The 57671-nt window shown below is 41.0% G+C and carries 44 protein-coding genes, 2 tRNA genes and 3 pseudogenes (2 of these 49 running past the window's edge); 30 read left to right on the top strand and 19 right to left on the bottom strand.

The window, feature by feature from the left end; genetic code table 11:
* Nucleotides 1–1254: the 5' portion of a methyl-accepting chemotaxis protein gene (locus tag NE535_RS06935; protein ID WP_261297920.1), read on the bottom strand. The gene continues 252 nt to the left of window position 1, outside the view; 1254 of the gene's 1506 nt are visible here — the first part of the coding sequence; it begins with the start codon at nucleotides 1252–1254; its stop codon lies off the left edge, out of view.
* Between the two features lie 465 nt (nucleotides 1255–1719).
* Here NE535_RS06935 and pheS point away from each other — a divergent pair, with 465 nt between their 5' ends.
* The 5 genes and pseudogenes from pheS to NE535_RS06910 all read left to right on the top strand — a co-directional run bounded on the left by pheS (nucleotide 1720) and on the right by NE535_RS06910 (nucleotide 7395).
* On the top strand, nucleotides 1720–2703 hold the full coding sequence (pheS, locus tag NE535_RS06930) for a phenylalanine--tRNA ligase subunit alpha (protein WP_261297919.1): 984 nt from the start codon (nucleotides 1720–1722) through the stop codon (nucleotides 2701–2703).
* 14 nt (nucleotides 2704–2717) lie between these two features.
* A complete protein-coding gene (gene pheT / locus NE535_RS06925) occupies nucleotides 2718–5105 on the top strand; it encodes a phenylalanine--tRNA ligase subunit beta (protein WP_261297918.1) in 2388 nt (795 codons plus the stop codon).
* Nucleotides 5106–5108: 3 nt separating this feature from the next.
* Complete coding sequence (ihfA, locus tag NE535_RS06920; protein WP_188839917.1) at nucleotides 5109–5408, top strand: integration host factor subunit alpha; 300 nt, start codon at nucleotides 5109–5111, stop codon at nucleotides 5406–5408.
* A gap of 141 nt (nucleotides 5409–5549) precedes the next feature.
* Nucleotides 5550–6485 carry a lauroyl-Kdo(2)-lipid IV(A) myristoyltransferase gene (gene lpxM, locus NE535_RS06915; RefSeq protein WP_261297917.1) on the top strand — a complete coding sequence of 312 codons (936 nt, stop codon included), beginning with the start codon at nucleotides 5550–5552 and terminating at the stop codon, nucleotides 6483–6485.
* Between the two features lie 43 nt (nucleotides 6486–6528).
* Nucleotides 6529–7395, top strand: a pseudogene (locus NE535_RS06910) (mechanosensitive ion channel family protein).
* A gap of 242 nt (nucleotides 7396–7637) precedes the next feature.
* Here NE535_RS06910 and hisIE read toward each other — a convergent pair.
* From hisIE to hisG, 8 genes are all read right to left on the bottom strand, one after another.
* Nucleotides 7638–8261: a bifunctional phosphoribosyl-AMP cyclohydrolase/phosphoribosyl-ATP diphosphatase HisIE gene (gene hisIE, locus NE535_RS06905; RefSeq protein ID WP_261297916.1), complete on the bottom strand. Its 624-nt coding sequence runs from the start codon at nucleotides 8259–8261 to the stop codon at nucleotides 7638–7640.
* A gap of 26 nt (nucleotides 8262–8287) precedes the next feature.
* Nucleotides 8288–9061 (bottom strand): imidazole glycerol phosphate synthase subunit HisF, encoded by a 774-nt coding sequence (gene hisF / locus NE535_RS06900; protein WP_261297915.1) that lies wholly within the window; start codon nucleotides 9059–9061, stop codon nucleotides 8288–8290.
* Entirely contained in the window at nucleotides 9043–9780 is a 738-nt protein-coding gene (hisA, locus tag NE535_RS06895) for a 1-(5-phosphoribosyl)-5-[(5-phosphoribosylamino)methylideneamino]imidazole-4-carboxamide isomerase (RefSeq protein WP_261297914.1), read from the bottom strand. The genes hisF and hisA overlap by 19 nt, the downstream gene beginning before the upstream one ends.
* Entirely contained in the window at nucleotides 9777–10430 is a 654-nt protein-coding gene (hisH, locus tag NE535_RS06890) for an imidazole glycerol phosphate synthase subunit HisH (protein WP_261297913.1), read from the bottom strand. The genes hisA and hisH overlap by 4 nt, the downstream gene beginning before the upstream one ends.
* A 9-nt stretch (nucleotides 10431–10439) precedes the next feature.
* Nucleotides 10440–11507, bottom strand: coding sequence for a bifunctional histidinol-phosphatase/imidazoleglycerol-phosphate dehydratase HisB (gene hisB / locus NE535_RS06885; protein WP_261297912.1), 1068 nt, complete (start codon nucleotides 11505–11507; stop codon nucleotides 10440–10442).
* 151 nt (nucleotides 11508–11658) lie between these two features.
* Nucleotides 11659–12702 (bottom strand): histidinol-phosphate transaminase, encoded by a 1044-nt coding sequence (gene hisC / locus NE535_RS06880; protein ID WP_261297911.1) that lies wholly within the window; start codon nucleotides 12700–12702, stop codon nucleotides 11659–11661.
* A gap of 11 nt (nucleotides 12703–12713) precedes the next feature.
* A complete protein-coding gene (hisD, locus tag NE535_RS06875; RefSeq protein WP_261297959.1) occupies nucleotides 12714–14006 on the bottom strand; it encodes a histidinol dehydrogenase in 1293 nt (430 codons plus the stop codon).
* A gap of 41 nt (nucleotides 14007–14047) precedes the next feature.
* A complete protein-coding gene (hisG, locus tag NE535_RS06870) occupies nucleotides 14048–14947 on the bottom strand; it encodes an ATP phosphoribosyltransferase (RefSeq protein ID WP_261297910.1) in 900 nt (299 codons plus the stop codon).
* 623 nt (nucleotides 14948–15570) lie between these two features.
* Between hisG and galU the strand changes: the two genes are divergently transcribed.
* The 3 genes from galU (at nucleotide 15571) to NE535_RS06855 (ending at nucleotide 16863) form a co-directional block, all read left to right on the top strand.
* A complete protein-coding gene (gene galU, locus NE535_RS06865; RefSeq protein ID WP_261297909.1) occupies nucleotides 15571–16458 on the top strand; it encodes a UTP--glucose-1-phosphate uridylyltransferase GalU in 888 nt (295 codons plus the stop codon).
* A gap of 224 nt (nucleotides 16459–16682) precedes the next feature.
* Nucleotides 16683–16759, top strand: a tRNA-Val gene (locus tag NE535_RS06860).
* A 27-nt stretch (nucleotides 16760–16786) separates the two neighbouring features.
* A tRNA-Val gene (locus NE535_RS06855) sits at nucleotides 16787–16863 on the top strand.
* Nucleotides 16864–17290: 427 nt separating this feature from the next.
* Here NE535_RS06855 and NE535_RS06850 read toward each other — a convergent pair.
* The 3 genes and pseudogenes from NE535_RS06850 to NE535_RS06840 all read right to left on the bottom strand — a co-directional run bounded on the left by NE535_RS06850 (nucleotide 17291) and on the right by NE535_RS06840 (nucleotide 21217).
* Entirely contained in the window at nucleotides 17291–18478 is a 1188-nt protein-coding gene (locus NE535_RS06850) for a patatin-like phospholipase family protein (protein ID WP_261297908.1), read from the bottom strand.
* Between the two features lie 105 nt (nucleotides 18479–18583).
* Nucleotides 18584–19645, bottom strand: a pseudogene (locus NE535_RS06845) (IS4 family transposase); the annotation flags it as partial.
* Between the two features lie 369 nt (nucleotides 19646–20014).
* Nucleotides 20015–21217 (bottom strand): BamA/TamA family outer membrane protein, encoded by a 1203-nt coding sequence (locus tag NE535_RS06840; protein WP_261297907.1) that lies wholly within the window; start codon nucleotides 21215–21217, stop codon nucleotides 20015–20017.
* Nucleotides 21218–21576: 359 nt separating this feature from the next.
* Here NE535_RS06840 and NE535_RS06835 point away from each other — a divergent pair.
* Nucleotides 21577–22283, top strand: a pseudogene (locus NE535_RS06835) (IS982 family transposase); the annotation flags it as partial.
* Nucleotides 22284–22375: 92 nt separating this feature from the next.
* Here the strand turns inward: NE535_RS06835 and NE535_RS06830 are convergent.
* Nucleotides 22376–24304: a S9 family peptidase gene (locus NE535_RS06830; RefSeq protein ID WP_261297906.1), complete on the bottom strand. Its 1929-nt coding sequence runs from the start codon at nucleotides 24302–24304 to the stop codon at nucleotides 22376–22378.
* Between the two features lie 821 nt (nucleotides 24305–25125).
* Nucleotides 25126–26415 carry an alpha/beta hydrolase gene (locus NE535_RS06825; RefSeq protein ID WP_261297905.1) on the bottom strand — a complete coding sequence of 430 codons (1290 nt, stop codon included), beginning with the start codon at nucleotides 26413–26415 and terminating at the stop codon, nucleotides 25126–25128.
* Between the two features lie 164 nt (nucleotides 26416–26579).
* Here NE535_RS06825 and NE535_RS06820 point away from each other — a divergent pair, with 164 nt between their 5' ends.
* The 8 genes from NE535_RS06820 to NE535_RS06785 all read left to right on the top strand — a co-directional run bounded on the left by NE535_RS06820 (nucleotide 26580) and on the right by NE535_RS06785 (nucleotide 37228).
* Entirely contained in the window at nucleotides 26580–27224 is a 645-nt protein-coding gene (locus NE535_RS06820) for an MBL fold metallo-hydrolase (RefSeq protein WP_261297904.1), read from the top strand.
* Between the two features lie 119 nt (nucleotides 27225–27343).
* The gene (locus tag NE535_RS06815; RefSeq protein ID WP_261297903.1) at nucleotides 27344–28537 is read left to right on the top strand and encodes an XdhC family protein; all 1194 of its coding nucleotides are present in this window, start codon (nucleotides 27344–27346) and stop codon (nucleotides 28535–28537) included.
* Nucleotides 28537–29232: a nucleotidyltransferase family protein gene (locus NE535_RS06810; RefSeq protein ID WP_261297902.1), complete on the top strand. Its 696-nt coding sequence runs from the start codon at nucleotides 28537–28539 to the stop codon at nucleotides 29230–29232. Before NE535_RS06815 ends, NE535_RS06810 begins: the two co-directional genes overlap by 1 nt.
* A gap of 3 nt (nucleotides 29233–29235) precedes the next feature.
* Complete coding sequence (locus NE535_RS06805; protein ID WP_261297901.1) at nucleotides 29236–29700, top strand: (2Fe-2S)-binding protein; 465 nt, start codon at nucleotides 29236–29238, stop codon at nucleotides 29698–29700.
* Nucleotide 29701: 1 nt separating this feature from the next.
* Nucleotides 29702–31945 (top strand): xanthine dehydrogenase family protein molybdopterin-binding subunit, encoded by a 2244-nt coding sequence (locus NE535_RS06800; RefSeq protein ID WP_261297900.1) that lies wholly within the window; start codon nucleotides 29702–29704, stop codon nucleotides 31943–31945.
* Between the two features lie 230 nt (nucleotides 31946–32175).
* Nucleotides 32176–35007, top strand: a complete 2832-nt coding sequence (locus NE535_RS06795) for a xanthine dehydrogenase family protein molybdopterin-binding subunit (protein WP_261297899.1) — start codon at nucleotides 32176–32178, stop codon at nucleotides 35005–35007.
* Nucleotides 35007–35537, top strand: coding sequence for a (2Fe-2S)-binding protein (locus tag NE535_RS06790; RefSeq protein WP_261297898.1), 531 nt, complete (start codon nucleotides 35007–35009; stop codon nucleotides 35535–35537). Before NE535_RS06795 ends, NE535_RS06790 begins: the two co-directional genes overlap by 1 nt.
* Nucleotides 35538–35785: 248 nt before the next feature.
* Nucleotides 35786–37228 carry a methyl-accepting chemotaxis protein gene (locus NE535_RS06785; protein ID WP_261297897.1) on the top strand — a complete coding sequence of 481 codons (1443 nt, stop codon included), beginning with the start codon at nucleotides 35786–35788 and terminating at the stop codon, nucleotides 37226–37228.
* A 52-nt stretch (nucleotides 37229–37280) separates the two neighbouring features.
* Here the strand turns inward: NE535_RS06785 and NE535_RS06780 are convergent, their stop codons facing one another.
* The gene (locus NE535_RS06780; RefSeq protein ID WP_261297896.1) at nucleotides 37281–37991 is read right to left on the bottom strand and encodes an SIMPL domain-containing protein; all 711 of its coding nucleotides are present in this window, start codon (nucleotides 37989–37991) and stop codon (nucleotides 37281–37283) included.
* A 116-nt stretch (nucleotides 37992–38107) separates the two neighbouring features.
* Here NE535_RS06780 and NE535_RS06775 point away from each other — a divergent pair, with 116 nt between their 5' ends.
* The gene (locus tag NE535_RS06775; protein WP_261297895.1) at nucleotides 38108–39349 is read left to right on the top strand and encodes an HD-GYP domain-containing protein; all 1242 of its coding nucleotides are present in this window, start codon (nucleotides 38108–38110) and stop codon (nucleotides 39347–39349) included.
* A gap of 111 nt (nucleotides 39350–39460) precedes the next feature.
* On the opposite strand, the gene NE535_RS06770 is transcribed toward NE535_RS06775, so the two are convergent.
* Complete coding sequence (locus NE535_RS06770; RefSeq protein WP_261297894.1) at nucleotides 39461–40528, bottom strand: 3-deoxy-7-phosphoheptulonate synthase; 1068 nt, start codon at nucleotides 40526–40528, stop codon at nucleotides 39461–39463.
* Between the two features lie 242 nt (nucleotides 40529–40770).
* Complete coding sequence (gene ppsR, locus NE535_RS06765) at nucleotides 40771–41583, bottom strand: posphoenolpyruvate synthetase regulatory kinase/phosphorylase PpsR (protein WP_188839898.1); 813 nt, start codon at nucleotides 41581–41583, stop codon at nucleotides 40771–40773.
* 127 nt (nucleotides 41584–41710) lie between these two features.
* On the opposite strand from ppsR, the gene ppsA reads away from it, so the two are divergent.
* From ppsA to NE535_RS06740, 5 genes are all read left to right on the top strand, one after another.
* Nucleotides 41711–44080 (top strand): phosphoenolpyruvate synthase, encoded by a 2370-nt coding sequence (gene ppsA / locus NE535_RS06760; RefSeq protein WP_261297893.1) that lies wholly within the window; start codon nucleotides 41711–41713, stop codon nucleotides 44078–44080.
* 155 nt (nucleotides 44081–44235) lie between these two features.
* A complete protein-coding gene (ydiJ, locus tag NE535_RS06755; protein ID WP_261297892.1) occupies nucleotides 44236–47280 on the top strand; it encodes a D-2-hydroxyglutarate dehydrogenase YdiJ in 3045 nt (1014 codons plus the stop codon).
* Between the two features lie 13 nt (nucleotides 47281–47293).
* On the top strand, nucleotides 47294–47734 hold the full coding sequence (locus tag NE535_RS06750) for a DUF1285 domain-containing protein (protein ID WP_261297891.1): 441 nt from the start codon (nucleotides 47294–47296) through the stop codon (nucleotides 47732–47734).
* Nucleotides 47735–47815: 81 nt separating this feature from the next.
* Nucleotides 47816–48232, top strand: coding sequence for a MarR family winged helix-turn-helix transcriptional regulator (locus NE535_RS06745; protein WP_261297890.1), 417 nt, complete (start codon nucleotides 47816–47818; stop codon nucleotides 48230–48232).
* 101 nt (nucleotides 48233–48333) lie between these two features.
* Nucleotides 48334–48834 (top strand): GNAT family N-acetyltransferase, encoded by a 501-nt coding sequence (locus NE535_RS06740; protein ID WP_261297958.1) that lies wholly within the window; start codon nucleotides 48334–48336, stop codon nucleotides 48832–48834.
* 65 nt (nucleotides 48835–48899) lie between these two features.
* Here the strand turns inward: NE535_RS06740 and fur are convergent, their stop codons facing one another.
* Nucleotides 48900–49331, bottom strand: coding sequence for a ferric iron uptake transcriptional regulator (fur, locus tag NE535_RS06735; RefSeq protein WP_188839892.1), 432 nt, complete (start codon nucleotides 49329–49331; stop codon nucleotides 48900–48902).
* Between the two features lie 611 nt (nucleotides 49332–49942).
* Between fur and cobB the strand changes: the two genes are divergently transcribed.
* Both cobB and NE535_RS06725 read left to right on the top strand, forming a co-directional pair.
* The gene (gene cobB / locus NE535_RS06730) at nucleotides 49943–50677 is read left to right on the top strand and encodes a Sir2 family NAD+-dependent deacetylase (protein ID WP_261297889.1); all 735 of its coding nucleotides are present in this window, start codon (nucleotides 49943–49945) and stop codon (nucleotides 50675–50677) included.
* The gene (locus NE535_RS06725) at nucleotides 50674–51147 is read left to right on the top strand and encodes an AAA family ATPase (protein WP_261297888.1); all 474 of its coding nucleotides are present in this window, start codon (nucleotides 50674–50676) and stop codon (nucleotides 51145–51147) included. The genes cobB and NE535_RS06725 overlap by 4 nt, the downstream gene beginning before the upstream one ends.
* Before the next feature lie 57 nt (nucleotides 51148–51204).
* Here the strand turns inward: NE535_RS06725 and NE535_RS06720 are convergent, their stop codons facing one another.
* Nucleotides 51205–52491, bottom strand: a complete 1287-nt coding sequence (locus NE535_RS06720) for a citrate synthase (protein WP_261297887.1) — start codon at nucleotides 52489–52491, stop codon at nucleotides 51205–51207.
* Between the two features lie 414 nt (nucleotides 52492–52905).
* Between NE535_RS06720 and sdhC the strand changes: the two genes are divergently transcribed.
* The 5 genes from sdhC to sucA form a co-directional block, all read left to right on the top strand.
* On the top strand, nucleotides 52906–53301 hold the full coding sequence (sdhC, locus tag NE535_RS06715; RefSeq protein WP_188839888.1) for a succinate dehydrogenase cytochrome b556 subunit: 396 nt from the start codon (nucleotides 52906–52908) through the stop codon (nucleotides 53299–53301).
* Nucleotides 53295–53642 (top strand): succinate dehydrogenase, hydrophobic membrane anchor protein, encoded by a 348-nt coding sequence (gene sdhD / locus NE535_RS06710; protein WP_261297886.1) that lies wholly within the window; start codon nucleotides 53295–53297, stop codon nucleotides 53640–53642. Before sdhC ends, sdhD begins: the two co-directional genes overlap by 7 nt.
* On the top strand, nucleotides 53643–55409 hold the full coding sequence (gene sdhA / locus NE535_RS06705) for a succinate dehydrogenase flavoprotein subunit (RefSeq protein WP_261297885.1): 1767 nt from the start codon (nucleotides 53643–53645) through the stop codon (nucleotides 55407–55409). It abuts the gene before it with no gap.
* A 15-nt stretch (nucleotides 55410–55424) separates the two neighbouring features.
* Entirely contained in the window at nucleotides 55425–56132 is a 708-nt protein-coding gene (locus NE535_RS06700; protein ID WP_188839885.1) for a succinate dehydrogenase iron-sulfur subunit, read from the top strand.
* 224 nt (nucleotides 56133–56356) lie between these two features.
* A protein-coding gene (gene sucA / locus NE535_RS06695) for a 2-oxoglutarate dehydrogenase E1 component (protein WP_261297884.1) crosses the window boundary here: on the top strand, nucleotides 56357–57671 show its start. Its footprint extends 1508 nt past the window's final position; 1315 of the gene's 2823 nt are visible here — the first part of the coding sequence; its start codon is at nucleotides 56357–56359; the stop codon falls past the right edge of the window.

Here is a 57671-nt window from a genome sequence, read left to right as displayed (position 1 = left end):
ATGCTTTTTACCTTCAGATGCTTGTTCAACCGTCCGTGACATTAACTGGGTAAGGTTGCGAGTGCCTGATTGTAATGCTTCAATCATGGTTTTGATTTCGACAGTAGCAGATTGTGTTCTGCCAGCAAGCGTTCGTACTTCATCAGCTACGACCGCGAAACCACGACCTTGTTCGCCAGCACGAGCCGCTTCAATGGCTGCGTTCAATGCCAATAGGTTTGTTTGTTCTGAAATCGCATTAATGGTTGTGACAACGGCATCAATTTTACTGGCGTTATCATTTAACACGCCAACGGCGTTCGATGCCTGTCCAATTTCATAAGATAGCACATCAATCGCGTGAACCGTTGTTTCAATGTCTTTTGAGCCTGCTGAGACTTGGCTGTTGGTTTCTTCCGTTTCACTGGATGATTGCTCAGCGTTACGTGCCACTTCTTTTACCGCAGCGGTCATTTCTTCCATCGCAGTAGCGAGAGAATCTAAATGTTGGCGCTGATTGACGGCCATAGATTGGCCTTCTTGAGCAGTTGTTCTAAAGCCTGAAACGACAGTACGAATTTGATCTGTTGCTTGCGTGATTTGCTTCACTAATGTGTGCTGGCGCTCAACCAAAGCATCAATACTGATAGCTAAAATACTAAACTCATCTTTTACTTCAAAAAAGTTTAATCGGCCCGTTAAGTCGCCGTTAGCAGCACGTTTTAATGCCATAACTGTGGTATATAACGCGCCACCAACAAAGGTAGAAATATAATAAGCAAAAGCAAAAAGGACGATTAATAACACCACCATAACGCCGTATGCAGCAGTGGTATTGGTATCATCTTTTATTAACTGATTGGCAGCCAGTTCACTGACAATGACCCTGTCATGACTGTTTACACCACTGACAATACGAATTCTATTGCCTTGAATATCAACACCGCCGCCTTGTTGAGCTAAATTTCGTAGTTGGTTATCAAGGTTATCAACTGTCATTAGTTGGCTGGTATTCGATAGTTGACTATTCAAGTCATTTTGCTTGCTTTCTTCGATTAAGTCGTAAGCATTATCTAAATAATTATTTGCCTGCTTAATGAACTGGAGCTGATTGTCAATGTTGCTGGACATCAAGTTATTGGCATGTTGTTGATTTAGAAATACGGTTAAACCAATAATCATCAACATTGGAACGATGGCTAAAATGCTAAATTTTGTTTTTAAAGTCATGTGGATAAGGTATTGATCTATCCATCTAAATTTTACTTCTTTCATTAGTGCCTCTTGTTGTAATGGGCTTGGTATTTAGCTACATACGATAATTATCTATCGGTATGGTTTAGGTTAACTTTAGCTTAACATTCTGGGTTAAGGTTGGTTGATTATTTTATAAGCCAAGTTAAGGTGATTAAGGGTATGTAACAAAATGAATCATCGGTTATGTTAAGTGTAATCGAAGTTATACATCTGGCACCACCGAATTTAAACCACAATATAGTCACCTTTATTATGTTATTCAAAAATAGCGCCATGGATTATTAGTGCTAGGGGACTAAAACAGCACATAAGTGGCTAAAAAGGTCTAGTAATCTGTTGGCTGCTAACGTAAAATTTGTCTCTTTTATTTTAATTGATCGAAAAATATCACTTAGGCTAGCTTAAAGGATATTTTGACGATCTTATCGTCAAATATGATGGTAAAAATCGCATTAGTAATGCCCAGATGCAGTGGATGAATAAATGCAGCAGTTAACAGAGATCGTAGAACAAGCCTTAGCGGTGATAGAGCAGGCCAGTGATCTAAAGGCATTGGATGATATCCGTGTCGACTACCTTGGTAAGAAAGGTAAAATCACTGACATGATGAAAATGATGGGTCAATTAAGTGCAGAAGAAAAACCTGCCTTTGGACAAGCCGTCAACCAAGCCAAGCAAGCTGTACAGCAGAAGTTATCTGATCGTATAGAAGGCTTAAAGGCATCTGAACTTGAAGCTAAACTAGCTGCCGAGCAAATCGATGTAACTTTACCAGGCCGCACCATAGATAATGGCGGTTTACATCCAGTCACCCGCACTATAGACCGTATCGAAACCTTTTTTGGTGAGCTTGGTTTTACAGTGAAAGATGGGCCTGAAATAGAAGATGATTTTCATAACTTTGATGCATTAAACATTTCAGAGCACCATCCAGCACGTGCAGATCATGATACGTTTTACTTTAATCCAAAAGTCATGCTGCGCACGCAAACATCAGGTGTTCAAATTCGTACCATGGAGCATGAGCAGCCTCCGTTGCGTATTATTTCACCGGGGCGTGTTTATCGTAATGACTATGATCAAACCCACACACCTATGTTCCACCAAGTAGAAGGGTTAATGGTTGCTGAGAATGTAAACTTTGCTGAATTAAAAGGCATTTTACATGATTTTTTACGTAACTTTTTCGAAGAAGACTTACAAGTTCGCTTCCGTCCATCTTATTTCCCATTCACAGAGCCTTCAGCAGAAGTTGATGTAATGGGCAAAAATGGCAAATGGTTAGAAGTATTAGGCTGCGGTATGGTACATCCGAATGTACTGCGCAGTGTTGGTATTGATCCTGAGAAGTACTCTGGATTTGCTTTTGGTATGGGGGTTGAGCGGTTGACCATGTTGCGTTACGGCGTCAATGATTTACGTGCCTTCTTTGAAAACGATTTACGTTTTCTTAAGCAATTCAAATAACGGAGCAATATTAGATGAAATTCAGTGAATCTTGGCTTCGTGAGTGGGTTAACCCAACAGTAAGTCGTGACGAATTATCACACCAAATTACTATGGCTGGTCTTGAAGTCGACGGCGTCGAGCCTGTAGCGGCAGATTTTAGTGGCGTGATTGTAGGTGAGGTCGTTGAGTGTGGTCAGCACCCTGATGCCGATAAATTACGTGTAACAAAAATCAATGTAGGTGAAGCAGAGCTGATTGATATTGTCTGCGGTGCACCAAATTGTCGTTTAGGTTTAAAAGTTGCCGTTGCCATGGTGGGTGCTGTATTACCTGGCGACTTTAAAATCAAAAAAGCAAAATTACGCGGCCAGCCATCTTTCGGTATGCTGTGTTCATATTCTGAACTTGGTATCGATATCGAAAGTGATGGCATTATTGAACTACCAGTAGATGCGCCTATTGGCCAAAGTGTACGCGAGTATTTAGATTTAGATGATGCAGTAATTGATGTTGATCTAACCGCTAACCGTGCTGATTGCCTAGGTATGGCAGGTCTTGCTCGTGAAGTTGGCGTTTTGAACCGTCAAGCGGTTGTGGAGCCAACATGGCAAGCCGTTGAAGCAAGTATTGATGCTCCAATCGCCATTAACGTTGATGCCAAAGCAGCATGTCCACGTTATTTAGGCCGTGTGGTTAAAAACATCAATATTAACGCTGAAACCCCATTATGGATGCAAGAGAAATTGCGTCGTAGTGGTATTCGCTCTATTGACCCAATTGTTGACATTACTAATTTTGTGTTGATTGAATTTGGTCAACCAATGCACGCGTTTGACTTAAATACCCTCAATGGCGGCATCAATGTGCGCTTAGCTGACGGTGTTGAAAAGCTTACTTTACTTGATGGCAATGAAATTACGGTTCCAAGTGATACCTTAGTGATTGCTGATGATAAACAAGCTATCGCATTAGCGGGTGTATTTGGTGGTGAAGCAACGGGAGTCAGTGATACAACTAAAGACATTCTTTTAGAATGTGCTTTCTTCGCGCCACTCGCTATCATGGGTAAATCTCGTTGCCTAGGCTTACACACAGACGCCTCACACCGTTTTGAGCGTGGTGTAGACCCACAGCTGCAACACAAGGTAATGGATCGCGCTACTCGTCTAGTATTAGATATTTGTGGTGGTGAAGCCGGTCAAGTAATTGAAGCGCTAGCCAGCGAGCATTTGCCTCAGCCTGTTAGCATTCTATTACGCCGCAGTAAATTAGATAAAACATTAGGTCATGTGATTTCTGATGCTGACGTGGTCGAAATTCTAACGTGTTTAGGATTTAGCGTTGCAGCTGCCAATAATGATTGGACAGTGACAACCGCAACATATCGTTTTGATATGGCAATCGAAGAAGATTTGATTGAAGAAGTGGCTCGTATTTACGGTTATGACAATATTCCCAATACAGCGCCACAAGCTGCATTAAAGATGTCAGATCATAAAGAATCAAACATTCCACTTAAGCGTGTTCGCAACATGTTAGTGGCACGTGGGTTCCAAGAAGCAATTACTTACAGTTTTGTTGACCCTAAAATGCAAGCTCTTGTTCATCCTGAACAAGAGACCATGATTTTGCCAAATCCAATTTCGACAGAGATGTCGTCAATGCGTTTGTCTATGTTTACTGGTTTGTTGACTGCCGTGGGTTACAACCAAAGCCGCCAGCAAGGCCGTGTACGCTTATTTGAGACCGGTTTACGCTTTGTTCCTGACGCAAATGCCGATGCAGGTGTTCGTCAGCAAGCTATGATTGGTGCAGTGATTTCAGGCGTTCAAAACGATGAACATTGGTCAATGGAATCCAAAACTGTCGACTTCTTTGATTTAAAAGGTGATTTAGAAGCAATAATCGGCTTGACAGTTGCCGCTTCTGAATTTAGCTTTAAAGCAGCAACGCATCCTGCGCTACATCCAGGACAATGTGCTGAAATATTAAGAAATAATCGAGTCATTGGTCATATAGGTGCTATCCATCCTAGTTTGGAGAAGCCTTTTGGACTTAATGGTAAAACAATCGTTTTTGAGTTAGAACTGGACGCTTTATTACATGCCAGTTTGCCGCTAGCCCAAGCTGTATCTAAGTTTCCAGCTAATCGACGTGATATCGCCGTAGTTGTAGATGATCAAGTATCTGCAATTGATGTTATTAATTTGATAAGAAAAGTTGGCGAAAATCAGTTGGTTGGCTTAAACTTGTTCGATGTATACTTAGGTAAAGGTGTAGAACCCGGCAAAAAGAGCTTGGCAATCGCACTTACGTTACAAGACACTACTCGTACGCTTGAAGAAAAAGACATTACAGCGACTATGGACGCGGTAATTTCTGCTCTAAAGACCGAGTTCAACGCATCGTTGAGGGATTAAAGTATGGCACTTACCAAAGCCGAAATGGCAGAACATCTATTTGAAACACTTGGTATTAATAAGCGTGTGGCTAAAGAGATGGTGGAGTCTTTCTTTGAAGAAATTCGTGAAGCACTCGAAAATGGTGAGCAGGTCAAGTTATCTGGTTTTGGCAACTTTGACCTTAGGGACAAGAATCAAAGACCGGGAAGGAACCCGAAAACTGGTGAAGATATTCCAATTTCTGCGCGCCGTGTTGTGACTTTCCGTCCTGGACAAAAGTTAAAAGCACGAGTAGAAGCCGCTAACGCTGGCAAGAAATAAATTCACAAGTTGAATTAAGCTTATCTGCTTTAAATAAAAAAGTGAAAGAGCCACTCAGGTTGAGTGGCTCTTTTTTTGAAATTTGCTGATCTAACTTGGCATGCTATTATTCGGTCTCGATTTTTTGATGAGGTTTATCTTTTGGCTCGACAACAAAAGCATTTTGATACACGCTTTACTTTAGCATTATTGCACCCACGTCTTTGGGGTACATGGCTGGCAATTGTTGTATTATTCTTATTTGGTATTTTACCTGCAGTTATCCGCGATCCTATAGCAAATGTGTTGGCTAAACTTGTTATGCGAATTGCGACTAAGCCAATTGCCATTGCGCGTATTAATATTCGCCACTGTTTTCCTGAAATGCACGACGATGAACTTAATGCTCTGATTAAAAAGAACGTCGATGCATTTGTGCTGTGCCTGTTATCTCAGGCTGAATTACTTTGTCGTTCTAAAGCGCACATTAAGCGTCGTGTTAAATTACATGGATTTGAACACGTTGAAAAAGTGAGGGCAGAGGGCCGGCCAATTATTTTTATTATGCCTCATGTTTGGCCTATTGATTATGCTGGTTTAAGGTTAAACCTTGAAATACCTATGGTGTCTATGGCTAAAGCGCACCGTAACAGGTTATTTAATTGGTTCAGTAACCGTTTACGCAGCCGTATGGGGGGAAGAATTTATATGCGAGAAGCAGGCATTCGCGCTTTGCTCTCAGAATTAAAGAACGATCACAGTTTTTTCTATTTACCAGATGAAGATTTGGGGCCACAACAAAGTGTATTTTCACCATTTCTAGGCACAACCAAAGCGACGTTACCCGTAGTTGGTCGCTTGGCTAAGGCGGGTAAAGCTAAAGTGATGCCTGTGACGATTGGATATGATCAGCATGATAGAGTGTTTAACTTAACTGTCTTGCCTGACGTTGAAACTGACACTATGGATACAAAAGAGAATGAGGCACTAGTATTAAACCAAATGGTAGAGCAAGTGATTAAGGCTTATCCGGAGCAATACATGTGGTTTTTGAAAATGTTAAAAACCCGTCCCCCCGGTGAGGCAGAGATCTACTAAACTTATTCTTATATGATCATAATAAAACTAAGAGATCACCATAATAGAATTTAACGATTTATTGTCAGTATTATCGTTTGTTGTTTATACCTACGACAACCGCCCGATAACATTACTGCAAATTATTCAAGTACCGCTTTATATTTTTCTAACCTGGTTAATTGTGACTCGAGTTGGAAAGGTTATTGTGCGCGCGCTTAAAAAGCGCAATGTTAGCGCTGATGCTGTGCATTTATTCTCACGAATGTATTTAGTGTAAATGATTGCCATTTTGGCGATCACCAGTATGGATATTCTGAATATTCCACTCACTGCATTTGCATCAGGTGCGATAGCCATTGGGGTCGGTTTTGGCGCACAAAACATTATTAACAACTTTATTTCTGGTTGGATTTTAATGTGGGAGCGTCCGATCCGGATTGGTGACTTTTTAGAAGTTGGTGATGCACGAGGTGTAGTTGAATGCATTAATACCCGTTCAACTTTAATCCGACGAAATGACGGTGTGCACATGTTAGTGCCAAACAGTCAGTTGCTGGAAAACACCGTAACCAACTGGACACTGATTGATAAAAATGCCCGTACTTTTGTGCGTGTAGGTGTGTCATATGGCTCAGATGTGTTGCTGGTGCAAACGTTATTATTTCAGGTGTTAGAAGAGCGTGATGACATTTTGCCACATCCCAAACCTATCGTCCTGTTTGAGGATTTTGGTGATAACGCACTTATTTTTGATATGGTATTTTGGGTGAATGCGGTATCTGAAACTGATATTCGCCGTCGCCGCAGTGAAATTCGCTTTAGAATTTATGATTTATTCAATCAAAATGATATTTGTATCGCATACCCTCAAAGAGATATTCATCTTGATGGTAATTTGACGATTAATCATGGTGATAAAACCCAATAATTTCAGTACTGAGAACGATGTTGCTGGGTATTAAAAAATTGACGCATCGGCTGAGATTTGCTTATTGTCAACTCAATACGTAAAGGGTTTGAGAACAACTCAGCTTATTGATGCTTGACGATTTGCTAACTGAATTTACAACAGAATTTGTAGCAGGGTTATAGCAAGTTATATTGAAAACATTCCAGTCGTGTGTAACGTCTGGAATGTTTTTTTTCAAGGTTACTTAACCTCAATTAAGATTACTTTTTTGCTTTGGTATGTCGCTCTAGTAGATTTTGATTAATATCCGCCATCGACAAACCTTGATCTTCAAGGAGTACGATTAAGTGATACATAAGATCAGATGCCTCGTTAACCAATTCTTCTTTATCATGGGTTGCCGCAGCGAGGGCCGTTTCTAAACCTTCTTCACCAACTTTTTGAGCTATTCGTTTAGTACCACGTTCAAACAAGGATGCCGTATAACTTGAATCAGCACTTTGTCCTTTACGTGAAATAATCACTTTGGTGAGATTATCAATAAAACAATGCGCATTGCCATCAGGCCAGCAACTTTCTGTGCCAGTGTGGCATGTTGGGCCGTTCGGGATCACTTGAACCAATAAGCTGTCGTTATCGCAGTCTTTATCAATCGCGATGAGCTGCAAGGTATTGCCAGAGGTCTCACCTTTAGTCCATAAACGTTGTTTAGAACGACTGAAAAACGTGACATTTTTGCTGGTTAAGGTTTTTTCCAGTGCGGCTTTATCCATATAACCCAGCATCAGTACTTTGCCTGTTAAGTGGTTTTGCACAACTGCAGGGATTAATCCATCTTGTTTGTCCCAGGCTAAGCTTGCACTATCAAAAGTTATTTGTGTCATCTTGACTCTCTTATGTTTGATACGTATTACAGTCGAATTGCAATATTTTGGTTGTGAAGATAGTGTTTTAATTCACCAATATCGATAATTCCTTTATGGAAAACACTGGCAGCTAGTGCTGCATCGACCTGAGCAAGTTCAAATACCTCTTTAAAATGTGCCATGGTTCCAGCACCACCAGATGCAATTAAAGGCACGTCACATATCGCTCTGACCATGCTTAATTGCTTGATATCATAACCGCCACGCACGCCATCTTGATTCATTACATTAAGCACAATTTCACCACAACCGCGTTTTTGCACTTCTTCGACCCAATCCTGTGTAAACCATTGAGTGTCTTTAGTAGCAGCCTCATCACCAGTAAATTGTTTTACTTTGTAGCTATCTGAAGCGGTATCGTAGAAAGAGTCGATACCAATCACAATGCATTGGCGACCAAACTCATCCTGTAAACGTGAAATAAGACTAGGATCAGACAACGCAGGTGAATTGATGGATATCTTATCTGCACCAAAAGCGAGTTTTTCACGAGCTTGTTCAATGGTCTTAATCCCACCGGCAACGCAAAACGGAATGTCAATTTGTTCAGCTACGCGACTCACCCAAGACTTGTCTATGACTCTGTCGTGAGCACTGGCGGTAATGTCATAAAAGACTAACTCATCGGCACCTTCTGCCGCATAACGCGCAGCCAAGGGGACTATGTCACCGACTATTTCGTGGTCGCGAAATTGAACGCCTTTTACCACTTTACCTTCACGTACATCAAGACAAGGTACTATGCGTTTGGCCAACATGAGATAGCCTCCTTGACGGTAAAGTTGTTAATCAGTAATGCTTTGCCAATAATAATGCCATTGGCTTTACTATCACGCACAGCAGCCACATCATCAAGGCTGGCAATACCCCCTGATGCTTGCCAACTAATATTAGGGTATGCACTGCTTAGCTCATGATATAAATCGGTATTAGCACCTTGTAAGGTGCCGTCACGGCTAATGTCGGTGACTAAGGCATGTTGCAATCCAACCGTTTGATATTCAGCGACTAATGACTCTAACGATTTACCACCGCCAGTTTGCCATCCCGACACAGCAACGATTTTTTCGCCAGCATCGTTAATATTGACATCCAACGCTAAGCAAATTGCATCACTGCCATATTTAATAAACCAACTTTTTACCAGCTCAGGCTCTTTTACTGCTAAAGACCCAATCACTACGCGTTTTACGCCCAATGCTAGCAGCTCTTTTACTTGCTCTTCGCTACGAATGCCACCACCCACTTGAATATCAGTGCTTAATCCTGCCACTAACTCACCAATTAAGCTTATCTGGCGTTTAGCTGGATCTTTGGCCCCTGTAAGGTCTACGATATGCAGTAATTTAGCACCTTGCGCTTGATATGACTGCAGTTGGGCGAGTGGGCTTAAATCGAATGTGGTTTTTTGTTGATAATCGCCCTGGTATAAACGCACCACTTGACCATCAATTAAATCAATTGCTGGAATGATCATTGTGCTTTCCCCATATTTAAAAAGTTTTGTAAAATTTTAGCGCCTACAGCAGCGCTTTTTTCAGGATGGAACTGCACCCCAAAAAAGTTATCTTTACCAATAGCTGCGCTGAAGTTTTCACCATAGGTACAACTGGCTAATGTGTATTCGCTAATCGGCGCACGATAGCCATGAACAAAGTACACATAGCTCCCATCTTCAATTCCTTCAAATAAAGGATGGTCGGTCACACTTATTTGGTTCCAGCCCATGTGAGGAAGAGGCAACCCTTTACTGTCTAAATCACCAATGTCAGTAGGGACTAAGCCTAAGCAATTTATGGCTTTGTTATCACGGCCGCCATGCTCATTTGACACAGACGCCAGCATTTGCATCCCAAGGCAAACGCCCATTACGGGTTGAGTTAAACTGCTTATTAACGTGACTAAGCCCTTTTGTTGTAATCCAGCCATTGCAGCGCCTGCTGTTCCTACACCTGGCAGAACAACTCTAGTGGCGCTGCGGATAACATCAAAGTCATCAGTGACTTTGATGTTGGCATTAAGACGTTCAAAGGCAAAGCGCACCGAGTTTAAATTGGCACAGCCTGTATCAATAATGACGGTAATATCATCATTGTCGTTTATTGAAGAAACCGCTAAATCTGTCACGTTAACTCCTTACAACACGCCTTTACTGGAAGGTAAAATGTCACCTTCTACTTTCACTGCTTGACGCAGTGTACGGCCTAATACTTTAAATAGGGCTTCTACTTTATGATGGTCGTTGTCGCCTTGTGAGCTAATGTGTAAGGTGCAACGTAGTCCATCTGCAAATGAGCGGAAAAAGTGTGGCACCATTTCAGTCGCCATTTCGCCAACCATCTCACGCTCAAAATCGGCGTTGAATTTGATAAATGGACGTCCAGAAATATCCATCAGGCATTCACCATTGGCTTCATCCATTGGCAAACTAAAACCAAAACGTGCAATGCCTCGTTTGTCTCCTAAAGCTTGTCTAATCGCATCGCCAATCGCTAATGCGGTATCTTCGACACTGTGATGATCATCAATTTCAAGGTCACCATCAACATGCACGTCCATTTTAAAGTTGCCGTGGGTTTGAATTTGGTCAAGCATGTGATCAAAAAAACCAATACCTGTTTCAATCTTCCCTTTAGATTGATTATCTAAATCAATGGTGACTTTAATGTCAGTTTCTTTAGTGGTGCGAACAACAGTTGCTTGACGACCTTTACTTAATAACGCCTCACAAATGCTATCCCAATTTAGGTTTTGACGATCATATTGAAAGCTTTTAATGCCCATAGCATTCGCCAGTTCAACATCGGTAATGCGATCGCCAATCACTGCAGATTCAGTAAAATCGACTCTACCTTCAGTTAAATAGCGTTTGACTAAGCCAAGTTTAGGTTTGCGACAGCTACAGTTTTCATCGTTAAAATGCGGACAAATCACTACATCGTCAAACGTAACCCCTTGGCTTTCAAAAATTTGCATCATCATGTTATGCGGGGCATCAAAGTCATCTTTTGGGAATGACGGCGTACCTAAACCATCTTGATTACTCACCATTACCAGTCTAAAACCGGCTTTTTGCAGTTTTAATAAAGCGGGGATCACTTGTGGTTCAAATACTAGCTTGGCTAGACTGTCGAGTTGTTTATCAATTGCAGGCTCTTCGACTAATGTGCCATCGCGGTCGATAAAGAGAATTTTCTGTTTCATGCTGCCAACCTTAAAATATGTAGGAATAGTATTACTTAGCTCAACTCGGGTTATAGAGATTAATAAACGTGATTTAAAATACTTATATTCAACGCGGTTCGCGGTTCAAATCGTTGTTTTAACTGCACTTATTATCCCGAGCTAAGGTTACTTAGTTGCTGCTTAATAGCACTTCAACTAATTTGTCTGTTTGGGCGATAGAGGCAAAACTAAACCGTATCGCATTGGCTAATCTTGGATCTTTATAGGCTCTGGCTACAATGCCATTATTGGCTAATAACGTGGCTATTTTACTGACATCTTCAAACTGAGCTAACACGAAATTACCATTTGCCTTAAGAACATTCGCCCCTATTTGAATTAATACCTGACTGAGTCGTTCACCTTGTTGATTAAGACTAGCCACTTGTTGCTGCATCAACGCTATGCCGTCTGAACTCAGAGCCTGTGTTGCTAACACTGAAACAGGTAAGGGGACAGGGTAAGGCGCAATCACCAGCATCACTAAATCAATAATGGCTTGATTAGCTAACATAAAACCACATCTAGCACCTGCTAATGCAAATGCCTTAGATAAAGTTCGCAAAACCACAAGGTTAGGGTACTTTTCAAGTAAATCAGCAACCGAATACTCAGGGCAAAATTCAATATAGGCTTCATCAATGACCACAATTGCTTGCGGGGCACTGATAATGGCTTGTTCAATATCGGCTTTGCTAATGACGGTTCCTGTTGGATTATTGGGGTTACAAATAAACACCAATTTGGCACCACCAATTTGTGTTGGCCAGCTTTCAGGTAATTGGTAATCGCCTGTTAAACTTAACGCCGTTACTTCCACATTGAAGGTTGCCGCGCTGATGGCATACATCCCATAAGTCGGGCCAAAAATGGCAATGCTGTCTTTACCTGGCACACAAAACGTGCGAATAAGTAACTCAATGGCCTCGTCCGCACCACGACTTGCAATCAATTGTTGGGTATTTACGCCAGCGTATGCTGCATAAGCTTCTATTAATTCAGGAGGTTGACATTCAGGGTAACGATTTAGCTTGTCAATATCACTATTATTAAACGGAGATTCATTGGCATTAATCCAAATATCACCACGACCACCGATACGTCGTGCACTTTGATAAGGTGTTAATTCAAGTAACTCAGGTCTTGCGAGTTGTTTGGCATCGAATGTATTCATAGTTATTACCGTTACTGTGCCAGGCTAGCTAAGCGAATAGCCACCGCATTTTTGTGTGCATCTAAAAGCTCGTTTTCCGCCAATGTCATCACCGCTTGACCAAGATTTTGTAACCCCTCAGCACTCAGTTCTTGCACGGTAAAACGGCGGCTGAAATCGGCTAAAGACAAACTTGAAACAGCACGGCTATAACCATAGGTTGGTAACACATGATTAGTGCCGCTAGCATAATCGCCCACAGATTCAGGTGTATAAGCCCCTAAAAACACTGAGCCCGCAGCTCGAATGGAATTAAGTAGGTCACGGGGATAGTCTGTTTGCACAATTAAATGCTCAGGTCCATATTGGTTTGATACCTTTACAGCTTGTGCTAAATCGCTAACCACCACAGTGCGGCTACATTTTAAAGCCTGGTTAGCAATATCCTGCCTTGGCAACAGAGCAAGTTGAATAGACAGTTGCAGATTCACCGCTTGTGCCTGATCAGCGCTATCTGTCACTAACATAACTTGTGAATCCACACCATGTTCCGCTTGCGAGAGTAAATCCGCAGCGATAAAAGCTGGGTTAGCGTTGGCATCGGCAATGACTAACACTTCAGAAGGGCCTGCTGGCATATCAATGGTAACACTCACGCGATTATCCTGTGAGACCAAACGCTTGGCTTCGGTCACGTAACGATTACCTGGACCAAATATTTTATCCACTTTTGGGATAGACTCTGTACCAAATGCCAAAGCTGCAATGGCTTGTGCACCGCCAACTTGATAGATGTCAGTAATTCCACACACTTTTGCTGCGTATATGATTGCATCGTTGATAGGTGGCGGGCTAACTAATATACGCTTATCGCAACCTGCAATTCTAGCTGGTAAAGCCAACATCATTACGGTTGAAATTAACGGTGCTGTTCCGCCGGGAATATATAATCCGACTTTTTCAATTGCCTCTGAGCGTAACTCGCATCGCACGCCTGGCTGCGTTTCAATATCGATAGGCTTAAATGCTTGAGCATTATGAAAGGTCTCGATATTGGCCGTCGCTTGAGCAATCGCTTGCTTCACTTTGCTTGAGACTCGCGCGCATGCCAAGTCAATTTCTTCGGCAGATAAAGCTAAATCATCAACTAATATGCCATCAAACTGCTGATTAAACTTGGTAATGGCGGCATCACCGTCTAATACAACTTGTTCAATAATACTTCTTACCTTTTGCTCAACGCTGTTGTCGCCAATTAAAGGTGAGCGTTGTAAAGCTGCAACCTGCTCAGAAGCGTTTAAGCTGTTCCAATCAAGAATTTGCATGGGTGCAGTCGGCTGCGATGTTTGAGTCATAGGCATCGACATTACCCCATCATTTTTTCAATTGGCATCACTAATATCGATGTGGCACCTAAGGCGGTTAATTGCTCCATCGTGTCCCAGAATAAATCTTCTGAGCTAACAGCGTGAATCGCCACACGATTAGTATCATCATTTAGCGGTAAAACCGTTGGGTTTTCGGCGCCAGGAAGAAGTGCAACGATTTGGTCAAGGGTCTCAGTAGGGGCATGTAATAGAATGTACTTACTTTCACGGGCGCGTATCACACCATTAACGCGAGATAGAATTTTATCGATTAAAGCTTGTTTTGATGGTGTTTGTGGCTGGTTAGATTGAATAATACAAGCCATAGAGCGGTAAATTACTTCTGTTTCATATAAGCCATTTGCTTCAAGGGTTGCTCCCGTTGACACTAAATCACAGATACCGTCAGCAAGGCCTGCGCGAGGGGCAACTTCAACCGAACCCTTAAGCATACAATCACGGTAATTAATGCCTTTTTCTTGCATGAATCGACGAAGAATGTTTGGATAGGAAGTGGCGATGCGAAGTCCTTCTAACGATTGCGCATCTTGGTAGCTAAATTCATTCGGTACCGCTAAAGATAAACGGCATGCACCAAAATCAAGCTCCCGCAACTTGGTACAATCAGCGGGTTTATTGACGAGTTGGCGCTCTAGTTGTTCTTCTTCTAGAACATTCTCACCAATGATCCCTAAGTCAACAACACCATCCATTACTAATCCTGGAATATCATCATCACGCACTCTTAATAAATCGATTGGCATATTATCAGCGTGGGCGATAAGGCGTTGCTCGTTAACAGTGAATTTTATACCACAGCTTTTTAACAGTTGCTGTGACTCTTTTGATAAACGACCAGACTTTTGAATGGCGATTCTTAAACGGTTTGATTCAGTCATTAGTAAACACCTATAAGTAAAATTAAAATTTAAAAACAATTAGTTAAAATAAAAGCGTTAAAATTAGAAAACAAAAAACCCCTGAAATTCCTTCCAGGGGTTTGTGATAGTTTCACCGCCGGAAGGGAAATAGACCCTCGGCAGTAAGCATCCGAAGGCTACCGCATATGGTGGTGATGATGAATAGTAGTCAGTTGGATGTTCATGTTTTGTTTCTCTTTGTTAAAACAGCAATAAGCTATTTTATAAAATTCATATTAAGTTCAGCGATAAATACAGGTGAACTTCTTGTGCTTTAAAACTTAACCGTTAATGATTTTGTTTGCAATAGCGGATAAAGCAATTTTGTCACTTTTTTACCAAATATTATGCAATATGATATAAAAACAACCTGAAATATGAAAATTCAGTCCATAACACATTGTAGATATTATGGCGGGTGAGCTTTTATCATTAAGGTTAATCCTAAAAGCAGTTAATCAGAAGGTGTGTTATATTTGAAAAGTATTTATATCAATGTGATATAACCATTTGAATTGGTATATTGAGTATTACAAAAATATTGTTTTATAACGTATGCAGCCGTCAGTAAAAGCGAATAAAACTCTTTTTAAGGAAATTTAATGAAAGTAGTCATTCCTGTCGCCGGGCTCGGAACCCGTATGTTGCCAGCAACTAAGGCTATACCTAAAGAGATGTTACCTTTAGTGGATAAGCCATTAATTCAGTATATTGTTGATGAATGTGTGAGTGCAGGAGTGACCGAAATTGTGTTGGTTACTCATGCGAGTAAAAATGCTATCGAAAACCATTTCGATAAATCCTATGAGCTGGAATCGACTCTGGAGAAACGCGTTAAGCGCCAGTTGTTGCACGAAGTACAATCCATTTGCCCAAAAAATGTGACGATTATGCACGTCCGTCAAGGTGAGGCCAAAGGCTTAGGTCATGCAGTATTGTGTGCTAAGCCATGTATAGGCGATGAGCCCTTTGCGGTGGTGTTGCCTGACGTTATTTTGGACAGTTATTCTGCGGATCAACGTACTGAAAACTTAGCTTCGATGATCGCAAGATTTAAACAAACTAAAGCGAGTCAGATTATGGTTGCACCTGTTCCTGAAAAGGATGTGCACAAGTACGGTATTGCTGATTGTAATGGTGAGAAAATTATACCTGGACATTCGGCTAAAATAGCCAGAATGGTTGAGAAACCAAATCAATCAGAAGCACCCTCTAATCTGGCTGTTATTGGGCGTTATGTACTATCAGAAAAAATCTGGGCTTTACTTGCTAAAACGCCACCAGGTGCCGGTGATGAAATTCAGCTAACAGATGCAATTGATATGTTAATTGCTTCAGATTTGGTTGAAGCGTTTAATATGACGGGCAAGTCACACGATTGTGGAGACAAATTAGGTTATATGAAAGCATTTGTTGAGTATGGCCTGCATGATCCTAAATTGGGTGATGTGTTTAAAAAAGAACTCTCTCAATTGCTTGAGGAGTACTAAAAGTTTTCTGTTTAATAGGGAAATTGAGTCTGCATTTAAGTGTAGAGGTTATTGCGTTAATAAAAAGTCTAGGCCTCTATGCCTCACCAACTTGGTCTTTTTAGTTTAAATTTGACAAGTTGCACAGCAAATCGCCATTTAAGCATTTCAGGTTAATTTTTGCTTGCATGCTGTGGTTATCACACTTACTATAGCGACCGCTTTGTTAGGAAAGCATTATCAGTACACCCGTAGCTCAGCTGGTTAGAGCACTACCTTGACATGGTAGGGGTCGGTGGTTCGAGTCCACTCGGGTGTACCAATTTTTTTTCCTAAAGCATCCCAATATACACCCGTAGCTCAGCTGGTTAGAGCACTACCTTGACATGGTAGGGGTCGGTGGTTCGAGTCCACTCGGGTGTACCATTTCTTGTTTAAATTCATGTGTTTAGCATTTTCAGGTTATTTCGAATCTGTGCCTAAATCAAGTTTTCAATTTCTAGCTTTTAAATTATTCAAACAGAAAAATCGTATTGAGTACTCAAAAAATTAATTTTTTGTACTTCGATTAAATCCTCGCTCTCAGCCTTTGTGCCCAAACTTGTGCCCATGTGCCCAAAGTAAATTTTTGATGTATTTTGCCGTGAGCACTATCCTCTTAATTTTGCATCTTTCAAAGTTAATGCTTTCTCATAGCCTGAACCTCAAGCATTTAAATGTTCCAATATCAACTCCAAGCAGTTGTGTGGTACTAAAGAAAACGGTTAAATATCCAAGTAAAAATGCCACTCGCTCTTAAGCAAATGGCATTAAGACTAAATCTGGGGTCATTGGCTGCGATATAACGATATTGTTAAGGGACGGTTTTTTGCCAAACACTGTTGTTGATTACTTTATCGTAACCATACTTGTATAAGGCTTGCATGTATTGCTGGTCAAACATTTGTTTGGTTGCTTTTTCTCCATCAAACTCATGTTCAATGTAAGTGAATGATAAGTCGTACTGGTTTATTTCACTTGAATAAAGCATACGGTATAAATCACCACGAGTTTGTTGTACCAATAGGGTTTCCAAACTGCGACCGATTAAATCCACACCTTTGTCTCTTAAAGGTTTGTAAGTGGCTTTAAGCACGCCATTACGGATAATATGAATGGTTGTTTTTTGCTGCTTGCCGAGCGCGTTATTGACTAGGTTGTAATTAAAGTTACCTGTAGAAGCAAACATTTGTGTGTTCATACCACCATCAACATGTAATTCCTCTTTAACTTCACCATCGACTTCAACTTGAATAAATTGTGGTGGAAATACCTCAGGTATAGAAGAACTTGCTGCTAAAATTTGGTGGATTAAGCGGTTTTTATTCGCTAAATTACTTGCAGCAATTGCTCCTACATTCCAAATGACTAATTCACCAGAATCAAAATGAGTGGTACCAATAAACAGTCTGCGGCCTTTGTTGTGCTCTTGGGCAATTTTCTCGATCATTTCAGCATTATATAAGTGTTCAACCGTTTTAAATAACTTGTCACCATTGGTAAAGGCATCTTTAATGAGCGCGTTTAAAAAGTTGCGGCTACCCAAAACCTCCTTGTCATTAATACCTAGCATTGCTTCTTTTAAGCGAGGTATTTGATCGCCTCCGACAAACGCAAAAGGGGCAATCATTGAGCCAGCACTGATCCCCGTGACAATAGAATATTCAGGAAATTGGTTGGTGTCATACAGTGCATTGATTACACCGGTCCCAAACGCGCCATTGGCACCACCGCCAGATAACACCAGTATATTTAAACTATCAGCAGCACTAACGAGTGGCGTCGTGTTTGTTGCTGAATCAAATAAAAAGGCCGGTTGCTCATCGCCCCAAAAACGGTAGGGCTCTGCTGCTTTGTTGGTTACTGGTGCGACTTGCGCACTTTTATAATTGTCTTCATCAACACGCATATCAAGCTGGTGATGAGTACTACAGGCAGTAATAAACAAAGTGATAAACAAAGTGATAAACATGAACTTGGCCAAGTTATTAAATGTCTTCATTAAGTTATCTCCAATTTTTAATTGTATTCGAGGTTAGATGGGGGAGTCCTACATCATACACTGGACATTAAGCTTAGCATAAATCACATTTAAGCTTATGTCTTCTTAGGGTTTTATTTGCTGTGGCTTTTGAGTGTTTTTGTTATAAAACAAATCGCCCAGTCTAGCTTTTCTGCTATTTCTGACCAGGCTAGATGACAGATACACTCAAAGATAGGCAGCAGCCAAACGTCCACATTCTTTGCTGCTTTGAACAGTTAAACAGTTGGCATTATTTGAAGTGCGGTACTGTGTCTGATGATAACTGCCAGCAGGCTGGCCCAGACTAGGCCGTCAACTACCGCTTTTTGCGCGGTAGCCATTTTTGCCAGTTTGTATGTAATTTCAACTCTTTGAACAGCAGTTCAACCTACCAGCGATAGCGATAAATCGCCATAATATCATCGGCTGAGTAGGCCTTTTTCGGTAGGTTTGTTAACCAGATGCAAAAACGCTTTTCTTCTGCAACCACAGCCTTACAACTCGAAACTCTTGTTTTCCTCTGCTGACTGTTAAGTCAAGGGCTTCTGTACGGTTGGTAAGGCGCGTTATGTCTTTGAGTTTCATTCCAACAAGCTTAGGAAGAACGCGGCCCTTGCCATTTTTAGCTTCAACAACCCTTGGGTTGAGTGACTTTGCACCCCGAACAATATAGAAACCATTATGACGTTCCACATCGGCAAAAAAATCGAAATCAGGGTATCCCGTATCAGCCAGAAGTAGCTTGTTTTTCACCTTAAATGGCTTGGGGAGATAGGCTCTTTCTGAAGCCGTATCAGCTGTTATCGTCATCGAGGTTGGGTTAAATGTTCGCAGAGACATCGTTATATAGGATATCGCTGCAGGATTACGTTTAAAACGGCTGGTGTAGACATCAGCTAAGGCTTTGTGAACATAAAAAGAACTGCCATCCTGAAGCAAGATATCATCAAAGCAAGACAGCTTCTTCGGAAGCTGAGCACATTGCTGGCGGGCTAATTGAGCGATAGCAAACTGAACCCGTTGTTGCATAAAATGAGGAAACGCTTCTTTACGGAGCTGTTTATTGAATGGCTTGTAAGCCACATTATCGTTTTCAGTCAGGCACATACCATTGAACTGACGATGCAAGTTGGCAATGGCTGTGCAGCATAAAGTTGAGCCACAGAGGATCAGTTTCATTAATGCCCCATCTTTAAAACAGGATGAGTTTGGTTGGAGTGACAGAGGGAGTCCAGGCGCGATCCCACAGCACTTAAAACGATTGAGGCAAAATGGCAAAAGGTTGATTTACCCCCAAAGAGGAAGCGACCATGATATCCACGCGTGGTACTAAAGAAAACGGTGAAATATCAAAGTAAAAATGCCACTCGCTCTTAAGCGAATGGCATTAGTTTTATACTCGGTTATTTTTTAGATATGTGAAGCAGATATCTCTGCTGATATAGTCGATAGTCGTGACGAGCTAGTTTATTGCTCTGGTCGAAAGACGCTTTAATTTGAGCTAAGTCGGTATGTTTAAAAACCTGTACCGACTTTAAAGTATACGGCGCTATCTTCTTCACTAAATGCCACGTCAATACCTGTTCTAAGGCCATAGCGTCTGGCAATCAAATATCTAAAGCCTAAGCCGTAAGCGTATTCAGTATTTGAATTAAATAAATCGCTAAATTCATCGGTTGCTGACCCTGCGCCAACAAAAGCTAGAGTAGACCATCTATTATCAATTTCCCACGTTACTTGTGCTTCCAGTGAACCGACAACTTCACCTTGATAGCGATTACTGGCAATACCGCGAAGGTTGATATAAGGGTAAGCATTTGGTGGTAAAAATTGTTCGTTATTGACTAAGGCATCAAATTGTACTTTTACGCCTAAATTAACCACATCGGTTAATTCCCAGAAATTTTTACCGTCAATATCAATAGAGTCATATTTATAATCAGATCCGATAGCGTCCCTAAATAGCATATATGACAATACGTAATTATAACCTTCTGTAGGATACATAAAGCTGTTTTGGCTGTCGTATTCAACCATAACGCCAAGTCCCGATAAGGCCGGTGACAAATTTAGCCATTTGCCTAAAATGTCATTTAATCGGTCTTGATCTTTTATTCCCATTTCAGGTTTGACATAGGATTGTTTTAAGCCAAGTAACCATGGACTGCCATCAATGCGAAATTGTAGTTGTTGGATAGCACCAAAACCGGTTAACTCTAGTTCTAAGCCATCATTTAAAATACCTGAACCACTGGCTTCCGATTGACTAAATGGATAGTAAACCATGTTTATTTGGCCATAGCCGCCACCAACTAAATAGCGAATAGAATCTTGTTTCCATGAGTGACGATGAGCCGCAAAGCCTAACCAACTACCATTAGATGTAGCAAAACCACCGATAGCGGTAATCCCAGTTGTTAATAATTGAGCTCCACCATCAATAGACTTAAGTGCTAATTGTTTACGTTTTTCTCTTTGTTCGTCGCTTTCGTTTAGAAATACACCGGTAAAACCGCCACCGTAACCTAATGCAGGCTCGGTAATAATGATGGGGACGGGCAAAAATCCATAGGCATTTTCGGCAAGGTACTCACCCATATCAAATTGCTTATCAATTGGGTCAAAAAGGTTAACAGCATAGCTACTTGTTGAAAATAATGAAAATAATAGCGTAGTTACTATGCAGGCAGAACTTAATTTAGGTAGATTTATTTCCATTTTACGTCTACTCCCTTTTGAAATGAGGCTATCGATTTAACTACTTTTTAATAAAACTAAACTATTATCGAGATGTTAGTGTGATGCTGTAAAAATGTTGGCTTCCATAATGATAGAGAATTCAAATTTCAATTACTATTAAATTGAACTAGATATTAGAGTCCGGTGGACATATTAGTGTTGTTTTTGCTGCAAATTAGTTAACTAATCTGAGCTTCGGATAAAAAATTAGCTCCCCAAAGGAACTAAATGCTCGTCCCCTGATCAGATCATTCGACCAAAAGTGATTAGAAAAAGGAACGAGCATGAAGAAATTAGTTGAAACCTAATGTGATGTCGATGATTTCTGCCAGTTATTTATCCCACATTGGCAGCGCATACTACTTGAAATGGTGAAATGAAGCGCAATAGAACTTGTCGCCTTTCTCCCGCAGAAGTGATGACCATTATTATTCATTTCCATCAATCACATTACCGAGATTTCAAAAATTACTATCTTAACTATGTTTGTCGCCAGCTTAAGCCCTATTTTCCTGAGTTGTTATGTTGCACGCATTTTCTTGCATTAATGCCTAGCGTCGTTGTACCCATGTGTAGCTATCTGACTGCAAAACTTGGAAAGCCAACTGGAATTCAGTTTGTAGACTCCAGTAAAATTGAAGTCTGTCATATCATTAGAGCGAAGCGAAATGAGGTTCTTGAAGGCATTGCCGAACATGGAAAGGAGACCATGGGGTGGTCGTTTGGATTTAAACTGCATCTTATTATCAATCTCTTGGGTGAAATTGTAGCGTTAAAACTGACAAAAGGTAATGTGGATGACAGACAGCCTGTCAGAGAAATGGCTGAGTGTCTTTTCGGTAAGCTTTATGGCGATAAAGGCTAGATTATCCAAGACCTAACGGGTGGGCTTTTGGAAAAGGGCGTTGAATTGAGCACCACCGTACGTAAGAACATGAAGAAAAAGTTTATTTCTTTATGGGATAGCGCCATGTTAAAAAAGCGATTCATCATTGAAACAGTGAATGACCAGTTGAAGAATATTTCCTATATCGAACACTCAAGGGCGGGTGTTGAGTTGCTTGCTGATGAAGATATAACCAAGCCATTGATTCGCCCAATGGCCTGGTGCGATTTGAAGTAAATTAAACTCGGTACTTATTTGCTCGTTTTCATCAAATAAGTATTTAAAAATTCGAGATATTTATTAGAAGCACTGATACGGTTATTTTTTTTAGTAAAACCATGACCTTCATCATCAAACACAAGATAATCAACATAGGTGCCACCAGAACGAATTGCTTCTACCATTTCATCACTTTCAATTTTGAGTACCCGTGGATCATTCGCTCCTTGCACAACCAAAACAGGGCTTTTAACTTTTTCACCGAAAAATACCGGTGAAATGTTGTGTAATCTCTGTTTGTCGGTAGCTGGATCACCAAGTTCGTCATACAAACTTTTCCTAAAGGCTTCCCAATATGGTGGGATACTTTCGAGGGTGCGCACCCAATTAGTTACACCAAAGATATTAATGCCAACCTTGAATTCGTCTGTGAATGTCATTGCCGCCATGGTTAGGTAGCCACCATAGCTTCCCCCCATAACACCTATTTTATCAGCATCAACCCAATCTAAAGTTTGAAGATACTTTTTGTTATATACAACATCTTGTAAATCATCTTCCCCATGGCGTTTATCATCTAAATGGAAGAATGTTTTGCCATATCCACTCGACCCACGATTATTGATCATCATAATCGCATAGCCGTTATTAACAAGATGCTGAATCATGGCACTGTAACCCTTACGTGATTGTCCACCAGGGCCGCCATGAATAAATACCAATGCGGGCACTTTGTTTACACTGGCTTGCTTAGGTTTATACAATATTGCGGGAATTTCTAGGCCATCAAAACTTTTGAACCTCACCACCTCACCAGTAACTAGGTTTTGCTCTTTAATATTTGGATTACCAGAGTTGGTCAATCGTTTTATAGAGTTTGTACCTAATGTATGAACATATAAATTAGAGGGTGAAGTATCAGAGTTAATATAAAACACCATAGACTTGGAATCATCACTGAAATTTACGCCACGTAAATCGCCACTAGGTAATGTTGGCAAACTAAGTTCTGATTGATTAAACAAATCTTTAATGACGAGTTGCGTTTGTGCATCAGCATTAACACCGGTTACTTGGAATCGACCATCTTTTGAGAAGTAGCTAAAAATGACATCCCAATCAGCCTTGTAGTTTAAGCTACTCTTACCCGTTTCTAAATCATAAGCCCAAGATTGATTAAACTCACCAAATTCATCCGTTGCATAAAGCAACTGTTTACTATCTTTAGAAAAAGTATAAACAGAATATGATACATCACCGCTATGTTGGGTTAGCAATCTAGGTTTCACCATTTTCAAACGCAGATCTACTAGGTAAAGATCAGAATTACTATTCGAATGTGTTTTACTCAAGACGATAAATCGTCCATTAGGACTGACACTTTCAACACTAAAACCTAAATCGTTTTTAAACACTAATTCTCGGTTGTAATCATTAGTATTGTATTGATAAACATCGAAAAACTTTGAGTCACGTTCATTTGTGGCAACGAAGAATGAGTTTTTATTTTCATGCCAAGACATCATTTGTGCTTTTAAGTCTTCACCTGGGGTTAAATCTAACTTTGTACCATCTAATTGTTGAACATAAAGGTGATTCAGTTCATCACCGCCTTTATCAGCGCTATATAAAAATCGTTCATCTTGAGGAAACCATGATTCAACAAATATGGATTCTTTAGTGGAGTTAGTCAGTTTTTTTGCTGGACTGCCATCAACAGGCACTCGGTAGGCATTAAAAATGCCACTTTCATCATTACTAACTAAAACGGCATTACCTAGATGATTAATAGACGAACCAAAAACACTTGTCGTTTTGAAAAACTCTTCCGCATTATAGGTTTCAAAAGCGACAGAATTAATTGGGTCAGGTAATGATTTTACATCATAGGAGTCAGTTGAGTTCGAGCAAGCGCTAAGGGCCGCGATTGCTAAAACGGTTGTCATGAAAAGCTTATACATAAAAGATCCTTTTTTATTGACAAGATTATCGAGCTAATTCGAAACAGAGGTGTATTTAGTTAATCCCAATCACAGTAGCTAATGTTCATATAGATTGTGAAAAATATAAGAAGATAAACTAGCGTATCCTCGCATTAACTAAGATTTGCACCGTATTCAAACTAGTCGTAAAAACTGATATTAACAAGGCTGAATTCAATTTACTATTCATGTATTTCTTTGCTATTAACCATAAGTGATGTAACGGTAGTCCCCATCGGGTAGGTACTGTCAAATTAATCGCTGCCGTTAACTTGAGAGCTACTTTTTCATTTTTGCGATAACTTTTGAATAAAAATTTAAATAACGAACTAGGTTATCATTATTTAATCAAATTATTGGTCCAGCAGTTTGGTTTTATCATCGTTTCTCGTTCATTTTTCGTGATATTGAAGAGTTGTTTTAAGCTAGGGGGATTGTTGTTAGCAATAACACATTCAGCCAAATCTATAAAAAGGTTCGACTAACTGTCTGAACATAAAAAGAGCCGTGGCCTATATGGTTTTAATGGCTATTTGGATGAGGTTCGCTAATGAATATTTGGATGAAAAAAAAGGTAAACCAATTCGGTTTACCTGCATACGGGAAAGGTTTAAAACTTATAATGATGGGTCAAATATCATTGATTAAACACATAAATGTATAAAGAGTGTGTAGAACGCTTACATCCTACAAGCTGATACTTAACTGACTATTAATTAGAAATTAAGTGCATCAAATTTTGTTTGTTGCGGCTAAGCATCACTTTTTGGTTAATCCCTTCACTTGGGAGGAGTTAAGTATTAACGTAAGCTATGACCACGATTCAATTTGATTAATTTATCTAAAATATGTTCACCGTCCATACGAATACCATTGTGTTCATATTCTGAAGTTAACCAGTATTTTAAGTTAGCGACCTGTTTTGCCGTTTCTAAGCTATATTGCATCTCAACAAACATATCTTCGCTGTATATTGCCGCAGCAAGTGGCACCTTGTTGTTGGCCAATTGCTGTAAATTATACAGTTCAGGCCAATCTTTTTTAGCGGCCAAAAGATCTGCTGCAGCGCTTAATGGTTGCAGACCTTCAAATTGATTAAACATCCATGGATAGATCATTTCGCCAGTGAACAATAACGGTTTGTTGGGTTGATAATGAAACTCAGGGTAGCTATCACGTACTCTATGTGCCGCCCACTTAGAGGCACTTTGTTGGCAATAAATAGACTCATGCAGTAGGGCAAAAATAGGGTTAGTGTTGTAATCCAAAAATTGGCTAAATTGATGCAAGAATAGTGGATTGACTTCAATGCCATGACGAGTGTCGATAAGGGCTTGCTCTAATAAATAATAAACCGCCTCAGGGCCTTGTTCCATGCCCAAATTGATGCCGAGCAATTGGAACATTTCAACGGTGAGTTGCTCTCCACTGGCTAAATACACTTTATGCTCATATAAATGGTGCGCAATGTTATCAACTAATGTTCTTGCATCGGTAAAGCGTTTGAAAAAGTCAGCATTTTTGGCAAGAACTCGTTGGTATGTTGCCTGATAAACTTCATCAGCGCTACGGGTTAAAGAGGGAATGCCACCTGTTATATAAGCTTCTTTAACACCTTCAGGCGCTGCCGATAAGTAATGCAATACACAAAAACCACCAAAGCTTTGGCCTAAAATGGTCCAAGGCTCGTTGGCTGATAATTTAGTACGGATCAGTTCAGCATCGCGGATGATATTGTCTGCACGAAAGTGACTTAAATATTCAGCTTGTTGGCTAGCATTCAAATAACTTAGTGATACTGCATTGACGGGAGTAGAAAGTCCTGTGCCGCGCTGATCAAGTAATAATACGCGGTATTCTTGTAAAGCTCGCTTTATCCAGCCGCTGTTATTCACCGGTCTAGCAGCACCAAATCCCGGCCCGCCTTGAAAAAATACCAAGTAGGGTAAAGGTTTATGTTGGTTTTCTACACTGACAATTTCCCGGGCAAATATCGAGATTTGCTCACTTGGACTTTGTTGATAGTCTAACGGAACAGAGAAAGTGTGTTTGTGAACAATGATGTCACTTAAGGTTTGGGCAATATTCATGTGAGCTTTTCGTTATTGGTTTTAGGGCGATTGTATGTGGCTGACCCATTGAGCACAATCAGTCAGGTGGATTAAATTTGAGTAAATTGGTATCAAGATCAAGTTAGCAAAGGTAAAATTAGCTAATAATGAAATGTTTATTATTGCATTTAGGAGTGTTTTTCATGAAATATCAAATCATACCTGTAACCCCGTTTCAGCAAAATTGTAGTGTGATTTGGTGTGACACCACCCTGAAAGCGGCAGTTATTGACCCAGGTGGCGATATTGAGCGTGTGTTAACTGAAGTGAATAAACTCGGGTTAACCGTTGAAAAAATATTGTTGACCCACGGGCACATTGATCATGTTGGTGGTGCCCAAAAACTCGCGTCGTCATTAAATGTACCTATTGTCGGCCCCCATATTGCGGATAAGTTTTGGTTAGACAGTTTGCCTAAACAAAGCCAAAATTTTGGTTTTCCAGCAGTGGAAGTGTTTGCTCCAACTCAGTATTTGACTGAAGGTGATGAGGTTAATGTTGGTGAGCAGCTTTTGTCTGTGATCCATTGTCCCGGTCATACTCCTGGCCATATTGTGTTCTTTTCAAAATTATCAGGTTTAGCCTGGGTGGGGGATGTGCTTTTTAGAAGCTCCATTGGCAGAACCGATTTTCCGCAATCGAATCATCAAGATCTAGTTAATTCCATTACACAGAAACTGTGGCCTTTAGGTAACCATGTGAGTTTTATTCCTGGCCATGGTCCTATGTCAACATTTGCAGAAGAACGTGAACATAACCCGTTTGTGGCCGATCAACTTTTGGGTTAGTTACTACTTATCAAAATCTTATGGTTAGACTAATGGTATATTAACCTTGTTATAGACTTCTCATTCTTGTAGCACTCTGTTAGATTAACTTAAATATAACAGAGTGACTTGGATGATACATGCGTCAACATTTGCTCGATTTATTAGATGTCTGGCAAGCTGATTATCAAGATGATTGGGTTGTTGCAATTCTCACTCATGTGCAAGGGTCTTCTTATCGAAAACCCGGTGCGCTGATGTTTTTCCACCCTATGGGGAAAACGCTGGGTATGTTAAGCGGTGGCTGTTTAGAGGCCGATTTACGTCGCCATGCCCAACGTGCTATTCAATCTCAACAAGTTATTCAGCTCACCTATGATGCCACTGATGAGTCTGATACCAGCTATCAATTAGGCTGTGGCGGCATAGTTAACATAATGATGTTGCCGCTTACTTCTGCCAATCATTACCTCGGGTTCCAAAAACTTTATCATGATTTAAACAGCGGTAAATCTGGTGAGTTTCACATTGATATTTTTAATGATGGCGCATCGGCGGCACAGGTTAAAGGTCGATGGCTAATAAAATCTAAAGCGGCGCAAATTAGCAAAACCACCTTTGTCGCAGCCAGCCAAAATGTTGAAGCACTATCAACTGTAACCCTAAAAGCTGCGTCCCCAAAAGACTCACATCTTAATGTTCTTTCTCAACAAGACCAACTAGAAGCTGAAGCAGCAATAATTAACCCCATTCATGCCGAAGCATTACCTCTTGCACAAACAACTCCTGCAGAGCTTCTACAAAATGAATCCGATGAATGTGAGGGGCAGTTAATTATTCCTATTACGCCACCTATCCATTTAGGTATTTTTGGCGGTGGACTAGATGCGCAACCCATCGCGCAAATGGCGAAAACCTTAGGCTGGAAAGTAACGATATTTGATGAGCGCACAGCTTATGCACGTCAATATGACTTCCCGAGTGCCAACATCATGAAAATGCCCTGTGATGCAGTGAATGATGAGGTTTACCAGAGTTTAGATGCGGCATTTGTCATGAATCATAATGTCAACTTAGATGCGAAAGCACTGAATCAATTGGTGAGATTCGATCTTGGTTATATTGCATTACTTGGTCCTGTTCATCGTCGAGATAAAGTATTACATGCAGCGCAATTGTGTTTGACTGATTTCAGCGGCTATTTTTCGGCCCCTGCAGGTTTAGCATTAGGAGGCGAATTACCCAGTTCTGTCGGATTAAGTATTTTGGCTCAATGCCATGGCATTTTGCACGGTAGCAACGCTAATAGTTTAGATAAAGTGATGCTGAAATAATGCAGCCTATTCAAGCTATCTCATCTATTAAAGACAGACCTCAAAAGCTGGTAGCGGTTATTTTAGCCGCTGGAGGAAGCCGTCGTTTTGACGGAATAAAACAGTTAGCTGCGCTAGGTACTAAGCAACCCATGCTTGCTCAAACATTGAATGTGGTTAAGCAAGTGCAAAATATCATTCATCAGCAATGTGAAACTGATGAGACAAAACAAAGCAATCTAACCAAAATCGCCGTCGTCTTAGGTGGGCATCAACAGCAAATACTATCTAACCCACTTTTGCTACCGTCACTTGAACACGTTGACGTGATTCATAATCATCAATGGCAACAGGGGTTATCAACTTCGATTCATCGTGCGGTGAATTTTGCCCAAAGCCAGCAAGCAGATGGATTAATGTTGTTACTGGCGGATCAAGTGGCGCTGAATGTAGAGGATTATCTTGCAATATGGCAAGCATTTATCGACAACTGTCAAACAACCTGTGCATTTTATCAGCAAGATGTCGGCGTGCCAGCTATATTTCTTAAGGAAGATTTTCAACCTTTACTCGCTTTAATCGGTGACGCAGGCGCAAAAAAAATATTAAGAATAAGGCAGCAGTCAACTCGCTTAGTGTGTGTCGACTTACCGCAAGCAAGCATTGATATTGATACTCAAGCCGATCTGACTATGTGGTTGGCAAATAAGGACTAACCGATGACAATTTCAACCCAAACATTACTGGTTAATGGCAAAAATTTTACCATTAACGCCGATCCGAATATGCCTGTGTTATGGGCATTGCGTGACATTATAGGATTAAGTGGCACCAAATTCGGTTGTGGCTCAGGTCTTTGCGGTGCTTGTACCATTCATGTCGATGGTGCGCCAATGCGTGGCTGCTTAACCAGCTTGAAACAAGTGGTAGGTAAACAGGTGACGACTATCGAAGGTGTAGAGGCTGCGCAGCTAAGGGCAAAGTGGGCCGAGTATAACGTGCCGCAATGTGGATACTGTCAAGCTGGGCAAATTATGTCTGCCGCGGCCTTGTTAGCCACCACGCCGACACCGACAGATGGCCAAATTGACGAAGCGATGGCAGGTAACATTTGTCGCTGCGGCACGTATCCACGCATCAAGGCTGCAATTAAAGCTGCCGCTACCGAAAATGCGGAGGCTTAATATGACAACATTTACTGCAGTTGAAAATATCAGTCGACGCGATGTTTTAAAATTATTTGGCGCAGCGGGTGGTGGATTAGCTTTAGGGGCAACGGGACTAGCCTGGAGCCCTATGGCACTTGCTCAAGATAACCAAGCCATGATGAATTTATTTATCGCTATTGGTGAAGATAATAAGGTCTATTTAACCTGTCATAGATCTGAAATGGGTCAGGGGATCCGCACCGGCATCCCGCAGATTTTGGCAGATGAATTAGAAGCCGATTGGGATAATGTGGTGGTTATTCAAGGTTTAGCGGACAAGCGCTATGGTAGCCAAAATACCGATGGCAGTCGCAGTATTCGTAAGCATTATACTCGTATGCGTCAAATGGGCGCGGTGGCTCGTACCATGCTTGAACAAACCGCGGCGGCTAAATGGCAAGTGCCTGTATCAGAGGTCTATGCCAAATCAAGTAAGGTATTTCATAAAAGCTCAAATAAAAGCCTAACATTTGGCGAGTTGGCCCTAGATGCGGGTAAACAAACGGTACCGGCAATAGAGTCGGTCAGGTTAAAGTCTGATAGTGATTTTACCCATATTGGTCAGTCCAAAACCATTGTTGATATGCAAGACATGCTAAACGGCAAAGCTATTTATGGCTATGACATCAAGTTAGATGGCATGGTGTACGCCAGTATTAGCCGTCCGCCAGTGTTAGGCAGTGATGTGGCGAGTCTTGATGATACTGAGGCTCGTAAAGTGGTTGGCGTTATTGATGTTATTCAACTACCCGTGCCTAAAGGGGCACCTCTTTTCCAAGCCCTCGGTGGTGTCGCCGTTATTGCAACCAATACTTGGAGTGCAATGCAAGGGCGTAAAGCGCTCAAACTGACCTGGACTGCTTCGGTTAATGACCGTCATGACACTGATAAATATATGGCTGAGTTGGTGGCGAAGGTTAAAACCCCAGGAAAAGTGATGCGTCAACTAGGCGATAGTGTTCAAAAATGGCCAAAGGAGTCGACGTTAAATGCGGTGTATACCGTGCCTTATCTTACCCATGCAATGATGGAGCCTCCTGTAGCAACCGCGAATGTGACGGCACAAGGCTGTGAGTTATGGTCATCAACTCAAACACCGCAAAGCACACAACAAACTGTTGCAGCCGCTTTAGGGCTGCAAGAAGACAATGTTAAAGTGAACGTAACCTTATTAGGCGGCGGTTTTGGGCGTAAATCAAAACCCGATTTTAGCGTTGAAGCGGCTATGTTGTCACAACGTCTTAATAAACCGGTCAAGGTGTCTTGGACCCGTGAAGATGAAATTCAGCATGGTTATTACCATGCGATCAGTGCGCAGTTCTACCAAGCCAAGTTTGATGGCAACAACAAAGTTGATGCTTTATTGGCAAGAACAGGCTTCCCGTCTATTAGCTCGACCTTTGCCGAAGGGGTCGAGATGCCTTCCGCTGGTGAGTTAGATCTTGGCTTTACAGATGTGCCATTAGCATTACCTCAAATTCGATTAGAAGCGGTTAAAGCCGTAGCTCGCACACGCATTGGTTGGATGCGATCCGTGTGCAATATTCAGCATGCTTTTGGCATTGGCAGTTTTGTTGATGAGTTAGCCGTAAAAGCCCAAAAACCTTGTATTCAAATGTGGCGTGAAATGCTTGGTGCACCGCGTAAGGAAACATTTGCCGATCAGGGTTTTAGTTATGGCAATTATGGCGAAGAGTTAGCTGACCATCCCGTTGATGTCGCGCGTTATCATCACCTTTTAGATGTTATGGAGGCCTCATTAGCTAAACAGCCTAAAGTGGCTAAAAATCAAGGCTGGGGATTTGCCATTCATCGCAGTTTTGTTAGCTACGTTGCTGTGGCAACCTTAGTTGAAGTGGTTGATAACAAATTACAGGTGTTGAAATCGATAGCCGCTATCGATGCCGGTTTAGTGGTTAACCCTGATAGAGTTAAATCACAAACTGAAGGCGCAATCATTTTTGGATTAACTTTGGCCATGATGGGCGAGATCAGTTTTAAAGACGGCAAGGTTACCCAATCAAACTTCCATGATTACCCATTACTTAGATTACCACAGTGCCCAGATATTGAAGTGATATTGGTTGAGTCAAATGCCAAGCCAGCCGGAGTCGGTGAGCCTGGTGTACCGCCAGTTGCTCCTAGTTTAACCAATGCGATTTTTGCTGCAACCGGGGTTCGGTATCGCGATCTTCCTTTAAATAAGGTGCTATCTGTTTAGTGTTGTAAATAACCTAAAAGCCATTTTGGGGAAGTATGACTAGGACTTACTGATATTTTTTTAGGTTGAATTGGTTTGGATTTACAAACGTTTTAATTGCGGTTGATGGATTAACAAAAAACACCTATGACGCGAAAGAGTGATGCTCTTTATGTAGTGTTTAATGATGATGTGAATATATTTTTGTAAAAATACAGTGATGTTGGTGTCATGCAACATGGAGACGATATATGAAGGATTGGGCTTTATCCCGCAGGGATTTTATTAAAAAATGCGTAATAGGTGGGGTGACTGTTTACAGTGCACCTATGTTATTTAAACCTGAAGAGGCTATTGCCGCTGGCGTTAAGGAATCGCTGGCCCAAAGTTGGTTTCAGGATGGCAAGCCCGCTTTTCGATTTGATGCCATTGAAAAAATTACAGGTCAAAAGATATATGGCCGTGATTATCGTGCTGTTGATATTCCATCATGGCCGGACACCCAGCATCATGCTTTTATTGTGAGATCCCATATTGCCAACAAAGTGTATCTTGGGCTTGATTTAGACATTATTCCTGCAGATATTCAACCATATAAAATCATTACTGCGGAAGATCTTAAAAATAATGAACTCACCTTGCCACCATTTTATGGTGACAATATGTTGCTGGAGGTCGGTAAAGTACCAGACTATTTAGGACATGAACTGGCTATCCTTTTATTTGATAAATTCGACGATTTTATTAAAGCCAAATTACTGCTGCAATTCCATGAGCAGTTTGTTAAGTATGGTGATGAAGTGGTGCCTTATACGGCATTATCTCGTCCACCTTACGCAGCTTGGCGTATCATTCGTCAAGAATCCGCTCAAGGCGTGGCAGCAGAAGATCAATACAGCACATTCAGCAATGGACAGTTTTTCCCGAAATACGTAGGCCAAAAACTTGAATGGCCAAAAGCCAATAATGACAGTAAAGATGCGGGCGAAAAAGGCATGTTTATTGCCAATGCACTTCGCCAGGAGATTGACTCAAATAAAAGTTGGTTTGTATTAGATAAGCATTACCAAACTCAATCAATAGAACCTATGATGCTAGAACCTGAAGCATTTAATGGATTTTATGATAAGAAGAGTCAAACGTTACACGTTGTGATCACTACCCAATCCCCGCAGGACTTTTTTCAACAGGCAGGTAAAGTACTTGCTCAAAGCCCTTTAACAAAAGGCATTACCAATTTGGTGGTGCATTCGCCATATATCGGTGGTGGGTTTGGTGCAAAAGATCATACCATTTTCCCTTATTACGGTGTCATTGCATCATTGTTTGCCACAGCGCCAGTTCGCTTGGCTAACAATCGATTTGAACAATTTCAATCTGGTTTAAAACGACATCCATTTAGCATTTCAAATAAGCTCGCATTTGATAAAAAGACACTTAAAATTCAAGGTTTCGTCTCTGATATTAAAGTTGACGGCGGCGGTCGAGAAAACTTCTCTCCATCTGTGACTTCAGTGGGCGCAAGCGCAAGTCAGGGCATTTATTATATGCCTCGAAATGACATTCAAGCTTGGTGTTTACCGTCACATTTGCCTACCGCAGGCTCAATGCGAGGATATGGTTCATTACAAACCATGGCCGCAATGGAAATGATGATGAATGAGGCGGCTGATACGTTAGCAGTTGACCCATTTACACTTCGCCGTGCTAATGCCATGGTTGATGGGGATAAAAATACCCAGGGAGCCACACCTCTAGGTAAAATTCGTTATGTAGAAATGTTAGATTTAGCTGAAAAACATCCTATTTGGCAACAAAGAGATGCGAATAAAGCCAAATTTGATAAAGCTAATCCTGATAAATCATTTGGCGTGGGATTTGGATTTGTTAGCAAAGATTATGGCACCGGAGCCAATGCACCGTCCGCTTATGCAGGTGTGACACCTGAAGGTAAATTAGTTGTAAAAATATTTTCAGTTGAAATGGGTACTGGAACAGACACATCGCAAGCGACATTAGTGTCTGACTATGTAGGTAAAGCAGCTGATACGGTTGAGATTGCTCAGATTAAACTTTTTGATGCAATGGAGCTGTTTGAGGATGATAATCCCTACATCATGAGCCAAGAGCACCAAGACAAAATGGCCAATGATCCTCGATGGACGCCTGCTGTGGTTTCAGCATCTTCAGCTAGTCAGTCGGCATTTTTTCAAAGCCATGCGACTAAACATGCGGCAAAGATATTATTTGAAGAGACATTATTTCCTGCCGCTAAAGCGATTTGGTTAGAGGCGGGTGGCAAAGCAGAAAAAATATTGATTGATAATGCACAATGGCAAAATGGACAATTGACCCTTGAAGGTTTCGCGCCGATTGAATTTAGTTTGCTGTGTAAAAAAGCCCATGCATTAGGCATAGTTACTGGGGTGATGACCCATGCATTTAACCGCTGGGAGTGGGCAGATGGTGATTTTAAAGTCAGCAATCAACTTAAAAACTATCCGCTAGATGCAATAGCTGTGGAATATGGCATAGGTGCCAGTAAAGCAATTAAAGCCACACTTAATAAGCAAGGTTTTAAAGTGATACCTCGCCAATCTATGCGTTACCCTAAAGTTCAACTCAATAGTGCAATGGTTCGATACTACACACCTTGTTTAACTATGGTGGAGGTTGCGGTGCATAAGGTGTCTGGAGTGGTTGAGATTTTACGGAGTCATACCTGGATAGAACCAGGAAAGGTACACGTAAAACAGTTAGTCGAGGGACAGATTGAAGGTGGCCTTACAATGGGCGTGGGTCATGTACTTCATGAGTATTTACCTGCAGATGAAACAGGAGCGGGTAATGGCGAATGGAACATTGACCGTTATAAAGTCCCGTTTGCTAAAGATAATGGCGTTTGGAATATTGACTACACTATGTTGCCTCCTATTGAAGGTATTGATGAGTCAAAAGGTCTTGCTGAGGTTGTGATGATCCCTATTGTCCCCGCAGTTGTTGAAGCAATTTATCAAGCGACTAACAAGCGTTTTTACCATTTACCTATCACTCCCAATGACATTCTGGAGGCCATAAAATAATGAGCATTTTAAATCTTTCAATAAACGGTAAACCTTATGGTCCATTTGATGTAGAACCAGGCATGCCGATGATTAACTTTTTACATGAGTACGTCAATCTGACTGGCACTAAGTTTGGTTGTGGCGAAGGTATTTGTCATGCTTGTGTGGTTATTATTGATAATGATGATGGCACATCTTCTACACATAGAACCTGTATCTCAAATGTGATGTTATTTAATAATCAGCGTGTAAGAACAATTGAAGGTCATGCTGAAAAAAATAAAGTGGGTGAAATCATTGCGCTTCATCCGGTGCAAAATGCGTTCATTAAGAACTTCTCTTTTCAATGTGGTTGGTGCGCGCCAGGGTTTACTAATGAAACAGTGGCTTTGGTTGAAAAGCTGAAGAAGCAACCTATTGCTAAAGAACAAGTGGAAAAAGTGATAGAGGATACCCTAGGTGATCATGTTTGCCGTTGCACAGGGTATGTAAAGTACTTTAATGCCACTAAGGAGCTAATATTGACGACAGAAGGCCTTACAGTTTAGTGATGTCTTTCTTAAAATAGCCTAATTAAAGGCTAGCCTAAAACTGTGAGCCAATCGACTCACGTTTATATCAATCTGGCCGATAATAAAAGCCTAAGTGTTAAGGGTCAGCACTTAGGCTTTATTTGTTTAAAAATGTGTTTCAGGGTGTTTAGAATAAGTCGCTGTGCTATTTAAAGTAAAAAATAATATTAAACTATACTTTGGTTCAGCTTTTCTGTTTACAAAATAATTACTAGGGAAATCTTATGAAACAAATTCAGTTTCGTAAAGTCGATGCAATGTTGATCAAACTTAGTTTGAACGGTAAGTTTTGGGTAATTTGTTCATTAGTCTCGATAATCACGCTCGCCATTGCGGTGTTGAATCAGCAGCATAATCAAAAAATCATTCAAGCCGCCTCTATGGCACAAGTGACAGCCAGTGTGCAGGCATTTGCCGATGCTGCAACCAATCAACAATTATCATCCGATCAATTAGATCAGTTTGCTCGAGATAACCAGTTGTCTTTGGTGTCACGGTCAACCTCTGCTCGACAGGGTGATTCGATTACCGTAACCGCCGCAGTAGGTAATGAACATTTATCATTGACCAAGAATGTCGCACAATGGGAAGCCTCGCAATCTGATAGCAGTCTATTTTGGTATGCCTTAATAGGCTTATTGCCATTATTTCAATTGTGCTATTGGATCTCGACCTCATTAGGTGGCGGATTATGGGACATGTACGTGGCGATTAAGCGTTTAGCCGACGGAAACTTAACTCAGCGTCTTAATTTTTTTGGTACTGATGATTTTAGCTTGATTGCCAAAGAGATTGACCGTTGCGCTGATAACATGAGTGAAATGGTGACCGCGATTGGTGAAAATGCAAAAACCTTAGCCATGGCAGCTACCACATTTAGCCAACAAGCCAGTACAAATGATGACTTAATAAAACAACAACATCATTTTTTAGATTCAGTTTCACATTCGATGGAGCAAATGACGGCTGCTATTTCGGATGTGTCGCATCATGCTTCCACTACGTCTGGTCATACAAAAGAGAATGCCAATCAGGTGAATGAAAGCCGTAAGAAAATTAAAGATGCTGAACAACGTATCAGTTATTTAACGGCTAGAATTTCAGAAGCATTCGCATCAGTTGAGCAGTTATCCAAAGATGCGACTCAAATTAATGCTGTTGTGACCACCATTAATGGCATTTCAGAGCAAACTAACTTGTTAGCACTCAATGCGGCAATTGAAGCGGCGCGTGCCGGTGAACAAGGTCGGGGTTTTGCTGTTGTCGCAGACGAAGTGCGTACACTTGCAGGACGGACACAAAATGCAACGGTTGAAATTCAAACCATGATTGAAGGGTTGCAAAGAGGCTCAACTAAGTTAACCCAAATCACCAATGAAATTGTCGAACAAGCCGATGAGGGCAGTGCCAGTATCATGGCGGTAGGTGAAGAAATTACCCACATGGCAGACTCAATCAATGCAGTATTTGATATGAGCAGCCAAATTGCCGCTTCAGCTGAAGAACAAAGCGTGGCATCGGCCGATATAGTTTCGCAAGTTAATGAAGTGAGGAGTCAATCGAATACCATTTTAGCTAATGCGAACCAGGCCTTAGTAATTGCCAAAGATTTAAATGTGTCTTCTAAAGGACTAAGCCAGATTTTAACTCAGTATCGCACGGCATAGTTTTAACAAAATTAGATAGATTAAAGGCTCTGAAATTCAGAGCCTTTATTATTTAATCAGCAAGATAATAAGCTATGGTCGATACCACTCTTACTCGTTTTATGTGTGGATTATTTTTATCACGATCGCCAATAGAAAACTGTCCCTGAGAGGCATTCTTAATCTTACCGAGTCTGCTATTTGAATCTGAGGCAAACTTTTCTGCTACCATGCGCGCATTTGTGGTGGATTGCTCAATCATTTGCGGTTTTACATCGTTTAAACGACTGAAAATATATTCTACTTGCGCGTTGTAATCATTTTGGCTGAAAACAATTCCTTTTTTGCCGAGTTCGGTGATTTTAGGCATAGCATCACGAACCAATTTAATACTACTAGAATAAACCGTGATCGTTTGCAGCGCACTATAACGAAATTCAAAGTCTTGTTGCCCACCATATTGTTGCGCTAGTTTGTCGTTAATTTTTGGCGAAGAAAAACTGATTTCATCAGGAGCAATGTTTTGTGATGCGAGAAAACTAATGATTTGTTGTTCCTGTGCATCGACTTGATTATATAAACTTTCCAGGTCGTTACCCGCGGCTGTAAATTGTATAGGCCAAATAACGATGTCTGCTGGGAATTCGGCCTCTGCAAGCCCTTTAACCGTGACATTGCGATCAAAGGTTTTTACCTCTAACAATGCCTGCTTTATGAGCAATCCAAAAATGGTAAAGCTGATTACTAACATGACGCCTAGAATTGTTGCGCTGGATTTTTGCATCTTTGTTCCTTCAATAAGGGATTAATGTCAGGTTTCATCACTAATCAAATTTTATTCAATTGCGATTTCAATATAACGAACTAAGCTTATTAAGTAAATATTTCAATGGATTGAAAATGTCAGTAACGATAACCTATCAAAACCCTAATTCAATCACGTTTATTTTTGCTTCGGCGCTTACCGATTGGCGAAAAAATATTTTCGAGCGTGTCTTCTCCATTTTAGCCCTGTTATGTTTTCCGGTTTATATTAGCAGTGTCTACTTGTGCATTAACATTAAACACTGGGATCTTGTGGTATTCGACACCCTTGTTTACGGCATATTCTTATTGGTCACTTTTGCAAGCTTTATTCCATTAAAAGTGAGGTTTATCGTTGGCAGCACCATGGCTTATATTATTGGTGTGGCATATTTATTTGTGCTTGGACCTGCCGGGGCAGGCTTTTTTTGGTTATTTATCTACCCATTATTAAGCTGCGCTTTAACGGGGACTAAATCAGGATATATTGCCCAAGTTATTAACTTTTTTACACTTGCTATTATTGGACTTTGTTATTATTACCATTGGTTACCTTGGCCAAAAATAGAGGGATATTCCTTTTTTATCTGGTGTGTCATAGCGTTAAATTTTATGGTGACAAATATACTGGCGATGTTGATTTGTGGCTATTTAATATCCATTATGGCTAAGAATTTAAGTCTTACGCTTAATTCTCGATATGCATTGGTTGTCGGATTAGCGACGGCACTAGAAGGGAGCAACATTGATACTCAGCAACATATCCATCGGGTTGCACTGTATGTAAAAATGTTAGCCGAACAGTTTTCTCGCTCAGCAGCCAATGAAAAAGACGTAGTGACGGATACGGATAATTTAATGCTTGCGAGCATGTTACATGACGTTGGCATGTCCGATGTACCAGATGAATTATTGTGTATCGAACGCTCGCTATCATTAGATGATCACGAAGAGATAAAACGGCATTGTGCTGGTGGGGCAAGGATCATCAAAGAGATGTTACGCTGTGATAATAACTGTCCAATGTTGCAAATGGCCAAAGATATTGCTTTATATCACCATGAAAATTGGGATGGTTCTGGCTATCCACAAAATATCGCAGGTGAACTTATTCCTTTAAGTGCACGAATTATGCGCCTAGTCGATGTTTATGACGGCATGACAAGCCCAAGGCACTACAAAGAGATCAGTGGACATAGCAAGGCTGTAGCGTTTATTACTCAGCAATCAGGACGTATATTTGATGCCAATCTTGTGCGTGCTTTTTTACTGGTAGAGAATGAGTTTGCTAAGCTGAATCCAAACAGCCACTTAAGTGAGCCGCAAGTTTATGGTTAGAGTGGGAGGCCAACAACCCACTAGTCAGGCTAATATTAATTTGTTTATCGGATGAAAACACAAAACCAGCATTTGATGCTGGTTTTGTGTTTTTGCTGAAGTCGTTAAACCTTAGTTATTGGCAAGCTTTGCTTTACGATCTCGTGACGCTTGAGCAAGATCGCGTAATAACTTTTCAGAATCATCCCAATGCAAACAGGCATCGGTAATACTTTGTCCGTAGATTAAAGGCTGGCCCTCAACGACCTGTTGGTTGCCTTCAATCATAAAGCTTTCTGCCATAATACCTGCAACTGCGGTTGAACCATCACGAAGCTGAGCCATAATGCTATCGGCCACATTGAGCTGATTTTTATGTTTTTTCTGGCTGTTGCCATGGCTAAAGTCGACCACAATACGCTGACTAACACCAACAGCTTCTAATTGTTGGCGGACGATTTCAATATCGGCGGCTTCATAATTAGGCTGCTTACCGCCACGTAAAATAATGTGACCATAAGGGTTGCCGTGAGTTCGGTATACCGCCATTGCACCATCTTTGTCCGGCGAGTAGAAAATATGTGGCACTTGTGCAGCACGCACAGCATCAACAGCAATATTGATATTGCCATCGGTGCCGTTTTTAAATCCAACAGGACAAGATAAGGCAGAAGCCATTTCACGGTGAATTTGGCTTTCTGTTGTACGGGCACCAATTGCGCCCCAGGTGATTAGGTCAGCAATATATTGACCGTTTACCATGTCTAAAAATTCAGTGGCGATTGGTAACTTCAATTCAGTTATTTGCTGTAATAACTGACGCGCCATGCGTAAGCCTTTGTTAGGGCTAAAGCTGCCGTCTAAATCTGGATCTGATATTAATCCTTTCCAACCTACAATCGTGCGAGGCTTTTCAAAGTAAACCCGCATTAAAATACATAAATCATCTTTTAATTCATGGTGCAGGGCAGATAAGCGCTGCGCGTAATCTAATGCCGCTTTAGTATCATGTATTGAACAAGGTCCAATAATGACTAATAAGCGCTGGTCTTCACCAGAAATAATGGCTTCTACTTCTCGGCGTTGCTGAACAAGATAATCGGCAGCATCTTGAGTAAGCGGATATTCAGACGCAAGTTGTGCGGGTGAAATTACTTTACATAAAAGGGATGTACGTAGTTCGTCTGTTTTAATGGTCATTCATCTTACCGCTAAATCGTGAGGTGCTTATTCGCATCATAATGCCCGCGATTATAACCCCAATTATGCAGGCTTTGCGAGTTTCAAAGGCTAACTTATAGTTGAAAATTATCGATGAACCTAATTGAAGAATTCATTTAGGTATAAATTAGGTGAGGGACGACGTCTATTTTCTTTATCCTTAAAGTTGAAAATAAACGTCAAAAGCCGTCAGTAATATTGTTCCAATTCCAGAACAGGTTTTAAAACATGTGGCGTTCTAGTCCGGTGACATCCAATATCTTGGTGGCGATTTCTTCAACCGAATGATTCGTGGTATTTACAAAGGGGATCCGCTCTTTTTTGTAAAGCATTTCAACCTCTTTGACTTCTATTCGGCACTGTCTCAGCGAAGAGTAACGGCTATTCTCCATACGGCTTTGACGAATTTCATGTAAACGCATCGGATCAATTGTTAAACCGAATAATTTCGATTTGTTTCGCTTTAACGCATCAGGCAATTTGAGGTTATCCATGTCATCTTCGGTAAAGGGGTAATTGGCTGCTTTAATACCAAATTGCATTGATAAATAAAGACTTGATGGTGTTTTGCCACAACGTGAAACCCCTAATAAAATGATATCGGCCTTGTCCATATGTTTCATGGTTTGGCCATCATCGTTTTCCATAGAGAAGTTAATTGCATCTATTCGCGCTTCATAACTGTGATTGGCTTTACCATGGGTTCGATGTAATACCGGTTTAGCTTCAACCCCTAAATGTTGTTCTAAGGGCGCAACAAAGGTGTTTAAAAAGTCATAATCCATTCCTTCTGAGGAATAAATCACGTTGCGAATATCCGGGTTTACGATGGAATGAAATACCAACGGTCTTTCACCTGTTGTAATAAAACAATCATTTATTTGTTGTTTTACTTTTTCTGCACGCTGCAACGTTTCAACGAACGGAATGGTAAGTGCTTCAAATTGAATAGGAAACTGAGAAAGCACTGCATGCCCAAAAACCTCTGCTGTGATCGCCGTCCCATCTGAGATATAAAATACTTTTGGTGCCATTATGACCTCTTGTAGTAATAAAATTACAAATAAAATTATAGATTTACGCGTGTTATTGGGGAGTGTAGAATGCCCTTGCCCTCATGTGAAGTGGCCACTGAAATAAAAAACTTGCGGAGATAAAACTGTGCAGCAATACGTACTCTGGTATCAAGAATTAGGCATGGGTGATGTAAACAAGGTTGGCGGTAAAAACGCATCCCTTGGAGAGATGATCAGTAATCTTGCCAATGCAGGCGTTCAAGTACCTGGTGGTTTTGCAACTACCTCTCATGCGTTTAATGAATTCCTCGAGCAAAGTGGCGTAAATCAAAAAATTTACGACCTTCTAGAAACCTTAGATGTAGACGATGTAACCGCGCTAGCGAAAGCCGGTGCACAGATCAGACAGTGGGTTATTGAAACCCCATTCCATCCAGAATTTGAAGCAGCAGTGCGTGATGCCTATGAAAAATTAGCCAGCGAAACCTCAGATGCTTCATTTGCAGTGCGTTCATCTGCCACTGCTGAAGACATGCCAGACGCTTCATTTGCGGGTCAGCAAGAAACCTTCCTAAACGTAAAGGGCTATGACGCCGTTATTTTAGCCATTAAGCATGTTTTTGCTTCGCTATTTAATGACCGTGCTATTTCTTATCGTGTTCACCAAGGTTATGAACACCAAGGTGTTGCTTTATCAGCCGGCGTTCAGCGCATGGTTCGTTCAGATAAAGCTGCGTCAGGCGTAATGTTCACAATGGACACTGAGTCAGGTAATAACGACGTTGTGTTTATCACCTCTTCATTCGGTTTAGGTGAAATGGTAGTGCAGGGTGCAGTTAATCCTGACGAGTTTTATATTCATAAACCAATTTTAGCGCAAGGTCACCAAGCCGTTGTGCGCCGTAATATCGGCAGCAAGTTAATTCAAATGGTTTACTCTGACGATGCGTCACACGGTAAGCAAGTTAAGATTGAAGACGTGTCTGCTGAGCAAAGACGTTTATTCTCAATCGATGATGCTGAAGTGATGGAACTGGCTAAACAAGCCGTTGTGATTGAAAAGCACTATGGTCGTCCAATGGACATCGAATGGGCAAAAGATGGCAACGACGGTAAGCTTTATATTGTGCAAGCGCGTCCTGAAACCGTGCGTAGTCGTGAAGACGTGCAGTTAATTGAACGTTATCATTTAAAAACCAAAGGTGATGTGATCTGCGAAGGTCGTGCCATTGGCCACAAAATTGGTAGCGGTGTAGCGAAAGTACTCGCATCGATTGAAGATATGGATCAAATCCAACCGGGTGATGTACTGGTTACAGACATGACTGACCCTGATTGGGAACCTATCATGAAACGTGCTAGTGCGATTGTGACTAACCGTGGCGGTCGTACCTGCCATGCGGCAATTATTGCTCGCGAGTTAGGTGTCCCTGCTGTTGTGGGTTGTGGCAATGTGACTGATTTAATTAAAAATGGTGAGTTAGTTACTGTGTCATGCGCCGAAGGCGATACAGGATTAATTTACTCAGGTAAGCAAGAGTTTGAAGTTGTCACCAACCGTGTTGACTCATTACCCGATTTGCCGATGAAAATCATGATGAACGTGGGTAATCCTGATCGTGCATTTGATTTTGCGCGTTTACCAAACGAAGGTGTAGGCCTTGCGCGTTTAGAGTTTATTATCAACCGTATGATTGGTATTCACCCTAAAGCCTTGCTTGAGTTCAATCAACAAAGTGCTGAATTACAAACTGAAATCAATGAAATGATTGCGGGTTATGAATCACCTGTTGAATTCTATATTGCACGTCTTGTTGAAGGTATTGCCACTATTGCTTCGGCCTTCTATCCGAAAAAAGTGATTGTACGTATGTCAGACTTTAAGTCTAACGAGTACGCAAACTTAGTCGGTGGTGAACATTACGAGCCAGAAGAAGAAAACCCAATGTTGGGCTTCCGTGGTGCAAGCCGTTATATCTCTGAATCATTCCGCGATTGTTTCGCGTTAGAGTGTGAAGCGATTAAACGTGTTCGTAACCAAATGGGCTTAACTAACGTTGAAGTGATGATCCCATTCGTACGTACATTAGGCGAAGCATCACAGGTTATCGAGTTGCTTAAAGAACAAGGTTTAGAGCGTGGTAAAGATGGTTTACGCGTCATTATGATGTGTGAATTACCTTCAAATGCCATTCTTGCTGAACAGTTCCTTGAGTACTTTGACGGTTTCTCAATCGGTTCAAACGATTTAACCCAGTTAACCTTGGGCTTAGATCGTGACTCAGGCATTATCAGTCACTTGTTCGACGAGCGTAATGAAGCGGTTAAAGCGCTATTAGCTATGGCTATTAAAGCCGCTAAAGCAAAAGGCGCGTATGTTGGTATTTGTGGCCAAGGCCCATCAGATCATGCTGATTTTGCACAATGGTTAGTTGAACAAGGTATTGATACCGTATCACTGAATCCAGATACTGTAATTGATACTTGGTTATACCTAGCCAAAGAACATGCTTAATCAATTAAACTTGTTAAAGTACGGGCTTTGAATGTGATTAAGCATTTAGGTTAATTCCAGAACACGTATTTTTATCAACTTGTTAAAAAAGCCGCTTTTTAGCGGCTTTTTTTTGTTTATAATGGCGGTAACTCAAAATCAATAATAAGTCTGCCATGTTACCTTTACTCTCACACAAACAAACATTAGAACCCGTTTATTTAGCGTATTTAGATGCGTTAGAACAAAGTGACTTTAATGGTGAAATTGACAAGCGTTATAGTGCCAGACTGATCCAAGCTACCGATAACTCAGTGTACCAATTCTTACCTCAGGCGGTCATTTATCCTGCTAGCCAAAAAGATGTTGAACTGGTATTACGTCTAGCGGCAAAACCTGAGTTTAAAGCCGTGACGTTCAGCGCACGTGGTGGTGGAACAGGCACTAATGGCCAGTCTTTGACACACGGTTTGATATTAGATGTGTCACGTCACATGAACCAAGTTATAGAAGTCAACGCGAAAGAAGGCTGGGTGAAAGTACAGGCGGGAGTGGTTAAGGATGCATTGAATGACGCCTTACGCCCCCATGGCTTTTTCTTTAGTCCTGATTTATCGACGTCAAATCGTGCCACTGTCGGCGGCATGATCAACACGGACGCATCTGGGGCGGGCTCATTAGTCTATGGCAAAACCTCAGATCATGTTTTAGGGCTTACTAGTGTATTGATTGATGGCAGTGTATTAACTTCAAGGCCAATAAATAAAGATGCCGTACATGCCTCTCCAACCGAAAACTCGCTAGCTGATACTATTATTGCCGCTATTTCCGATGTGTGCCTTGATAAGCGCAAATTAATCGAAAGCCGTTTTCCGAAATTAAATCGTTTTTTAACGGGTTACGATTTAAAGCATGTTTGGAATGATGACTTAACACAGTTTGATGTCTCTCGCATATTAACCGGTTCTGAAGGGACTTTGGTGGTGATCACCGAGGCGAAACTGAATATTACGCCACTGCCTAAAACACGGATGATGGTAAATATCAAATATGATTCGTTTGAATCAGCTTTACGCCATGCACCATCGTTAGTTCAAGCCAAAGCCACCGTTGTTGAAACGGTCGACTCAAAAGTACTCAATTTGGCTAAACAAGACATTATTTGGCATTCAGTTTCTGATCTGATCAAAGATGTGCCTAATAAGGTTATTGAAGGCTTAAACATGGTTGAGTTTGCCGGAGATGATGCTGAAGTTAACTTAAAAGTAGCCAACTTAGAAACGGTATTAACTCAACAACTCAATGATCAACTCTATGGCCTAGTGGGTTTTCAAATTACTAACGATAAACCCAGTATTGAGCAAATTTATGCTATGCGTAAAAAAGCGGTTGGTTTACTGGGTGCAACGAAAGGGCGACGTAAACCTATCGCTTTTGCAGAAGATACCGCGGTACCACCTGAAAACTTAGCCGACTTTATTATGGAGTTTCGAGCACTGTTAGATGGTCATCAATTACAATATGGCATGTTTGGTCATGTCGATGCAGGCGTATTGCATGTCCGTCCAGCTCTGGATATGTGTGATGAAGCCGATGAAAAATTGCTTAAAGTCATTTCTGATGAGGTTGCCGCATTAACACTAAAATATGGTGGTTTAATGTGGGGCGAGCACGGTAAAGGTGTTCGTGGTCAATATGGTCCCGCGGTATTTGGTGATGAACTTTATGGTGTGCTTGAACAAATTAAAGGTTTGTTTGACCCCGATAATCGCTTAAATCCAGGAAAATTAGTCGCGCCGCCAAAATCGGCTCCGTTAATGTTTAACGTCGACAGTGCCAAGCGTGGTAGTTTTGATCGTCAAATTCCAATTCAAGTGCGTGATGCTTTTCCAGATGTCATGAACTGTAATGGTAATGGCCTTTGTTTTAACTACAGTGCTTATTCGCCTATGTGTCCATCATTTAAAGCCACTGGCGATCGTATTCAGTCACCTAAAGGTCGTGCGGGATTAATGCGAGAATGGTTAAGATTACTCGAAGCTGAAGGGGTGGATGTTAATGAGTTAGCGGCAGCTAAATCGTCAAGTTTGCTTCAAAGAGCGCAAAATACCATAAATGCGAAACGAGATTATGATTATTCCCATGAAGTCATGGACTCGTTAAAAGGATGTTTGGCTTGTAAAGCTTGCTCAAGTCAATGCCCTGTAAAAGTTGACGTACCAAAGTTTCGAGCGCAATTTTTTGATATTTACTACAAACGATACTTACGTCCTGCAAAAGATTACTTAGTGGCTGGAATTGAAGATTCACTGCCATTGATGGCATCAATGCCAAAAGTGACTAACTTTGCATCGCAAAACCCTGTGAGTCAGTGGATTATCAAAAAGACAATTGGCTATGTCGATTCGCCCAAGCTTTCTGTTCCGACATTGAAACAACGCTTAGATGGTCACCCAAGCCGAGGTTACGAATTAGATGACTTATATGCCGTGCCAAAGGCGGACCGCAGCCAATATGTGTTAGTAGTGCAAGACCCATTTAATTCATTTTATGATGCCGATATTGTGTATCGATTTATACAATTAATTGAAAAACTTGGATTTAAACCCGTATTGTTACCATTTAAACCGAATGGTAAACCCAGTCATATCAAAGGTTTTTTAACCAAATTTGCTAAAACTGCGCAAAACAGTGCCGATTTTTTGAATAAGTTGCATGCGCTCGGTATGCCGATGGTAGGCTTAGACCCTGCATTAGTTCTTTGTTACCGCGATGAATATAAAGAAGCATTAGGGCAAAAACGCGGTAATTTTGAAGTCAAATTGGCGAATGAATGGTTAGTTAATGCCATTGAGCATTGTCCTAAAATAAGCAAAGAGGTGCCTGAACAGTTCACTTGGTTTAGTCATTGTACAGAATCAACAGCTAAACCTAATACGGCTAAAGAATGGCAAATTATTTTTAATCATTTTGGCGCAAAGGTCACTAGTTTGAATCTAGGGTGTTGTGGGATGGCTGGAACCTATGGCCATGAACTTGAAAACCTTGAGCGTTCTAAAGCCTTATTTGAAATGTCATGGCAATCAAGTATCGATGACATCGCTGAAAAAGGGCAAATTTTAGTCTCAGGATATTCATGCCGTAGCCAGGTAAAACGCTTCGCTAAATTCAGTCCTAAACATCCGATAGAAGCACTTTTAACTTTATTGAACAACAATTAAGGCTAATCAGTACATGACAGATAGCGATACAGAAACAGTCTCTTCAATAGCTCAATTCACTCACCAAAGTGGTGTAAAGTTATGCAGTGAAGATGTGCTGTTTCGTATTTTATCTGACGGACGTTGGCTTTATCTTGATAGCCCATTACCGACAAAGTTTGCTCGAATGTTCAGCTATATTCTGCATTGTATTGGCGGTGAATACTTTTTGATTACACCCGTTGAAAAAGTGAAAGTCGCCGTCGAATCTTGGCCGTTGTTACTGGTTGATGTCGAGAAAAATGATGATGGATTTTGCTTTACCAGTAGTCTTGATACAAGATTTCATGTCGCGGATACTGCAATTGAAGTGAAAGAGAAGGGCATTTTGGTCAGTTTAAATAAAGGGTTAATAGCAAGCCTGAACCGTGCTTGTTATTATCGTTATATAAATGAGTATTTATCTTTTGACTAATTTGTCCCTTTCTAGCGTATGCTAATATCAGTATCAAGTTTACATCAATAAAATATTGATGGGTGTAATGAGGAGGTATCAATGAAACGTTATGAAAGTTTAAATTATTTGGTATCACACCTTAATTTGACCTTGCAGCAAGCGCTAGATACACGCTTGAAACGCTACGAATTGGATATTAAACTTTGGCCAGTGTTATTTACCTTATGGCAAGAAGAAGGCTTAAGCCAAACGGAATTGTCAAAACGCTGTGATGTTGCTAACTACACCATGACCCGCTTGCTTGATCAACTACAAGTACAGGGGCTGATTACCCGCCATCAAGAAGCGGACAACAGGCGCGCATTTCAAATATTTCTGACAGATGATGGTAAAGCCTTAGAGCATGATTTAGTTCACGAGGCAGAGTGGGTCAACGAGCATTATTTAGCACTATTAACCACAGATGAACAAGATGAGTTAATGCGACTTCTTAATAAAATCAACAAAATAGCTTAATTCTATCTTTTTACATATCAACTTTGTGTTATCATTATTTTGTCGATAATTGTTCAAATGGAAGCACAATCATGGTTGATAACAGTCAATTACCAACAGAAATAATTACTGAAACCAACAGGCTTATTCTTAGGCCATTCACCGAACCAGATATTCCAGCTCTGTTTTTGATGAACAGCGTACCTGAAATGCTGACTTATATTCCTATGGAGCCTTTCACTCATGAGGCTCAAGCAGCAGATATTTACCATAATGTGATCCTAGCTGATTACGCAAAGCATGGTTTTGGGCGCTGGGCTGTGCATCATAAAGATGATAATAAAGTCATCGGTTTTTGTGGGCCTAAATATTTACCTGAGTTTAATAAAGTCGAACTTGGATATCGCTATTTTCCAGAATATTGGGGCCAAGGCATTGGCTATGAAGCAGCACAAGCTGCTGTAGATACTTTTCAACCCAAATTTAATATCGATTTGTTTATTGCGCTGATCCTACATGGTAATCAAGGTTCTGAAGGTGTGGCTAAAAAGGTCGGTATGTCGTTATTTGAACAAAACGAATATTTAGGCCACAAAGTCCATGTTTACCAGCGCGAGTTTTAGCTTGTTTGCATTGTGTAGACAATAAAAAACCAGCGTATCAGCTGGTTTTTCTTATCGACGTCGATTTATTCGTCAGCGTGGTCACAGGTATCATTGGTGCAGTGACCGTATAAATATAAGCTGTGATGTGTCAGTTTAATATTATGACGCATCGCAATCTCATCTTGGCGACGCTCAATCACCTCATCAGAAAACTCGATAACTTTATCGCAGGTTAAGCAGACTAAATGATCATGATGCTTTTGAGTCGACATTTCAAAAACGGCTTTGCCGGATTCAAAATGATGACGGTTAAGAATACCAGCATCATCGAATTGGTTGAGTACACGGTATACAGTGGCTAAGCCAATTTCTTCACCCACTTCTAACAATTTCTTGTATAAGTCTTCAGCGCTAATGTGCTGGTTTTCAGGATTTTGCATTAGCTCAAGAATTTTTACTCGCGGCAGGGTAATTTTTAAACCGGCTTTTTTAAGGGCTTGATTTCCATCTGTCATTGCTAATCTCTTGATTGCAGAACCAATCGGTTCGTCCGTGGATAATGAAATCATTATATGTGTTGAATATGAAAACTTAAACCTCTAAGTGGCTTAATCTGGTTATTAATATAAAAATTGTCCACAGTGCAATAAAATACATCCCATTTGCGACAATAAGCTTACTTATACTAAGGGATTATTGCGATATATTTAGGTTCAAGCGACACTGGATAATAATATGTAACCTGATATTGGTTAATTAATCTTCTTTTAGCGGCTATTTTTCGACGGGAGTAGCGTTTAATTTACATGCAATAGGCCACTTATTTGACACGAAAATTCGCCTGTTACCACTAAAAATCATCGGCTGAAGAGGTCGCGTATATTTAATTAATCATATTAATAAGTGAGTAAATCTGTTAACCAGCGTTAAGGTTAAGTCAGATGACTTTCACGTTTATTTAGTCACTATAAAGTGACAACTTTTAGCGCTATAAATAGCCAAATTTTCAGGATTACTGCAGCAATCGATTGCAGGTTAATCGCAGTTTTTGCTAGTGTAGCTTATGAGTTCAATCCGGCTATGATATTGATTTATTAATTCAAGCCAATAATAAAAAGGAAGCACAATGTACCGGAATATTGTCGTGTTAACCGGCGCAGGCATTTCTGCTGAATCAGGTATTCGTACGTTTCGCGATCAACATGGATTATGGGAACAGCATCATATTGAAGATGTTGCTACACCGGAAGGTTACGCTAAAGATATTGAACTAGTAGAACGTTTTTACAATAACCGCTGGCAACAATTGCATTCAGATGAAGTCAGTGAAAACCTTGCGCATATTGCGCTAGCTAAATTAGAAGCTGAATTTGATGGCAATCTTCTAGTGATCACCCAAAACGTGGACGATCTCCATGAAAGAGCAGGCTCACGTCGTTTACTACATATGCATGGCGAATTGTCTAAGGGACGGTGTCCAAAGTCGTTACAAACCTTTATTCTTCGAGAACCGTTTGGGCCTGATAACTGCTGTACTTGTTGTATTCCTGCAATGCGCTTAAGGCCTCACATAGTATGGTTTGGTGAAATGCCATTTGGTATGGATAGAATTCATGATGCACTCGATCATTGTGATTTGTTTATTGCAATTGGTACATCTGGCACCGTTTATCCTGCTGCGGGCTTTGTTGATAGCGCTAATCACCACGGTGCACAAACCGTTGAGGTCAATTTAGTCGCACCAGATAGGCACAGCCAATTTCAATATCACTTTACCGGTAAAGCGGGGGATATCGTTCCACAACTGGTTGAAGATATTCTCAAGGGTAAAACCCTCGGTAGTGAACCGATTGCATCATGAGTGATGTAAATCAGGCTCAAAATGACAGTAAATTGGTCATTATTATGCGCGGTTTACCCGGTAGTGGAAAATCCTACTGGGTAGAGCAATTTATACAATCTCAGCCGCTATCCGTAGCGACTCAGATTAAACAATATGGCTATTATTCAACAGATAATCTTTTTTTTAACGATGGCGAATATCGATTTGATATCAATAAGCTGTCACAAAACCATCAACTTAATTTGAGTTTATTCATTGAAGCGCTAGCAAGAGCTGAACCTGTGGTGATTTGCGATAATACTAATGTCTGTCATTGGGAGTATCTTGCTTATAAAACGGCTGCTGTTGCGCTTGGCTACCAAGTAAAAGTAGTGCTTATCGGCGATCCTAAATCAGTGGAACATCAAGAGCTATGTTCGCAACGAAATAAGCATAGTGTTTCACTAAAACAGATCCAAAGAATGGCGAAGTTATTTGAGATAGATTGAGTATTACTCGCATAAAAAAAGCGCCCTAAGGCGCTTTTTCGTATAAACATTAATAGATTAACGTTTATCTAAGCTGACAAAATCACGCGCTGATTCACCAGTATATAACTGACGAGGACGGCTAATTTTGTGGCCTGGTTGATCTAACATTTCTTTCCAGTGTGAAATCCAACCAACGGTACGAGACAATGCGAATAACACTGTAAACATATCATTAGGGATACCAATGGCTTTCATGATTAGGCCAGAGTAGAAATCAACGTTCGGGTAAAGCTTTTTAGAGATGAAGTATTCATCTTCAAGTGCTATACGCTCTAGCTCCATTGCTACATCGAGTAATGGATCAACCACTTTAAGTTCTTTTAATACTTCATGACACGTTTCACGCATAACTTTCGCGCGAGGGTCGAAGTTTTTGTAAACGCGATGTCCGAAGCCCATTAAACGGAATGGGTCATTCTTATCTTTGGCTTTTTCAATAAATTCAGGGATACGATCCACTGAACCAATTTCTTCAAGCATAGCAAGACAAGCTTCGTTCGCGCCACCGTGAGCAGGGCCCCATAATGATGCAATACCCGCTGCGATACACGCAAATGGGTTAGCACCAGAAGAACCAGCCAAACGTACTGTAGACGTTGAAGCATTTTGTTCGTGATCTGCGTGAAGAACAAAGATACGATCCATTGCACGTTCAACTACAGGGTTAACTTTATACTCTTCGCATGGTGTTGCGAACATCATAGATAAGAAGTTACCCGCATAGCTTAGTTCGTTACGTGGATACACAAAGGGTTGACCCATTGAGTACTTGTAACACATTGCAGCAATAGTTGGCATTTTAGACACCAAGCGATAAGCAGCAATTTCACGATGCTTTGGATTGTTCACATCAAGAGAATCTTGATAGAAAGCAGAAAGTGCACCTGTCACACCACATAGCATCGCCATTGGATGTGCGTCACGACGGAAACCTCGGAAGAAGAATGCGATTTGCTCGTGAACCATAGTATGTTCTTTCACTGTGGTTTCGAATTTGTCGTAATCAGCTTTAGATGGCAACTCTCCGTAAAGGAGCAGATAGCATAAGTCTAAATAACTTGATTCAGTTGCAAGTTGATCAATTGGATAGCCACGGTGCAATAAAATACCTTGGTCACCATCGATATATGTGATTGCAGACTCACAAGATGCTGTTGCTAGAAAGCCAGGATCAAAAGTGAAATAGCCTTTCTTTCCCAATGTACTGATGTCGATTACATCAAACCCTTCAGTACCTTTCTTAATTGGTAAGTCGATTGAATCGTTACCTGGTAACTCTAATTTGGCTATATTATCAGCCATACCCCGTTCTCCTTACGTCATTCTTTTATATGAGTGCGGCATGTTAAGCGGACATTACTTTACAGTGGAAAGGGATATCAGATCAATTTAAATAAGCGTTTAAATTTGTTAGACCATGGTATATACCCTGTTAAAAGCCTTGCACCTTGGGCTTTAGAATAAAAAATTCATAAAAAAACATAATTTGCATAATGTGATGTTTGTATTTGACAATTCTCGCGAGTATACTTGCCTGCGTCCTTAAGGGCGACAGACATCACACTTTTGAAATGATTATTTTACAATCTAAATTAGTGATTTCTCAATTAGTTAGGTGTTTGATAGTAGTTTGTTTTTTGCTTAAACATGTTGTTAACACTTTTTTGGCGTTGATGTCTTAAGCAAAAAAGAAATACATAACAAAAATAATGCTCAATGGAGCTGAGTGAGCAGAACGTGAAAAAGCAAAGACCTGTCCATCTAGACCTGCAGACGATACGCTTCCCTGCGACAGCTATCGCATCAATCCTACACCGCATTTCCGGTGTCATCATGCTATTCGCTATTGGTATACTTTTGTGGTTGTTAAATTCTACTTTAACCTCTGCTGAAGGCTTCGCTAGCGTACAATCCTTGTTTGATGGTTTCGTAATGAAGTTCATCCTTTGGGGCATTCTAACCGCGCTTGGTTATCACTTATTAGGTGGCATCCGTCACTTGATCATGGATACTGGTCGTTGGGAAGAATTAGCTTCAGGTATCGCTTCAGCTAAAGTGACATTTGCTTTAGCAGCAGCCTTTTCAATCATAGCGGGGATTTGGGTATGGTAACTAACGCAGCAAGTTTTGGACGCAGTGGTGTTCATGACTTTATTTTACTACGCGCCAGTGCGGTGATCCTAGCTTGTTATACAATCTTCTTGGTTGGATTTATCGCGTGTAGTTCGCCACTAACTTTCGACATTTGGCACGGCTTATTCAGCACATTGCCAATGAAAGTATTTACCTTGTTAGCTTTAGTTGCTCTACTTGTCCATGCATGGATTGGTGTGTGGCAAGTATTAACTGACTATGTTAAATGCACGTCGTTACGTGGTGTATTACAGTTTACCTTTGTTGTGACCGCATTCAGTTATTTAGCGGCCGGCATCGTAATAGTGTGGGGTGTATAAGTGAGTATTCCAGTACGCGAATTTGATGCAATCGTTATTGGTGCCGGTGGCGCTGGTATGCGAGCAGCATTACAGATTTCTAAAGAAGGTAAAAGCTGTGCGCTTTTATCAAAGGTTTTCCCAACACGTTCTCATACAGTGTCTGCGCAAGGTGGTATCACTGTTGCGTTAGGTAACGCGCATGAAGATCACTGGGAACAACACATGTACGATACGGTTAAAGGTTCTGATTTTATCGGTGACCAAGACGCTATCGAATTTATGTGTCAAACCGGTCCAGAAGCGATTATTGAACTTGAGCATATGGGTTTACCATTCTCTCGTTTTGAAAATGGCACAATTTATCAACGTCCATTTGGTGGCCAATCAAGAAACTTTGGTGGCGAACAAGCGGCACGTACAGCTGCTGCTGCTGACCGTACAGGTCATGCATTGCTTCACTGTTTATATCAACAAAACGTTAAGCATAAAACTCAAGTGTTTTCTGAGTGGTATGCGTTAGACCTAGTAAAAAACGATGATGGCGTGATTGTTGGTTGTACTGCAATCGAAATCGAAACCGGTGAAATCGTTTATTTCAAAGGTAAAGCAACGATTTTGGCTACTGGTGGCGCAGGGCGTATTTACGCTTCAACCACTAACGCACATATCAACACGGGTGATGGCGTGGGTATGGCAGCACGTGCTGGCGTTCAATTACAAGACATGGAAATGTGGCAGTTCCACCCGACGGGTATTGCTGGCGCAGGTGTACTTGTTACAGAAGGTTGTCGTGGTGAAGGCGGATACTTATTAAATAAAGATGGCGAGCGTTTCATGGAACGTTATGCGCCTAACGCGAAAGATTTAGCATCTCGTGACGTGGTAGCACGTTCAATGATGACTGAAATTCGTGAAGGCCGCGGTCTTGATGGTCCTTTAGGTCCACACTGTTTACTAAAACTTGATCACCTAGGTAAAGAAACCCTAGAAGCGCGTTTACCAGGTGTATGTGAATTATCACGTACGTTTGCGCACATTGATCCGGCTGATGGTCCAATCCCAGTATTACCAACTTGCCATTACATGATGGGTGGTTTACCGACTAAAGTGAGCGGTCAAGTTATCCGTATGGATAAAGACGGCACTGAATCTGAAGTTGTTGGTTTATTTGCTGTGGGTGAAATCGCTTGTGTATCTGTTCACGGTGCAAACCGTCTTGGTGGTAACTCACTATTAGACTTAGTCGTATTTGGACGTGCAGCAGGTCAACATTTAGGTAAGGCGCTTGATGCAACTGCTGATCCTAAAGATGCTTCTACCGCAAACATTGATGCTTCTCTTGCGCGTTTAAATCGCTGGGAAAGTAACAAAGACGGTGAAGATCCAGCAGTAATTCGTAAAGATTTACAACTTTGTATGCAACTAAACTTCTCTGTATTCCGTACTGGTGATGCAATGGCTGAAGGTTTAGAACAGCTTCAAGCAATTCAAAAACGTTTAGATAATGCCAAACTTTCTGATAACTCAAGAGAGTTCAACACTCAACGTATTGAATGTTTAGAGCTAGATAACCTTATGGCTACTGCGTTAGCAACAGCATATGCTGCTAACTTCCGTACTGAAAGTCGTGGTGCGCATTCTCGTGAAGACTTCTTAGAGCGTGATGATGACAACTGGTTATGCCACAGTTTGTTTGACCCAGCTGATACATCAATGACTAAACGTGATGTGAATATGGCGCCTAAGTTACGTGAAGCCTTCCCTCCGAAGAAACGTACTTACTAAGCAGGAGTTGCAAAGATGAAATTAACATTTGCAGTGTATCGTTATAATCCTGATGTAGATACTAAGCCATACATGAAGGATTACACCCTTGAAGTGCAAGATGGCACGGATATGATGGTGTTAGATGCATTAATTAAGCTTAAAGAACAAGACCCAACGCTAGCGTTCCGTCGTTCATGCCGTGAAGGTGTGTGTGGCAGTGACGGTATCAATATGAATGGTAAAAATGGACTAGCGTGTATTACGCCAGTTTCTACCTTCAAGGGTAAAAAGCTTGAAATTCGTCCGTTACCTGGCATGCCAGTAGTACGTGATCTTGTGGTTGATTTAACTCAATTCTATAAACAGTATGAGAAAATCAAACCTTTCTTGATCAATGATGAAAAAACACCAGCACGTGAACATTTACAATCACCTGAAGAGCGTGAGCACTTAGATGGTTTATATGAATGTATCATGTGTGCATGTTGTTCTACCGCTTGTCCGTCTTTCTGGTGGAATCCAGATAAGTTTATCGGACCAAGTGGTTTATTACATGCTTATCGCTTCTTAATCGACAGCCGTGATACCGCTACAGAAGAGCGTTTATCTGAGCTTGACGATGCTTACAGTGTGTTCCGTTGTCACGGTATCATGAACTGTGTTGATGTTTGTCCGAAAGGATTAAACCCAACTAAAGCTATTGGCCATATTAAGTCAATGCTACTGAAGCGAGCTGTTTAATGAACATAGAAGAGCCTTTTAACCTGTTTAATTAGCTCTTTTTGAGAGCCATCTGCTGAGTAGGAGATGGCTCTTTTGTGTGTTTATGGATTACCTTTGTCATGAGTTTGTGAAATTCGTTATTTAGTACAAGTCTTTGGCAGAGATAGAAAGTTAAGCATGGCGATGAGATTCATTGTTATGCATTATGGCTAGCACGTGTATCAAGTTTGAAAGGAATAACAATGCACCAAGGCATCATGAAAGCCTGGCTCGAGTCGTCTCACTTAAGTGGTTCGAACGCGACCTATGTAGAAGAGATGTATGAAGCCTATCAAGAAGATCCGCAATCAGTTTCAGCTGATTGGCAGCTTGTTTTTGATAATCTCCCTCCAGTTAACGGTGTCGCTAAAGATGCACCGGAAGCTGCCCACTCTAAAGTTCGTGACTATTTCCGTAGTTTAGCTCTTGAAAGTCGTGCCAAAGGCGCAGCTCGCGTAAGCGACCCAGAGTTAGATGCAAAACAGGTTAAAGTTCTTCAGTTAATTAATGCTCATCGTTTTCGTGGACACCAAAATGCCAAACTCGATCCATTAGGATTGTGGAAGCGTGATGAAGTTCAGGAATTAGATCCGGCTTATCACGGGTTAACTGCAGAAGATATGCAGCGTGAGTTTAATACTGGTTCATTCGCCTTAGGCGGTGAAACCATGAAGCTTGCGGATATTATTTCTGCGCTTAAGAGCAGCTACTGTGGCTCTATCGGTGCAGAATATATGCACATAACTGACACAGACGAAAAACGTTGGATCCAACAACGTCTTGAGCCAACCTTAGGTAAAGCTAACTACAGTACAGCAGTTAAGAAACGTATTCTTGAAGGCCTGAATGCTGCGGAAGGTATTGAAAAATATCTTGGTGCTAAATTCCCAGGCGCTAAACGTTTCTCGCTAGAAGGTGGTGATGCATTAGTGCCGATGATGCGTGAGATTATTTATCGCGCAGGTGAAGCGGGTACTAAAGAAATCGTCGTTGGTATGGCTCACCGTGGTCGCTTGAATTTATTAATTAACATTCTAGGTAAACGTCCTGGTGAGTTATTTGACGAGTTTGCTGGTAAACACGCTGATACCCACGGTTCAGGTGACGTTAAATATCACCAAGGTTTCTCATCAGATTTTGAAACGCCGGGTGGCAATGTTCATTTAGCGCTAGCCTTTAACCCATCTCACTTGGAAATTGTTAACCCAGTGGTGATCGGTTCAGTGCGCGCACGTCAAGATCGTCGTGGTTGTAAAGATGGCTTACAAGTCATGCCTATCACTATTCATGGTGACTCAGCTATTACAGGTCAGGGTATCGTTCAAGAGACATTTAACATGTCTCAAACCCGTGGTTTTAAAGTGGGTGGTAGCATCCGCATCGTAGTGAATAACCAAGTTGGCTTTACTACGTCAAACCATGCAGATGTGCGTTCAACGGAATACTGTACTGACATCGCTAAAATGGTGCAGGCACCTATTTTCCATGTGAACTCTGATGATCCTGAAGCTGTTGCGT

Source organism: Shewanella holmiensis (assembly GCF_025370255.1).
Taxonomy (GTDB): Bacteria; Pseudomonadota; Gammaproteobacteria; order Enterobacterales; family Shewanellaceae; genus Shewanella; species Shewanella holmiensis.
This window is presented reverse-complemented; position numbering and strand designations above follow the sequence as displayed.

Excerpts from the sequence above, each read along its gene's own strand:
- NE535_RS06725 (WP_261297888.1), top strand. The coding sequence starts at position 50,674 with ATGAGTGATGTAAATCAGGCTCAAAATGACAGTAAATTGGTCATTATT.
- NE535_RS06785 (WP_261297897.1), top strand. The coding sequence starts at position 35,786 with ATGAAACAAATTCAGTTTCGTAAAGTCGATGCAATGTTGATCAAACTT.
- galU (WP_261297909.1), top strand. The coding sequence starts at position 15,571 with ATGAAAGTAGTCATTCCTGTCGCCGGGCTCGGAACCCGTATGTTGCCA.
- cobB (WP_261297889.1), top strand. The coding sequence starts at position 49,943 with ATGTACCGGAATATTGTCGTGTTAACCGGCGCAGGCATTTCTGCTGAA.
- NE535_RS06810 (WP_261297902.1), top strand. The coding sequence starts at position 28,537 with ATGCAGCCTATTCAAGCTATCTCATCTATTAAAGACAGACCTCAAAAG.
- NE535_RS06780 (WP_261297896.1), bottom strand. The coding sequence starts at position 37,991 with ATGCAAAAATCCAGCGCAACAATTCTAGGCGTCATGTTAGTAATCAGC.
- hisB (WP_261297912.1), bottom strand. The coding sequence starts at position 11,507 with ATGAAACAGAAAATTCTCTTTATCGACCGCGATGGCACATTAGTCGAA.
- NE535_RS06790 (WP_261297898.1), top strand. The coding sequence starts at position 35,007 with ATGAGCATTTTAAATCTTTCAATAAACGGTAAACCTTATGGTCCATTT.
- NE535_RS06830 (WP_261297906.1), bottom strand. The coding sequence starts at position 24,304 with ATGTATAAGCTTTTCATGACAACCGTTTTAGCAATCGCGGCCCTTAGC.
- NE535_RS06775 (WP_261297895.1), top strand. The coding sequence starts at position 38,108 with ATGTCAGTAACGATAACCTATCAAAACCCTAATTCAATCACGTTTATT.
- pheT (WP_261297918.1), top strand. The coding sequence starts at position 2,718 with ATGAAATTCAGTGAATCTTGGCTTCGTGAGTGGGTTAACCCAACAGTA.
- NE535_RS06770 (WP_261297894.1), bottom strand. The coding sequence starts at position 40,528 with ATGACCATTAAAACAGACGAACTACGTACATCCCTTTTATGTAAAGTA.
- ihfA (WP_188839917.1), top strand. The coding sequence starts at position 5,109 with ATGGCACTTACCAAAGCCGAAATGGCAGAACATCTATTTGAAACACTT.
- NE535_RS06825 (WP_261297905.1), bottom strand. The coding sequence starts at position 26,415 with ATGAATATTGCCCAAACCTTAAGTGACATCATTGTTCACAAACACACT.
- ppsR (WP_188839898.1), bottom strand. The coding sequence starts at position 41,583 with ATGGCACCAAAAGTATTTTATATCTCAGATGGGACGGCGATCACAGCA.
- NE535_RS06745 (WP_261297890.1), top strand. The coding sequence starts at position 47,816 with ATGAAACGTTATGAAAGTTTAAATTATTTGGTATCACACCTTAATTTG.
- sdhD (WP_261297886.1), top strand. The coding sequence starts at position 53,295 with ATGGTAACTAACGCAGCAAGTTTTGGACGCAGTGGTGTTCATGACTTT.
- ydiJ (WP_261297892.1), top strand. The coding sequence starts at position 44,236 with ATGTTACCTTTACTCTCACACAAACAAACATTAGAACCCGTTTATTTA.
- pheS (WP_261297919.1), top strand. The coding sequence starts at position 1,720 with ATGCAGCAGTTAACAGAGATCGTAGAACAAGCCTTAGCGGTGATAGAG.
- NE535_RS06750 (WP_261297891.1), top strand. The coding sequence starts at position 47,294 with ATGACAGATAGCGATACAGAAACAGTCTCTTCAATAGCTCAATTCACT.
- hisF (WP_261297915.1), bottom strand. The coding sequence starts at position 9,061 with ATGTTGGCCAAACGCATAGTACCTTGTCTTGATGTACGTGAAGGTAAA.
- NE535_RS06700 (WP_188839885.1), top strand. The coding sequence starts at position 55,425 with ATGAAATTAACATTTGCAGTGTATCGTTATAATCCTGATGTAGATACT.
- hisD (WP_261297959.1), bottom strand. The coding sequence starts at position 14,006 with ATGCAAATTCTTGATTGGAACAGCTTAAACGCTTCTGAGCAGGTTGCA.
- fur (WP_188839892.1), bottom strand. The coding sequence starts at position 49,331 with ATGACAGATGGAAATCAAGCCCTTAAAAAAGCCGGTTTAAAAATTACC.
- hisIE (WP_261297916.1), bottom strand. The coding sequence starts at position 8,261 with ATGACACAAATAACTTTTGATAGTGCAAGCTTAGCCTGGGACAAACAA.
- NE535_RS06805 (WP_261297901.1), top strand. The coding sequence starts at position 29,236 with ATGACAATTTCAACCCAAACATTACTGGTTAATGGCAAAAATTTTACC.
- hisG (WP_261297910.1), bottom strand. The coding sequence starts at position 14,947 with ATGACTGAATCAAACCGTTTAAGAATCGCCATTCAAAAGTCTGGTCGT.
- NE535_RS06815 (WP_261297903.1), top strand. The coding sequence starts at position 27,344 with ATGCGTCAACATTTGCTCGATTTATTAGATGTCTGGCAAGCTGATTAT.
- sdhC (WP_188839888.1), top strand. The coding sequence starts at position 52,906 with ATGGAGCTGAGTGAGCAGAACGTGAAAAAGCAAAGACCTGTCCATCTA.
- NE535_RS06720 (WP_261297887.1), bottom strand. The coding sequence starts at position 52,491 with ATGGCTGATAATATAGCCAAATTAGAGTTACCAGGTAACGATTCAATC.
- hisA (WP_261297914.1), bottom strand. The coding sequence starts at position 9,780 with ATGATCATTCCAGCAATTGATTTAATTGATGGTCAAGTGGTGCGTTTA.
- NE535_RS06850 (WP_261297908.1), bottom strand. The coding sequence starts at position 18,478 with ATGAAGACATTTAATAACTTGGCCAAGTTCATGTTTATCACTTTGTTT.
- NE535_RS06820 (WP_261297904.1), top strand. The coding sequence starts at position 26,580 with ATGAAATATCAAATCATACCTGTAACCCCGTTTCAGCAAAATTGTAGT.
- hisC (WP_261297911.1), bottom strand. The coding sequence starts at position 12,702 with ATGAATACATTCGATGCCAAACAACTCGCAAGACCTGAGTTACTTGAA.
- NE535_RS06795 (WP_261297899.1), top strand. The coding sequence starts at position 32,176 with ATGAAGGATTGGGCTTTATCCCGCAGGGATTTTATTAAAAAATGCGTA.
- NE535_RS06800 (WP_261297900.1), top strand. The coding sequence starts at position 29,702 with ATGACAACATTTACTGCAGTTGAAAATATCAGTCGACGCGATGTTTTA.
- NE535_RS06840 (WP_261297907.1), bottom strand. The coding sequence starts at position 21,217 with ATGGAAATAAATCTACCTAAATTAAGTTCTGCCTGCATAGTAACTACG.